At 45.7% G+C, this 57,671-nt stretch carries 54 protein-coding genes and 1 tRNA gene (1 of these 55 running past the window's edge); 28 read left to right on the top strand and 27 right to left on the bottom strand.

Annotated elements, in window-relative coordinates:
* Positions 1 to 127 precede the first annotated feature (127 nt).
* From NL645_RS11115 to NL645_RS11185, 15 genes are read left to right on the top strand one after another with little or no spacing between them, the layout of a single operon-like run.
* Positions 128 to 355: a phosphopantetheine-binding protein gene (locus tag NL645_RS11115; RefSeq protein WP_253651795.1), complete on the top strand. Its 228-nt coding sequence runs from the start codon at positions 128 to 130 to the stop codon at positions 353 to 355.
* A gap of 15 nt (positions 356 to 370) precedes the next feature.
* Complete coding sequence (locus NL645_RS11120) at positions 371 to 628, top strand: acyl carrier protein (RefSeq protein ID WP_005382279.1); 258 nt, start codon at positions 371 to 373, stop codon at positions 626 to 628.
* Positions 628 to 1,188 carry a hypothetical protein gene (locus NL645_RS11125; RefSeq protein WP_253651713.1) on the top strand — a complete coding sequence of 187 codons (561 nt, stop codon included), beginning with the start codon at positions 628 to 630 and terminating at the stop codon, positions 1,186 to 1,188. The genes NL645_RS11120 and NL645_RS11125 overlap by 1 nt, the downstream gene beginning before the upstream one ends.
* Before the next feature lie 4 nt (positions 1,189 to 1,192).
* On the top strand, positions 1,193 to 2,593 hold the full coding sequence (locus NL645_RS11130; protein WP_253651714.1) for an AMP-binding protein: 1,401 nt from the start codon (positions 1,193 to 1,195) through the stop codon (positions 2,591 to 2,593).
* A gap of 10 nt (positions 2,594 to 2,603) precedes the next feature.
* On the top strand, positions 2,604 to 2,972 hold the full coding sequence (locus NL645_RS11135) for a 3-hydroxyacyl-ACP dehydratase (protein WP_031850164.1): 369 nt from the start codon (positions 2,604 to 2,606) through the stop codon (positions 2,970 to 2,972).
* On the top strand, positions 2,965 to 4,671 hold the full coding sequence (locus NL645_RS11140) for a glycosyltransferase family 2 protein (protein ID WP_253651715.1): 1,707 nt from the start codon (positions 2,965 to 2,967) through the stop codon (positions 4,669 to 4,671). Before NL645_RS11135 ends, NL645_RS11140 begins: the two co-directional genes overlap by 8 nt.
* The gene (gene hutH, locus NL645_RS11145) at positions 4,655 to 6,208 is read left to right on the top strand and encodes a histidine ammonia-lyase (protein ID WP_017448720.1); all 1,554 of its coding nucleotides are present in this window, start codon (positions 4,655 to 4,657) and stop codon (positions 6,206 to 6,208) included. The genes NL645_RS11140 and hutH overlap by 17 nt, the downstream gene beginning before the upstream one ends.
* Positions 6,208 to 6,654, top strand: a complete 447-nt coding sequence (locus NL645_RS11150) for a thioesterase family protein (protein WP_253651716.1) — start codon at positions 6,208 to 6,210, stop codon at positions 6,652 to 6,654. Before hutH ends, NL645_RS11150 begins: the two co-directional genes overlap by 1 nt.
* Positions 6,654 to 7,274, top strand: a complete 621-nt coding sequence (locus tag NL645_RS11155; protein ID WP_253651796.1) for an outer membrane lipoprotein carrier protein LolA — start codon at positions 6,654 to 6,656, stop codon at positions 7,272 to 7,274. The genes NL645_RS11150 and NL645_RS11155 overlap by 1 nt, the downstream gene beginning before the upstream one ends.
* On the top strand, positions 7,246 to 9,588 hold the full coding sequence (locus NL645_RS11160; protein ID WP_253651717.1) for an MMPL family transporter: 2,343 nt from the start codon (positions 7,246 to 7,248) through the stop codon (positions 9,586 to 9,588). Before NL645_RS11155 ends, NL645_RS11160 begins: the two co-directional genes overlap by 29 nt.
* On the top strand, positions 9,585 to 10,196 hold the full coding sequence (locus NL645_RS11165; protein WP_253651718.1) for a DUF3261 domain-containing protein: 612 nt from the start codon (positions 9,585 to 9,587) through the stop codon (positions 10,194 to 10,196). Before NL645_RS11160 ends, NL645_RS11165 begins: the two co-directional genes overlap by 4 nt.
* A 20-nt stretch (positions 10,197 to 10,216) precedes the next feature.
* Positions 10,217 to 11,404, top strand: a complete 1,188-nt coding sequence (locus NL645_RS11170; protein ID WP_253651719.1) for a beta-ketoacyl-[acyl-carrier-protein] synthase family protein — start codon at positions 10,217 to 10,219, stop codon at positions 11,402 to 11,404.
* On the top strand, positions 11,397 to 11,861 hold the full coding sequence (locus NL645_RS11175; RefSeq protein ID WP_253651720.1) for a hotdog family protein: 465 nt from the start codon (positions 11,397 to 11,399) through the stop codon (positions 11,859 to 11,861). Before NL645_RS11170 ends, NL645_RS11175 begins: the two co-directional genes overlap by 8 nt.
* Positions 11,858 to 12,583, top strand: a complete 726-nt coding sequence (gene fabG, locus NL645_RS11180) for a 3-oxoacyl-ACP reductase FabG (protein ID WP_046874235.1) — start codon at positions 11,858 to 11,860, stop codon at positions 12,581 to 12,583. The genes NL645_RS11175 and fabG overlap by 4 nt, the downstream gene beginning before the upstream one ends.
* Positions 12,580 to 13,803, top strand: a complete 1,224-nt coding sequence (locus tag NL645_RS11185; protein ID WP_253651721.1) for a beta-ketoacyl-ACP synthase — start codon at positions 12,580 to 12,582, stop codon at positions 13,801 to 13,803. The genes fabG and NL645_RS11185 overlap by 4 nt, the downstream gene beginning before the upstream one ends.
* Positions 13,804 to 13,988: 185 nt before the next feature.
* Here the strand turns inward: NL645_RS11185 and NL645_RS11190 are convergent.
* Positions 13,989 to 14,065: transfer RNA gene (locus tag NL645_RS11190), tRNA-Arg, on the bottom strand.
* A gap of 203 nt (positions 14,066 to 14,268) precedes the next feature.
* Between NL645_RS11190 and folD the strand changes: the two genes are divergently transcribed.
* Positions 14,269 to 15,129, top strand: coding sequence for a bifunctional methylenetetrahydrofolate dehydrogenase/methenyltetrahydrofolate cyclohydrolase FolD (folD, locus tag NL645_RS11195; protein WP_253651722.1), 861 nt, complete (start codon positions 14,269 to 14,271; stop codon positions 15,127 to 15,129).
* A 67-nt stretch (positions 15,130 to 15,196) separates the two neighbouring features.
* On the opposite strand, the gene NL645_RS11200 is transcribed toward folD, so the two are convergent.
* The 4 genes from NL645_RS11200 to NL645_RS11215 all read right to left on the bottom strand — a co-directional run bounded on the left by NL645_RS11200 (position 15,197) and on the right by NL645_RS11215 (position 18,991).
* A complete protein-coding gene (locus tag NL645_RS11200) occupies positions 15,197 to 16,396 on the bottom strand; it encodes a NupC/NupG family nucleoside CNT transporter (protein ID WP_031780514.1) in 1,200 nt (399 codons plus the stop codon).
* A gap of 257 nt (positions 16,397 to 16,653) precedes the next feature.
* Positions 16,654 to 17,598: a LysR family transcriptional regulator gene (locus NL645_RS11205; RefSeq protein WP_005396032.1), complete on the bottom strand. Its 945-nt coding sequence runs from the start codon at positions 17,596 to 17,598 to the stop codon at positions 16,654 to 16,656.
* 91 nt (positions 17,599 to 17,689) lie between these two features.
* Positions 17,690 to 18,661, bottom strand: coding sequence for a lytic transglycosylase domain-containing protein (locus tag NL645_RS11210; RefSeq protein WP_048626139.1), 972 nt, complete (start codon positions 18,659 to 18,661; stop codon positions 17,690 to 17,692).
* 48 nt (positions 18,662 to 18,709) lie between these two features.
* Positions 18,710 to 18,991 carry a YcgL domain-containing protein gene (locus NL645_RS11215; protein WP_005382303.1) on the bottom strand — a complete coding sequence of 94 codons (282 nt, stop codon included), beginning with the start codon at positions 18,989 to 18,991 and terminating at the stop codon, positions 18,710 to 18,712.
* Between the two features lie 197 nt (positions 18,992 to 19,188).
* On the opposite strand from NL645_RS11215, the gene minC reads away from it, so the two are divergent.
* Genes minC through minE form a run of 3 tightly spaced genes read left to right on the top strand, consistent with a single transcriptional unit; the run spans position 19,189 to position 20,947 of the window.
* Positions 19,189 to 19,851 carry a septum site-determining protein MinC gene (gene minC, locus NL645_RS11220; protein ID WP_005382304.1) on the top strand — a complete coding sequence of 221 codons (663 nt, stop codon included), beginning with the start codon at positions 19,189 to 19,191 and terminating at the stop codon, positions 19,849 to 19,851.
* Between the two features lie 17 nt (positions 19,852 to 19,868).
* Positions 19,869 to 20,681 (top strand): septum site-determining protein MinD, encoded by an 813-nt coding sequence (minD, locus tag NL645_RS11225; RefSeq protein ID WP_005388331.1) that lies wholly within the window; start codon positions 19,869 to 19,871, stop codon positions 20,679 to 20,681.
* Between the two features lie 2 nt (positions 20,682 to 20,683).
* Positions 20,684 to 20,947 (top strand): cell division topological specificity factor MinE, encoded by a 264-nt coding sequence (minE, locus tag NL645_RS11230; RefSeq protein WP_005396037.1) that lies wholly within the window; start codon positions 20,684 to 20,686, stop codon positions 20,945 to 20,947.
* A gap of 78 nt (positions 20,948 to 21,025) precedes the next feature.
* Here the strand turns inward: minE and rnd are convergent, their stop codons facing one another.
* The 7 genes from rnd to NL645_RS11265 all read right to left on the bottom strand — a co-directional run bounded on the left by rnd (position 21,026) and on the right by NL645_RS11265 (position 28,519).
* Positions 21,026 to 22,144 (bottom strand): ribonuclease D, encoded by a 1,119-nt coding sequence (gene rnd, locus NL645_RS11235; protein ID WP_054867852.1) that lies wholly within the window; start codon positions 22,142 to 22,144, stop codon positions 21,026 to 21,028.
* 79 nt (positions 22,145 to 22,223) lie between these two features.
* Positions 22,224 to 23,915 carry a long-chain-fatty-acid--CoA ligase FadD gene (gene fadD / locus NL645_RS11240; protein WP_005396044.1) on the bottom strand — a complete coding sequence of 564 codons (1,692 nt, stop codon included), beginning with the start codon at positions 23,913 to 23,915 and terminating at the stop codon, positions 22,224 to 22,226.
* Between the two features lie 106 nt (positions 23,916 to 24,021).
* A complete protein-coding gene (locus tag NL645_RS11245; RefSeq protein WP_006743344.1) occupies positions 24,022 to 24,876 on the bottom strand; it encodes an alpha/beta fold hydrolase in 855 nt (284 codons plus the stop codon).
* A 6-nt stretch (positions 24,877 to 24,882) separates the two neighbouring features.
* Positions 24,883 to 25,440 (bottom strand): Slp family lipoprotein, encoded by a 558-nt coding sequence (locus tag NL645_RS11250; RefSeq protein ID WP_104971403.1) that lies wholly within the window; start codon positions 25,438 to 25,440, stop codon positions 24,883 to 24,885.
* A 41-nt stretch (positions 25,441 to 25,481) separates the two neighbouring features.
* On the bottom strand, positions 25,482 to 25,787 hold the full coding sequence (locus tag NL645_RS11255; protein ID WP_047102883.1) for a hypothetical protein: 306 nt from the start codon (positions 25,785 to 25,787) through the stop codon (positions 25,482 to 25,484).
* A 60-nt stretch (positions 25,788 to 25,847) separates the two neighbouring features.
* On the bottom strand, positions 25,848 to 26,549 hold the full coding sequence (gene tsaB, locus NL645_RS11260; protein ID WP_253651723.1) for a tRNA (adenosine(37)-N6)-threonylcarbamoyltransferase complex dimerization subunit type 1 TsaB: 702 nt from the start codon (positions 26,547 to 26,549) through the stop codon (positions 25,848 to 25,850).
* A gap of 29 nt (positions 26,550 to 26,578) precedes the next feature.
* On the bottom strand, positions 26,579 to 28,519 hold the full coding sequence (locus NL645_RS11265) for an ATP-dependent DNA helicase (protein ID WP_104971401.1): 1,941 nt from the start codon (positions 28,517 to 28,519) through the stop codon (positions 26,579 to 26,581).
* Positions 28,520 to 28,737: 218 nt separating this feature from the next.
* On the opposite strand from NL645_RS11265, the gene purU reads away from it, so the two are divergent.
* From purU to NL645_RS11280, 3 genes are all read left to right on the top strand, one after another.
* On the top strand, positions 28,738 to 29,571 hold the full coding sequence (gene purU, locus NL645_RS11270; RefSeq protein ID WP_005382206.1) for a formyltetrahydrofolate deformylase: 834 nt from the start codon (positions 28,738 to 28,740) through the stop codon (positions 29,569 to 29,571).
* Positions 29,572 to 29,789: 218 nt separating this feature from the next.
* Positions 29,790 to 31,391, top strand: coding sequence for a serine protease (locus NL645_RS11275; protein ID WP_253651724.1), 1,602 nt, complete (start codon positions 29,790 to 29,792; stop codon positions 31,389 to 31,391).
* Positions 31,392 to 31,395: 4 nt separating this feature from the next.
* A complete protein-coding gene (locus NL645_RS11280) occupies positions 31,396 to 31,764 on the top strand; it encodes a hypothetical protein (RefSeq protein ID WP_054867850.1) in 369 nt (122 codons plus the stop codon).
* Positions 31,765 to 31,836: 72 nt separating this feature from the next.
* Here NL645_RS11280 and NL645_RS11285 read toward each other — a convergent pair whose 3' ends face one another.
* A complete protein-coding gene (locus NL645_RS11285; protein ID WP_243327079.1) occupies positions 31,837 to 32,433 on the bottom strand; it encodes a VOC family protein in 597 nt (198 codons plus the stop codon).
* A gap of 220 nt (positions 32,434 to 32,653) precedes the next feature.
* Between NL645_RS11285 and argS the strand changes: the two genes are divergently transcribed.
* Both argS and NL645_RS11295 read left to right on the top strand, forming a co-directional pair.
* The gene (gene argS / locus NL645_RS11290; RefSeq protein WP_170892663.1) at positions 32,654 to 34,387 is read left to right on the top strand and encodes an arginine--tRNA ligase; all 1,734 of its coding nucleotides are present in this window, start codon (positions 32,654 to 32,656) and stop codon (positions 34,385 to 34,387) included.
* A gap of 126 nt (positions 34,388 to 34,513) precedes the next feature.
* Positions 34,514 to 34,942, top strand: a complete 429-nt coding sequence (locus NL645_RS11295; protein ID WP_046874244.1) for an HIT domain-containing protein — start codon at positions 34,514 to 34,516, stop codon at positions 34,940 to 34,942.
* Positions 34,943 to 35,035: 93 nt separating this feature from the next.
* Here the strand turns inward: NL645_RS11295 and NL645_RS11300 are convergent, their stop codons facing one another.
* The 5 genes from NL645_RS11300 to znuA all read right to left on the bottom strand — a co-directional run bounded on the left by NL645_RS11300 (position 35,036) and on the right by znuA (position 43,060).
* A complete protein-coding gene (locus tag NL645_RS11300) occupies positions 35,036 to 35,266 on the bottom strand; it encodes a FeoC-like transcriptional regulator (RefSeq protein ID WP_005396058.1) in 231 nt (76 codons plus the stop codon).
* Positions 35,263 to 37,539: a Fe(2+) transporter permease subunit FeoB gene (feoB, locus tag NL645_RS11305; RefSeq protein WP_253651725.1), complete on the bottom strand. Its 2,277-nt coding sequence runs from the start codon at positions 37,537 to 37,539 to the stop codon at positions 35,263 to 35,265. The genes NL645_RS11300 and feoB overlap by 4 nt, the downstream gene beginning before the upstream one ends.
* Positions 37,539 to 37,766: a FeoA family protein gene (locus NL645_RS11310; RefSeq protein WP_005382190.1), complete on the bottom strand. Its 228-nt coding sequence runs from the start codon at positions 37,764 to 37,766 to the stop codon at positions 37,539 to 37,541. Before NL645_RS11310 ends, feoB begins: the two co-directional genes overlap by 1 nt.
* Positions 37,767 to 38,593: 827 nt before the next feature.
* Complete coding sequence (locus NL645_RS11315) at positions 38,594 to 41,971, bottom strand: AraC family transcriptional regulator (protein ID WP_253651726.1); 3,378 nt, start codon at positions 41,969 to 41,971, stop codon at positions 38,594 to 38,596.
* 201 nt (positions 41,972 to 42,172) lie between these two features.
* Positions 42,173 to 43,060: a zinc ABC transporter substrate-binding protein ZnuA gene (gene znuA, locus NL645_RS11320; RefSeq protein ID WP_253651727.1), complete on the bottom strand. Its 888-nt coding sequence runs from the start codon at positions 43,058 to 43,060 to the stop codon at positions 42,173 to 42,175.
* A 78-nt stretch (positions 43,061 to 43,138) separates the two neighbouring features.
* Here znuA and znuC point away from each other — a divergent pair, with 78 nt between their 5' ends.
* Positions 43,139 to 43,927 (top strand): zinc ABC transporter ATP-binding protein ZnuC, encoded by a 789-nt coding sequence (gene znuC / locus NL645_RS11325; protein ID WP_006742704.1) that lies wholly within the window; start codon positions 43,139 to 43,141, stop codon positions 43,925 to 43,927.
* The gene (znuB, locus tag NL645_RS11330; protein WP_046874250.1) at positions 43,920 to 44,705 is read left to right on the top strand and encodes a zinc ABC transporter permease subunit ZnuB; all 786 of its coding nucleotides are present in this window, start codon (positions 43,920 to 43,922) and stop codon (positions 44,703 to 44,705) included. Before znuC ends, znuB begins: the two co-directional genes overlap by 8 nt.
* Before the next feature lie 71 nt (positions 44,706 to 44,776).
* Here the strand turns inward: znuB and sucD are convergent, their stop codons facing one another.
* The 8 genes from sucD to sdhC form a co-directional block, all read right to left on the bottom strand.
* Positions 44,777 to 45,649, bottom strand: a complete 873-nt coding sequence (sucD, locus tag NL645_RS11335; RefSeq protein WP_005382181.1) for a succinate--CoA ligase subunit alpha — start codon at positions 45,647 to 45,649, stop codon at positions 44,777 to 44,779.
* Positions 45,649 to 46,815, bottom strand: coding sequence for an ADP-forming succinate--CoA ligase subunit beta (sucC, locus tag NL645_RS11340; RefSeq protein WP_054867849.1), 1,167 nt, complete (start codon positions 46,813 to 46,815; stop codon positions 45,649 to 45,651). Before sucC ends, sucD begins: the two co-directional genes overlap by 1 nt.
* Positions 46,816 to 47,028: 213 nt before the next feature.
* Entirely contained in the window at positions 47,029 to 48,237 is a 1,209-nt protein-coding gene (odhB, locus tag NL645_RS11345; RefSeq protein WP_047009527.1) for a 2-oxoglutarate dehydrogenase complex dihydrolipoyllysine-residue succinyltransferase, read from the bottom strand.
* A gap of 28 nt (positions 48,238 to 48,265) precedes the next feature.
* The gene (gene sucA / locus NL645_RS11350) at positions 48,266 to 51,091 is read right to left on the bottom strand and encodes a 2-oxoglutarate dehydrogenase E1 component (protein ID WP_005393014.1); all 2,826 of its coding nucleotides are present in this window, start codon (positions 51,089 to 51,091) and stop codon (positions 48,266 to 48,268) included.
* A 170-nt stretch (positions 51,092 to 51,261) separates the two neighbouring features.
* Complete coding sequence (locus NL645_RS11355) at positions 51,262 to 51,972, bottom strand: succinate dehydrogenase iron-sulfur subunit (RefSeq protein WP_005382174.1); 711 nt, start codon at positions 51,970 to 51,972, stop codon at positions 51,262 to 51,264.
* Positions 51,973 to 51,987: 15 nt separating this feature from the next.
* A complete protein-coding gene (gene sdhA, locus NL645_RS11360; protein WP_005393016.1) occupies positions 51,988 to 53,754 on the bottom strand; it encodes a succinate dehydrogenase flavoprotein subunit in 1,767 nt (588 codons plus the stop codon).
* A complete protein-coding gene (gene sdhD, locus NL645_RS11365) occupies positions 53,755 to 54,099 on the bottom strand; it encodes a succinate dehydrogenase, hydrophobic membrane anchor protein (RefSeq protein ID WP_005382169.1) in 345 nt (114 codons plus the stop codon).
* Positions 54,093 to 54,485 carry a succinate dehydrogenase cytochrome b556 subunit gene (gene sdhC, locus NL645_RS11370; protein WP_017634811.1) on the bottom strand — a complete coding sequence of 131 codons (393 nt, stop codon included), beginning with the start codon at positions 54,483 to 54,485 and terminating at the stop codon, positions 54,093 to 54,095. The genes sdhD and sdhC overlap by 7 nt, the downstream gene beginning before the upstream one ends.
* A gap of 396 nt (positions 54,486 to 54,881) precedes the next feature.
* Between sdhC and NL645_RS11375 the strand changes: the two genes are divergently transcribed.
* Positions 54,882 to 56,171, top strand: a complete 1,290-nt coding sequence (locus NL645_RS11375; protein WP_005382163.1) for a citrate synthase — start codon at positions 54,882 to 54,884, stop codon at positions 56,169 to 56,171.
* 92 nt (positions 56,172 to 56,263) lie between these two features.
* Here the strand turns inward: NL645_RS11375 and NL645_RS11380 are convergent, their stop codons facing one another.
* Complete coding sequence (locus NL645_RS11380; RefSeq protein WP_005393019.1) at positions 56,264 to 57,022, bottom strand: Nif3-like dinuclear metal center hexameric protein; 759 nt, start codon at positions 57,020 to 57,022, stop codon at positions 56,264 to 56,266.
* A gap of 232 nt (positions 57,023 to 57,254) precedes the next feature.
* Between NL645_RS11380 and NL645_RS11385 the strand changes: the two genes are divergently transcribed.
* Positions 57,255 to 57,671 carry the 5' portion of a DUF1853 family protein gene (locus NL645_RS11385; protein ID WP_134647998.1) on the top strand. Its footprint extends 357 nt past the window's final position, so 417 of the gene's 774 nt are visible here — the first part of the coding sequence; it begins with the start codon at positions 57,255 to 57,257; the stop codon falls past the right edge of the window.

The following is a 57,671-nucleotide window of genomic DNA, read 5'->3' on the forward strand; positions in this document are numbered from 1 at the left end:
TGCTGATAATTCATGGTAGTACTGCTTGTTTCTTTGGCGAGAAGAGCGTACCACTTTCAGCAGTTGGCTTCCTCTTCTACACCTTTCCATGAATGTCGCACTTATTATCTGAAATCGGGAGCAACTTATTATTGATGCTTTAAACCTTGAAGATTTAACCGTAGATGATATTGAAACGGATGCACCACTTTTTGGTGATGGACTTGGCTTAGATTCTATCGATGCACTTGAGCTTGGACTCGCAATTAAAAAACAATACAACATCGTTATTGATGCCGACGACTCAAACACGCGCGAACACTTTGCTTCTGTAGCAAACCTAGCGAAATACGTTTCTTCTCAAACTAATGAATAAGTTGTAGGTATATTCATGACTGATGTAAATAAAGATCAAGTATTTGAACAAGTTAAAGATGCGCTTGTTGAGCTGTTCGAAATTGACGCAGCCGACATTCAGTCAGATGCGCACTTATACCAAGATCTCGACCTTGATAGCATTGACGCCGTTGATTTGGTCGTACACCTACAGAATGTCACTGGCAAAAAAATCAAGCCAGCAGAGTTTAGTGCTGTAAGAACCGTTGACGATGTGGTTAACGCCGTCACCGAGTTATTGAAGGAAAGTTAATGCGCCAATTGCTGACTGGTCTGTCTGCAATTGTACTGTTTGCCTACCCCTTCGCTGTCTATTTCGGTATAGATAAATTTGGCTTGAACTTAGTCGGGGGCTTGTTAATTGCTGCGTTACTTTTGCGTGTTTTCGTCGCAAATAAGACCCCACTAAAAGAGTTTAAATTCTTGGCGCTCGCTACGGGCGCTATTGGCATTGTTTTAATTACACTTGGCATGGTGTTTAAACAACACGGGTGGCTTCAGTTTTACCCTGTGGTTGTCAATGTATGTATGCTGTGTGTCTTTGGACTGAGCTTAAAACAGCCGCAATCAATCATTGAAAGGCTTGCTCGCTTGCAAGAGCCCGACCTTCCAGCTAGTGGCGTGGCTTACACTCGCAAAGTGACGATGGTTTGGTGCGTTTTTTTTACGCTCAATGCTGCCGTTGCGCTCTATACCTGTTTCCTACCAGTAAAAATATGGACGCTTTATAACGGCCTCATCAGCTACTTACTTGCTGGTGGCTTGTTCGCTGGAGAATGGATCGTGCGTCAATTTGTTCGAAAGGAACACTAATCGTATGAATACAACGTATTCGAGCTTTACCTCCCTAGCGACCTTGTTCGTCGCAGAGAGGCCTGAGCAATCCCCTGTCTCTTACGATCGCGACACAGTTATCACTTGGGGTGATTTCCAGCAGCACGTCGCAACGCTTGCTCAGCAGTTAGAAACCCAACCAACGCAAAACATTGCGTTGTGTTTTGGCAACAGCTACCTGTTTGCCGTTGGCTTTTTCGCTTGTTGCCACGCAGGAAAATCCATTGTATTACCTGGTAATTACCAACCAGAAGCACTCAAAGAGCTCAGTGATCACTACGATTTGTTGCTGCATGATGCCGATGTCAAGGTTCCAGAACAGGTGAGTTCGCTTTTAATCGAAGCTAGTTCATTGTTAGAAACCACATTGACTAACAAACAACAGGTTGACCAACCTTATGTTTGGCGTGAATTGAATCTGGCACAAATACCAGTGACGCTATTCACTTCGGGTTCAAGCGGCAAACCAAAAGCCATTGCAAAAACGCTGAAACAGCTCGATATCGAAGTTGCTATTCTAGACAACCTGTGGGGCGACACGGTTGCCAACACACGCGTTGAAAGCACCGTCTCTCATCAACACATTTACGGCTTGCTGTTCCGCGTATTGTGGCCTTTGTGCTCTGCACGTCCATTTTCAGCACACAACCTAGAGTTCCCAGAGCAAATTGTCCATCACGCCGATGCTGACACCACGCTAGTAAGCAGCCCTGCGTTACTAAAACGACTCAGTGAAGAGCACAATCCGGTTGCGATTCGGTGCGTATTTTCTTCTGGTGGCCCCTTGCCAAACCAAGCGGCGCAGCACAGCCAGCAGTTGTTTGGGTCACTTCCTATTGAAGTTTTTGGCAGCACAGAAACCGGCGGCATCGCTCACCGTCAGCAGCACGTAGCTAGCACTCCCTGGACGTTATTCCCTGGCATTGAAGCAAAGCTTAACCATGAAAATTGTTTAAAGCTCCGCTCGCCACACATTGATGAAAACACTTGGTACCAAACTGCGGATGAATGCTATTTCCATGATAGTATTTCTTTTGAATTGCGTGGACGCACTGACCGAATCGTCAAAGTCGAAGAAAAGCGTATTTCTCTTGTCGAAGTGGAAAAACGTTTAGAGCAACTGCCGTGGGTTCAAGAAAGCGTGGTGATCCCAATGGAAGAATCTGGTCGTCTCACATTAGTCTCGATCATCGTACTTAACGATAAAGGCAGCAATGTGCTTGATGAACTTGGTAAAGGCAAGTTTTGGCTTGAGCTTCGCAAGGCACTGCGCAATTGGCTAGAACCGATCGCTATCCCGAGAAAATTCCGAGTGGTCGACGAAATTCCATTGAACAGCCAAGGCAAACGCCAAGTTGCTGAAATTGAAAAACTATTCCAATAAAGCTAGTAACATGGATAAAAGAAAACCAACTATTCAGAATATTGAAGTTAGTGACCACACCGCGGAGCTGTCGCTGCGTGTGGATGCTGACATCTTAGATTTCCAAGGTCATTTCAGTCACTTTCCTCTTTTACCCGGCGTCACTCAAATTGACTGGGCGTTGTTCTACGCCGTTCAATATTTGAACACCCCCAAGGTATTTAAAGGAATGGAAGTCATCAAATTTCAAGAGCCGATTCTGCCAAACACCGACGTTTGTCTCTCACTCTCTTGGGACAATGAGCGCGAGAAATTGACCTTTAAGTACACATCGAAAAACGGTGAAACCTTGGTGACTCACTCTTCAGGCAAAATGAAACTGGGTGAGTCACGTGAGTGATTACCGTCCCTGCTTTTTAATTCCTTGCTACAACCACGGCAGCACAATTGCAGACGTGGTTGCGTCGTTATCCCCTTTCGCTTTGCCAGTGCTGGTCGTGGACGACGGCAGCAATGAAGACACCAAACAAGCGCTTTCAGCTTTGAGTGAGCAAGGACTGATAAAACTGATTAGTTTGAGCGAAAACCAAGGTAAAGGGGGCGCGGTAATGGCTGGCCTACATCAAGCTCACCAGCTTGGTTTTACGCACACCATTCAAATAGACGCAGACGGTCAACACGACCTAGAAGCATTGCCGAAATTGCTCAGCGCCAGCGAAACAAAACCAGATAACCTGATTTCTGGCCAACCGATATACGACGAAAGCGTACCTAAATCCCGTTTGTATGGTCGCTACGCTACGCACGTTTGGGTGTGGATAGAAACCTTGTCACTGTCTATCAAAGACAGCATGTGCGGTTTTCGCGCCTACCCAGTGGCGAAAACGGTCGCCGTGTTGAACAAGTACAACATCGGCAAACGCATGGACTTTGATATCGAAATTCTGGTGCGAATGTATTGGGAAAGCGTCGATATTGATTTTGTTCCAACGCGCGTGATCTACCCTGAAGGTGGCATTTCCCACTTCGACGCATTGTGGGATAACGTCAAGATAAGCTGGATGCACACTCGCCTATTTTTTGGCATGTTGCCGCGCATCCCTTCACTACTCGCCAGAAAGCGCCGTCACACAGACGACAGTAATGCCCACTGGTCGAAACGAAAAGAACAAGGCACGATTTTAGGCATCAAAACCTTACTCGCGGTTTACCGCTTGTTCGGCAGAAAAGCGTTCGACCTGATTTTGAAGTTAGTCATGCGCTACTACCACTTCACGGGTAAATCTGCCCGCGAAGCGTCTGAGATTTACCTGCAAAACTTGCAGCGCTACGCAGCGCAGCAGAACATCGCACTGCCAAAACAGTTGGACAGCTATCATCATCTGCTTTCTTTTGGGCGAACCATGCTCGACAAACTAGCAGCATGGCAAGGTGACTTTAATGTCGACAACCTAACCATTCACGGTCAACATCATTTCGAAGAGATGGCGCAGAAAAAACAAGGCGTGCTCATTTTAGGCTCGCACCTTGGCAATATCGAACTCTGCCGCGCGCTTGGTCGTCGACACTCTCATGTCAAAATCAATGCCTTGGTATTTACCCAACACGCTGAACAATTTAATGCGGTAATGAAGGCGGTAAACCCAAATTCGGAACTGAATTTGATTCAAGTCAGCTCAATGGGACCAGACACCGCGATTCTACTTCAACAAAAAATCGAGCAAGGCGAATGGGTAGTGATCGTTGGCGATCGCACTTCCACCAGCAAAGAAAATCGTGTCGTTTGGGCAGATTTTCTTGGTAAACCCGCACCATTCCCGCAAGGCCCATTCATGCTAGCCTCGGTATTAAAAGCGCCGGTTTACCTACTCTTCGGCCTACGCGACGACGAAGCAAACACTCCGCATTTTAATGTGTACTTTGAACACTTTAGTGACCAAATCACGCTACCACGCAAGGAGCGTCAGCAGGCACTAGAACGCGTTGTTCAACAGTACGCACAAAGATTAGAACACCACACACTGCACGCGCCGTTACAGTGGTATAACTTTTTTAACTTCTGGACTTTAAGTAATCAGCCACATGACAAACAACAATAATCACAACATCACTTTTGGTGCCCAATCTTTAACCATCGAAGATGTCGTTGCCATTGCTCAAGGTGCAAAGGCAAACATGAACACCTCGCCAGAATTTACCGCGAAAATTGATCGTGGCGTGGCGTTTCTGGAACGATTACTGAAAGAAGAAGGCGTTATTTACGGCGTGACCACGGGTTACGGCGATTCATGTACTGTGGCGATTCCACCCGCGCTTGTGGATGAACTTCCGTTGCACCTTACACGCTTCCATGGTTGTGGCTTAGGTCAAATCCTCTCTCATGAGCAAGCTCGCGCGGTGTTGGCGACACGTTTATGTTCATTGTCGCAAGGCGTATCTGGCGTGTCTCACGATCTGTTGAACCAAATCGTTACGCTTATCAATCACGACATTGCGCCGCGTATTCCACAAGAAGGCTCGGTGGGCGCAAGCGGCGATTTGACGCCTCTGTCTTACCTAGCGGCGACCTTAATTGGCGAGCGTGAAGTGCTTTACAAAGGTGATGTGCGACCAACACAAGAAGTGTTTGCAGAGCTGGGCATTGAGCCAATTCGCCTAAAACCAAAAGAAGGTTTGGCGTTAATGAACGGTACATCCGTGATGACGGCCCTCGCCTGTCTTGCCTACAAACGCGCAGAATACCTAGCGCAGCTTTGCACCAAGATTACCGCGATGGTCTCTGTGGGTATGCAAGGTAATGACTTCCACTTTGATGAAGCGTTGTTTGCGGTAAAACCTCACCCTGGTCAACAGCAAGTTGCGGCTTGGCTGCGTGATGATCTCAATGCTGAGCGTCCGCCACGCAATAGCGACCGACTGCAAGATCGTTATTCGCTGCGTTGTGCGCCACACGTGATTGGCATGGTGCAAGACTCACTGCCTTGGCTACGTCAATTAATTGAGAATGAACTAAATAGTGCCAACGACAATCCAATCATCGATGGCGACAACGAGCGCGTTCTGCACGGCGGTCACTTCTACGGTGGTCATATCGCAATGGCGATGGATACGTTGAAAGTGAACATTGCCAACTTAGCTGATTTGCTGGACCGTCAGATGGCGCAACTGATGGATTACAAGTTCAATAACGGCCTGCCGTTTAACTTAACCGGTGCAGAAGGCGAGCGTAAACCAATCAACCACGGTTTTAAAGCGGTTCAGATTGGTATCTCAGCTTGGACGGCAGAAGCGTTGAAAAACACCATGCCAGCGAGCGTTTTTTCTCGCTCAACCGAATGTCACAACCAAGACAAAGTGAGCATGGGTACCATTGCGGCTCGTGATTGCCTACGCGTACTTGAGTTAACAGAGCAAGTTGCTGCGGCTTCACTCCTAGCAAGCGTTCAAGCGGTTGAGATTCGTCGCCGTCATAACGAATTGGACGAACACCACATGAGTCAGAGTTTGCGAGTAATTCGTGACGCCGTACTGAGCGAGTTTGAATTTGTGATTGAAGATCGCCCATTGGAACAAGATTTGCGTCATTTCATTGAACGCATTCAGCAACGTCATTGGCCACTCTACGCGGAGGTATAATGCAAGAGCAGGTTCTCTACCCGTTAGAAGTAGAGGTGACAATGGTCACCTCATTCCAAGATGCTGACCCGATGGGCGTGATTTATCACGGCAACTTCTTTCGATATTTTGAAGAAGCACGTCGTGTGCTGATGGAGAAGCTCCAATACAGCTATCGCGATATGCAAGACTCTGGGTACATGTGGCCGATCATCGACACGCGCGTTAAATACGTGAAGGCGATTCCGTTTAATCACACCATTCGCATTACCGCGCAACTCACTGAGTGGGAAAACCGCTTACGTGTGGATTACGTGATTTACGACGCCGAAACGAATCAACGTATGTGCAAAGCGCATACAACGCAAGTCGCCGTATCCATTGAAAAGCAAGAGATGTGCTTTGTTTCTCCAGCTGTTTTTTTAGATAAAGTAGAGCAATGGCACAACCATGGGAGCCTGAACTAATGCAAAAGTGGTTACTCTCTTTTTTGCTGATATTTTCTGTTCCAGCACTGGCCACACCGACTGCAAACGTAACGGATTTGGCATCGCTTCAGCAGCAGTTGTCTCAGCATGAAATCGTACGCGGAGATTTTACGCAGCAGCGTCATCTGGAAATGTTCAGTCAACCTCTAACCTCTAAAGGTCAGTTCACACTGAGCAAAACACATGGCTTGTTGTGGCAACAAGCAGAACCTTTCGCAGTCAATTTGGTATTGACGGAAAACAAACTTCGTCAGACTTTTGCCGACCAAGCTCCGAAAACGATCTCTGCAGAAGAAAACCCAATGGCGTTCTACTTTAGCCATGTGTTTTTATCCGTGTTCCACGGGGATACTTCTGCACTGCAAGAACAATTCACACTCGATTTTTCAGTTGAGAACAATCAGTGGCAGCTCATTTTAGAGCCAAAACAGTCGCCATTAAATGCAGTGTTTAAAGCCATCACCCTTTCAGGTAAAACGCACATTGATCGCCTAACCCTACAAGAGCTGCGCGGCGATAAAACCGAAATCACGTTTACGAACCAGACCTCTCTACCTCAGGAACTCACGGATGCCGAAGACGCTCAATTCCGTTTCTAAACTCAGTCTCGGCACTCACACCTTTGCTATTGTTTGGCTCAATCTCGTTGTTTTAGCGGGCGCGTTGCTACTCAAACAATGGGGTTGGAGTGCAGAATCTCCGATTGAGACCAACATTTTAAAACTGCTGCCGAAGAACCAACAAAACCCGGTGGCTGAGCAAGCCTTTGAGTCGGTCTCGGCAAGTATGAGCGACAAAGTCATTTTCGTGATCACAGCGCCGGACAAAAATGCCCTTTTTGCAGCGGCCGCTGAATTTGATAAGGGGTTGCGTCAGAGTAATCATTTTCGCGATGTGGTGGGAAAGATCTCACCTCAAGAACAGCAAGCTTGGGCAAGTTACTACTTTAAGCACCGCTTCCAATTGCTGACACCTGAACAACGAGAGCGTTTAAGCCAAAATCCAGAACAGCAAGTGCAGCATGTGATTCAGTCTCTGTACAACCCGTTTTCTGGGGTGACTGGGCAAGAGTTACAAAATGACCCTTTCTTGCTATTTCGGGATTATCTAAGCCAAGTTACCCATCAATCGTCCTCTTTCCGGTTGGATAACGGCTATCTGTCCGTCGAAAAAGACGGTGCTCAATACTTGCTTATTACTGCCGAGCTAAAAGAGTCGCCTTATAGCCTAACTGGGCAGCTTGCAGTCCCTGATATTCAAGCGCTAGAACAAAGCGTCGCGCAGAAATATGGCGCTGAAGTCGCACATACTGGCGTTCTATTTTACGCCGACTTTGGTACGCAAAATGCAAAATCGGAGATCAGCACCATCGGTGTGTTCTCTCTGCTCGGTATCATTGCATTGTTCGTGTTGGTCTTTCGTAGTGTGATGCCACTGTCTCTGGCACTGCTTTCCATCACCATTGGTTTGCTCGTTGCGTTGTCCGTTACGACGTGGATTTTTGGAAAAGTCCATCTGTTCAGCTTAGTGTTTGGCGCAAGTTTAATCGGTGTGTCTATCGACTACGCATTCCACTACCTAACGGAACGTCTTGCGGCGGGAAATGAATGGGATAGCGAGCAAGGGTTAAAGCATATTTTCATAGCTATCACACTGGGCTTAATCACCAGTTTGATCGGCTATTTGGGCATGTTGGTGGCACCGTTTCCTGGTTTGCAGCAGCTTGCGCTGTTTTCATCCATTGGTCTGATTGCCGCTTACATCACCGTGGTGGCTTGGTATCCGATACTGGCTCGTAACCCATCGCGATCCATTTCGAACTTACCAGGACAATCATTGTTGGTGAAATGGCTAACGCTTTGGAATCAACCTCGAATTAAAGTCGGATTGCCGATGTTATGTGTGGTTGTGAGTGGCTTTTTCTTGCTGCAATTGAACTACGATGACGACATTCGTCTGCTGCAAACGATGCCGAACGATCTCAAGCAGCAAGAAACCTTGATTACGACGCTCAGTGGCATGCAATCTTCTCAGCAAATGTTGGTCGTTACCGCCGACGATGACGAAAACCTAATGAAAAAGCTGGAGTCTTTGACGCCAACATTAGAAGCGTGGAAAGCGGACAGCACCATCGAAAGCTACCAGAGTCTGAGTCGCTACTTGAGCTCGGTGGAGCGTCAGCAACAAGACTATCAATTGATTCGCGATCTTTACGCGACACAATCCAGCCCACTAGCTTCCGGACTGAGCTTAAGTAAAAAGCCTAAAATGGACGCCGACTTTATCCCTGTCACGGTTGATCAGTACTTGCAAAACCTAGTATCAGCGCCTGTGCGTTTTCTCCATTTGGGTAAGATCAAAGGAAAATCTGCAACGGTAGTGGTGTTAAACCAATTGCAAGACTCCGCCGTTGTTAAGGCATTTGCCAAATCGCAGTCTGATGTTGTTTACCTAAACAAAGCAGAAGAAATTTCCGCCCTATTTGGTGAATACCGAATCAAAATCATGGAGCTGTTGGCAGCCGCCAGTACTGTGATCTTTCTGGTGTTAATCAAGCGGTACGGTCTGCAACACAGTTGGCGAGTTTTACTGCCATCATTGATTGCTTGCGCCTGCGGTCTGGCAACGGCTGTCGCGATGGGAACAACATTAAACCTGTTCAACTTGCTTGGCTTGGTGCTCATTCTTGGTATAGGGATCGATTACACTCTGTTCTTTGCCGAGAAAGCCCGCAGTGTGAGCACACTATTGGCGATCACCCTTTCGGCAATCACCACAGTGTTGTCATTTGGGTTGCTGTCACTCAGCCAAACTCACGCAATTCACAGTTTCGGCATTACGGTGTTAAGTGGTATTTTTGTCGCTTGGCTGCTCTCTCCGATTGCAATTAAAACAGAGGAAACGACGTCATGATTTTCAATCACGCCTTTCGCTGCGCGACGTTATTCGCACTGAGCCTGTTTTTAAGTGCATGCAGCTTGGTCCCTCACCAATCGACGCCTCAGGTCGACATTGACGAGCACCCCCAAGTTAGCTTGCCCACTCCCGCAAGCTTGGGCTACCAGTTGTCTGCCAGTCAGTTGATTACGGCTTCTTGGGCAATAGATGGTAAAACCACATCTGAGCAACTTCCGGTACAACTGCAAGTAACCAACAACGAAGTGGTGCTAGCAGGCTTCTCATCCTGGGGGACAAGAGTACTGTCATTGTCTTACGATGGAAAACAAATTCAAACCGAAGTGCTCAACGGTTTACAAGGTTCGCTACCGCAGCCAGAACAGGTATTATTTAACCTGATGATCACGCTCTGGCCGAGTTCCGCTTGGGAAGGATCGTTAAATGAGGTAAGGTGGCGAATTATTGATAAAAATAATTCTCGCGCCATCTTTGATAGCGACGGTGAAAAGATCATTGAGATTCAATACAGCTCTTCGAACAAGTTAGAGGGTGAGATTGATTTTCATCACCTCAAACATCAGTTTTCAGTTTCTATTCAAACACTGCAACATCAGATTAATTAAGAACAATTTAGAATAACAATATGCCTATTCGCTCTTCTCAACCTTTGTATATTCAGGCCTGTGGCTTTCACTCTGCCATGGGACAAGATGACGCGCTCATCCACCAGTGTTTATCGGGAGCGAAGCCATCCAACATGGTGGTTGACCAAGATATTTTAAATTCAGGCCGCCAAACCGTAATCGGTCGAATTGCACAGACGTTACCGCAATTACCGACCGCACTCAGCCAATTTGATACGAGAAACAACCGCCTCGCACTGTCGGCTTTGCAGCAAATCGAAAGCGACGTGCGTGAAGCCATTGCTAAATATGGTCGTGACCGTATCGCAGTCGTGATCGGCACCAGCACATCTGGCATTTCAGATGGCGAAATCGCATTTGGCGAAAAGCTGGCAAGCGGCAAGTTTCCTGCTGACTACCATTACACCAAACAAGAGCTTGGCAACTGCAGCGATTTTATTGCCGCCTACTTTGATTTGAGCGGCCCACATTACTCAGTTTCAACCGCCTGTTCTTCTAGTGGTCGTGTCTTTTTAACCGCGCAACGCCTGATTCGCTCGGGCATTGTTGATGCGGTCATTGTGGGTGGTGTGGATACCATTTGTCGCCTCACACTAAACGGCTTTAACGGTTTAGAAGCCCTATCCGATACCCTGTGTAAGCCGTTTGACCAACATCGCAACGGCATCAATATCGGCGAAGCCGCAGCATTAATGTTGCTAAGCAAAACACCTGCGCCCGTTGCCCTTCTCGGAGCTGGCGATAGCTCAGACGCGCACCACATTTCCGCACCACACCCAGAAGGGTTAGGCGCAGAAGAAGCGATGAAAAAAGCATTGACCAATGCAGGACTTACAGCGCAAGACATTGGTTACATCAACGCACATGGCACAGCAACTCCGTTAAACGATGCGATGGAAAGCAAAGCCATTCATCGCTGCTTTGGTGACTCCGTTCCCGTAAGCTCGACAAAGCCACTTACCGGACACACATTAGGCGCTGCAAGTGCAACGGAAGCCGCGATCGCTTGGCATATTCTCAAGTACAACCTTGACTTGCCAATGCAACACTGCGAAACCAAAGCAGACGATATCCATATATCGTTAGTTGAGACGCCAACCAAACTGGGTAACAAAGCGATTCTCAGCAACTCTTTTGCTTTTGGTGGCAACAATATTAGTCTTATTTTTGGTTACGCTCATGACTAAACTTCCTCCCATCGAACAACTTTTGCCACACGACAAACCAATGATTTTGGTCGATCGTGCCTTGGATGTTCAACAAGATACGATTCACTGCCAGGTTGATATCGCAGAACACAACCCGTTCTTCGACTTGGCCTCTCAAACTGTGCCAGCTTACGTTGGCATTGAGTTTATGGCGCAATCTGTCGCGGCGTGGTCTGGTTACCACGCATTAATGAAAGAACAAGCGCCACCGATTGGCTTTTTGCTTGGTAGCCGTCGATACACGTCTGAATGCGATACGTTTTCTCGCGGACAGGTGCTCGATGTGTATGCTGAAAAAGTTATGGAAGATAACGGTATGGCGGTTTTTTCAGCCCGTATTGAGCTACAAGGAACTGTTGTAGCGACTTGCCAATTGAACGTTTACGTTCCATCAGAAGCAAAATTACAAGAAATGAAAATCAGGAGTCAACAATGACCCGACAAGTCCTCGTTACAGGTGCCAGCAAAGGCATCGGTAAAGCCATTGCCGTTCAGTTAGCCAAAGATGGTTTCCAAATCATTGTCCATTACATGGGCGATCAACAAGGCGCGCAAGACACCCTAGACACCATCGAACAGCATGGTGGTAACGGTCGTCTTATCCAATTCGACATCAGTGACCGTGCAGATTGTCGTGAGAAGCTAGAAGCCGATATCGCCAAACACGGCGCTTACTATGGCGTCGTGAACAATGCTGGCATCACAAAAGATACCGCTTTCCCTGCGATGACCGAAGAAGAATGGGATGGTGTGATTCATACCAACCTAGATAGCTTCTACAACGTTCTTCACCCTTGTGTTATGCCTATGGTGCAAAAGCGCAAAGGCGGCCGAATTGTTACCCTTGCATCAGTCTCTGGCCTGATGGGTAACCGTGGTCAAACCAACTACAGCGCAGCAAAAGCGGGCGTAATTGGTGCAACAAAATCACTCGCACTTGAACTGGCAAAACGCAAAATCACCGTTAACTGCGTTGCACCGGGACTTATCGACACAGGCATGGTAGACGAACACGTAAAAGAACACGCGATGCCGCAAATTCCTTTGCGCCGCATGGGAGAGCCAGAAGAAGTCGCTGGTTTAGTCAGTTACCTTATGTCTGACATCGCAGGCTATGTAACTCGCCAAGTCATTTCGGTAAACGGAGGCCTAGTATGAGCCGTCGAGTTGTTGTAACCGGAATGTCGGGCGTGACTGCGTTTGGTAACGATTGGCAGTCTGTCGAACCGAAACTGCGTGACTGCCTGAACGCGACGCAATACATGCCTTCTTACGAACAGTATGATGGTTTGAACACCAAGCTCGCGGCACCCATTTTAGATTTTGAACTGCCAAAGCACTACAAGCGCAAGCAAGTACGCGGCATGGGGCGTGTTTCCAAATTGGCGACCGTCGCAACAGAAAACGCACTAAACCAAGCAGGTTTGATTGGTAACGACGTACTCACCAATGGTCAAACGGGTATCGCATACGGCTCATCAACAGGCAGTACTGACGCAATCGGCGCATTTGGTGTCATGCTGAATGAGAAAACCACTAAAGCGATCACCGCAACGACTTACGTGCAGATGATGCCGCACACTACGGCAGTGAACGTTGGTCTATTTTTCGGTTTGAAAGGCCGAGTGATCCCGACCAGCAGTGCATGTACCTCTGGCAGCCAAGCAATCGGCTATGCCTACGAAGCGATCAAGCACGGCTACCAGACAGTAATGGTTGCTGGTGGCGCTGAAGAATTGTGCCCAACGGAATCCGCTGTCTTCGATACCCTTTTTGCCACCAGTCTGAAGAATGAAGACCCGAAAAGCACACCAAGACCTTATGACTCCGATCGCGATGGTTTGGTGATTGGTGAAGGTGCGGGAACGCTGGTTCTGGAAGAGTACGAACACGCCGTCGCTCGTGGCGCGAAAATCTATGCAGAAATCATCGGTTTTGCCAGCAACTGTGATGCCGCACACGTCACTCAACCACAGATGGAAACCATGCAAATCTGTATGGAAATGGCTTTGCAAAACGCGAGCATTCCTGCTGAGAAGATCGACTATGTATCTGCTCACGGCACTGCCACCGACCGCGGCGATATTGCGGAAAGCAACGCAACAGCGAATGCTCTGGGCAAAGTGCCAATAAGTTCACTCAAGAGCTACTTTGGCCACACACTAGGCGCGTGTGGCGCAATTGAAGCGTGGCTAGGTTTAGAAATGATGCACACAGGTTGGTTCAACCCAACGCTCAACCTAGAAAACCTCGACGAGCAATGTGGCGATTTAGACTACATTGCCGGACAAGGCCGAGAGCTGGACGTGAAATATTTGATGAGTAACAACTTCGCCTTTGGCGGCATCAACACCTCCATCATCTTTAAAAAGATGTAATGCCCTTAGTAAATGCAAAAGCGCTGGTTAACCAGCGCTTTTTTGTTGGTGGCTATCCAGATTGCTAGAAATTGCAATGGCTAGAATGCCATTCAAAAGTTGTAGATAGAGTGGCAATTACTGCCAAAAACCTAAAAACGACAAAGCCCCGACAACTCAAAGAGTTATCGGGGCTTTTGAATAAATGGCACGCCCTATTGGATTCGAACCAATGACCACATCCTTAGAAGGGACGTGCTCTATCCAGCTGAGCTAAGGGCGCGCTACAGGGACAGGATTATACGAGTTCAAACGGGTAAATCAACGGGTTTTCATAACATTCTGATCTGAATGCCTAAAAAAAGTCCATCAAAACGCTTAATGTTCAAAAACACCACAAAGCAAACGTTTGCGTATGGATGTTAATAAGAAATTCTGCGACAATGCGCCGCAGATAATTTGCCTTCTTAATTTATAAGGAAAGTCATGACTGCTCAAAATATAGACGGAACTCTCATTTCCCAAACTGTTCGATCCGAAGTGGCTGCACGTGTTAAAGCGCGTGTTGAAGCAGGGCTACGTGCTCCTGGTTTAGCAGTGGTTCTAGTTGGTGAAGATCCTGCTTCTCAGGTTTATGTCGGCAGCAAACGCCGCGCATGTGAAGAAGTTGGGTTTGTTTCTAAGTCTTTTGACCTTCCTGCGTCTAGCTCACAAGAAGAGTTACTAGCGCTGATTGATGAATTAAACAACGATGATGAAATTGACGGCATTCTAGTGCAATTACCCCTTCCTGCGGGCATCGACACAACACATGTTTTAGAGCGCATTCACCCAGAGAAGGACGTGGATGGCTTCCACCCTTACAACGTTGGTCGTCTTGCGCAGCGTATTCCAAAGCTTCGCTCTTGCACGCCAAAGGGCATCATTACCCTACTCGACCGTTACAACATTGAGCTACGTGGTAAACATGCTGTTGTGGTCGGTGCATCAAACATTGTTGGTCGTCCAATGACACTTGAGCTGCTGCTTGCGGGCTGCACGACAACAACATGTCACCGTTTTACCAAAGACCTAGAGAGTCATGTGCGTCAAGCGGACGTTGTCGTGGTTGCGGTTGGTAAGCCAAACTTCATCCCTGGAGAGTGGATTAAGAAAGGTGCAGTAGTTATCGATGTCGGCATTAACCGTCTTGATTCAGGCAAGCTAGTTGGCGACGTGGAATACGATAAAGCACGTGAAAGTGCGAGCTTTATTACTCCTGTCCCTGGTGGTGTTGGCCCAATGACCGTCGCAAGCTTAATTGAGAACACGATGCTCGCTTGCGAGCAGTTCCACACAGACAAATAACGTAAACTTCAGATACGAAAAAGGCTCCGCAAGGAGCCTTTTTGCTAATTTTAGGTATCTCTTTCAGTTACAGACTTAAAATCACGCCCGCAATTGAAGCGCTCATTAAGTTCGCCATCACACCAGCGATAATCGCACGGAAACCATGTTTAGAAACAAATGCACGCTTTTCAGGTACCAATGAGCCCAACCCACCAATCAGCATCGCCATGCTTGAGATGTTTGCAAAACCACACAAAGCAAACGTCACGATTGCTTGTGAGTGTTCACTGAGTTGAGACTTCACTTCAGCAAGCTGGATGAAAGCAACGAACTCATTCACCACAATCTTATTACCAATCAGCGAGCCTGCTGTGGTTGCTTCTTGCCATGGCACACCTAATAACCAAGCGACAGGTGCGAATACATAACCTAGGATCAGCTCGAAGCTTAGTGGCGTCCCAACAAGGTCACCAATCCAACCTAGCATGCCGTTTAACATTGCAATGACACTGATGAACGCCAATAGCGTACCACCTACCGATACAGCAATGCGTACACCCGCCATTGCACCATCGGCTAATGCTTCTACTACGTTGGTTGCACGTGGAATTTCAACTTGGCTAATGTCGATATCTGCTGCTTTATCCGTATCTTCTGGCATTAAGATTTTTGCCATTAACAAGCCCGCAGGTGCCGACATAAATGCGGCAGCGATCAGGTAGTTAAGGTCAACGCCCAGTGACGCGTAACCGACCAACGTTCCACCAGCAACAGAAGCCAAACCACCTGTCATCACCGCAAAGAACTGCGAGTCGGTCATGTGCTTTAGGTATGGCTTTACCATCAATGGCGCTTCAATGGTGCCAACAAAAATATTCGCCGTTGCAGACAAAGACTCCGCGCGACCGATACCCAGCAGCTTTTGAATACCGCCACCGATAAAGTTGATGATTTTTGGCATCACACCAATGTGATAAAGACCGGAGATAAGAGAGGAGAAGAAAACGATGATACCCAGAACATTGATCGCAAAGGTGAAGCCCCCTGTCGCCAAATTACCGAATAAAAACGCAATGCCCTCTTGACCATAGTTGATCAAATTCGACACAACGCTGCTCACTGAATTCAGCGCATCTCGTCCTGCTGGTACATATAAAACCAACAACGCAAACAGTACCTGCAAAGCAAACGCAAACGACACTGTTCTCAGCTTTATATTTTTTCTATTTGTAGAAAGTAGCCATGCTACGAATAGTATGGCTACGATACCAATAATTGAGTTCATAAAATGAATCCGACAGAAGGGGGATATGGAAGGCACCGGATTGTATAGCGGACTCAAAATGCTGCAAGTTGAGGATGTTAACAGTGTGAAAAGTTTAAGCGCCCAATAATTGACCTTAATCATAAGGCATTGAATTATATAAATATAAACGTTTGCTTATTTTTATTGTTTCCATATAGAAAAGATGTTTCTAGTTCTGGAAAAATTTTTGTGAAGTGAATCACCTTATGTGCCGTTCAATAACGTCATTGATCCTGTTACTTAGGAATAGAGATGTAAGGCGCTAGACGTTGATCCCAATGACACGGGTTACCGATCTTCTGTTTGATGAAGTTAATCACTGCGGATATTTTTTTTGGCATATGTTGGCGGCTTGGATACACCGCATAAAACGGCATCGACTGGCTTGCTTTCCAGTCCGGTAACAACTGTATTAACTTACCCGTTCTAAACTCATCACCCAGTAAGTAAGTGGCAAGGTAGGCAATGCCCCAACCTGCAATAGCGGCATCCCGAACGGCTTCTGCCAGATCCACTGAATAGTTGCCCGAAACTTTTACGTTCAACTCCTGCTGATCTTTAGTAAACGCCCACCCCGTATAGTCACGCTCCCAGCTTCTGTATATAAGACAGTTGTGAGAAGACAAGTCATCCGGCTCTGTTGGCGTATCATGTTTCAATAAGTAATCTGGTGATGCCGCCACAACAAACTGGCAATCCGTCAAACGCTGCGCAATGTAGCCTTCAGGCAAATGCTCGTTGTTGGTCACCCATAAATCGAGCCCTTCGGCTAACATATCGACCTTATAGTCAAACAAATGCACCTCCACTTGAAGTTGAGGATACAGTTCGCGCAACTCTTGAATTGCAGGGATAATGTGCAAGGTACCGAATGATTGCGACAAACCAAGACGCACTAAGCCTGCCACTTCATCCCGCTGGGTTTCCATCTCTAATGTAGCACTGCTCACCGCTTGTACTACTTGCTCACAGTGATGAAAAAAGGTTTTTCCTGCCTCAGTCGGCGTAAAGCTTCGCGTAGTGCGTTGAACAAGCTTGATACCAAGAGACGCTTCTAGCTGGCTCAACTGCTTACTCACATGAGACACCGACACGCCTAAGCTCTTTGCAGCAGCCGTGAAACTTTTATGTTTAAGAAGAGCGGAGAAGATCACCATTTGTGCAGCACGTTCAGATAACACGCTTTACCTCGATTTGATTATAGGGAAAACAAAGGACTCCGAAGAGCCCTCATATTGAATACTGGATGCCAAGTGATTATTTGATAACAGCTCAGTATTTAATTCGGTCAGCCAAGTGACTCACGGCGAGTGCGAAGTAGTAAGAGCGGTTCCACTTCATCAGTACGTTGTAGTTATTGTAAACCAGATACGTACGACCATTTTCGTCGTCCGGCATGATCAACCATGCTTTGATGTCTTCATCCAGTTTTGGCAACGGACTACCGTCGTATTTTGTGATGCCAAGTTTGCTCCACTCCTGAAGGTATTTACCTTTTTCAGCTGTGCGCCCTTCTAAGCTGCGATCAATGCCTTTAGGAACTTTCACTTGGCGACCCCAAGTGTATTTGTCATCCCAGCCGGACTTGCTCAAATAGTTAGCGGTTGATGCAAATACGTCGGCTTCAGATTGCCAAATGTCTTTTTTACCATCCCCGTTGCCGTCAGCGGCAAAACGTAGGAAAGAGCTTGGCATAAATTGACACTGTCCCATCGCACCAGCCCAAGAACCTTTAAAATTATCTAGCTCGATATGGCCTTGATCGAGGATCTGCAATGCCGACATGGTCTCTTTACGGAAAAACTCTTCACGACGACCTTCAAATGCCATTGTCGACAACGCGTCAATCACTTTGAAGTTACCCGTAAATTTACCAAAGTTACTTTCTACACCCCACAGCGCCACGATAAAGCGAGGCTGCACACCGTACTCATCGCCTATACGCTTTAGCTCGGTGTAATGCTCTTTATAGAGTTGTCTTGCTTGCTTCACCTTCCATTCAGGCACCGCGCGAGGAATGTATTCATCCAACGTCAGTTTCTTCTCTGGCTGGTTTCGGTCCGCTTTTACTGCTCGAGGCTTGTACTCAACATTCGCAAAAGCAGCACTAATGACCTGCTCTGAGATACCTTTATCACGCGCTTCAGCACGCAGCTTATTCAAGTATTCATCGAAACCCTCGCTACTTGCAAAAGCCGAGGTACACACACCAACGCTAAGCATGGTAGCCAGTATTTTTTTCATATTGCCCTCCTTGAGCAAGGCAGAAATCCCAGATGAAAAACGATGACGTTATTCGCCTTTCTGCTGGGCTTTTTGTTCTTTGTACTTTTCTAGTAGGTTCTCCGGCGGAGGCGGAACCTGCAAAAAGAAGCCATCATTTTGCAATGAAGCCTTCACTTTTTCGATATCAACTTGTGCCAATTTACGGCCATCAAGTTTAATCGTCATAACAGCGATAGGCTTACCGAACATCTGCATTAAGGTGTCAGGAACCTGTGAAAAATCATCCTTTTTCGGAATATAGAGATAAGTACCTTCTTTTTTCGAGCTTTTATAAATAGAACAAAGCATGACACGCCTTTTATGCTGATTTAGCCGCGTTGAGTGCGGATTAGGTTGAAAACGTCAAATTCTCGCAAACTTAATAGCAAATTTGAGATTAATTCACCTATTTGCCCACGAGAGAACTTGCTGCGTCAAAGGATGAAATATAACATGACAGACCTAGTTTAAGGCAACGCTCTTTCAATAAAGGCAAGAAGTCCACGATGACCCATTCACCAGACCTTAAAGGTAGCAGTTTTACATTGTCAGTTTTACACCTTTCTGACAATGAGATCGCAAAGACTGTCGAATTTTTGCAAGAAAAAGTTTCTCAAGCACCTTCTTTTTTTGCATCCGCGCCTTTGGTAATCAATATAGCAAAAGTACAAGGCGACATTGATTTCCCTAAGCTTAAACAAGGCATCTCAGATGCTGGTTTTATTCCGGTCGGTGTAACGGGCTGTAAAGACAAGCGTGTACAAAATCTTGCTTCCGAAGCTGGCTTCGCCATTATGTCGGCAAGCAAATCACCAAGCCAGGCGCCAGCCAAAATGGCACCAACGAAAGTAGTTCGCACGCCTGTTCGATCAGGACAACAGATCTACGCGAAAGATGGTGATTTGGTGGTGTTAGCGCACGTAAGTGCTGGTGCTGAAGTCATCGCTGACGGCTCTATTCATATCCATGGCACACTTCGAGGCCGTGCGATTGCAGGCGCAAGTGGTCAGCAGGAAGCGCGTATTATTTGCCACGATTTACAAGCAGAACTGGTATCCATTGCGGGTGACTACTGGTTAAGCGATCAAATTGAAAGCGAGTACTGGCAAAAGAAAGTAATGATCAGTAAAGCCGATGAATCATTGCATTTAGAAGTTCTCGCGATTTAATCTAAAAAGGAAAAAAAATGGCACGCATTATTGTAGTAACGTCTGGTAAAGGTGGCGTTGGTAAAACCACTTCAAGCGCAGCCATCGCCTCTGGTCTAGCTCTGAAGGGAAAAAAGACCGCGGTGATCGATTTTGATATCGGTTTGCGTAACCTCGACCTAATCATGGGCTGTGAGCGCCGTGTCGTGTATGACTTTGTAAACGTCATTAACGGCGAAGCGACATTAAACCAAGCGCTGATCAAAGATAAGCGCACGGACAACCTATTCATTCTTCCTGCTTCTCAAACTCGTGATAAAGACGCACTGACAAAAGATGGTGTTCAGCGCGTATTCGGCGAACTTGATGAAATGGGCTTTGATTTCATTATTTGTGATTCACCAGCAGGTATCGAACAAGGCGCATTGATGGCCTTGTACTACGCCGATGAAGCCATTGTCACAACGAATCCAGAAGTCTCTTCTGTGCGTGACTCTGACCGCATTCTCGGTATTTTAGATTCTAAGTCCCTGCGTGCAGAACAAGGGCTAGAGCCAGTAAAACAGCACCTGCTACTGACTCGCTACAACCCATCTCGCGTCACTCAAGGCGAAATGCTAAGCGTTGAAGACGTAGAGGAGATCTTACATATTCCACTACTGGGCGTGATTCCAGAAAGCCAAGCCGTGCTTAACGCGTCAAACAAAGGTGTGCCAGTCACTTTTGACGATAACACCGATGCAGGTATGGCTTACTCTGACACCGTTGATCGCTTATTAGGCAATCAGGTTGAATTTCGTTTCCTTACTGAGGAGAAGAAAGGACTCTTTAAACGACTCTTTGGAGGCTAGACATGTCATTATTAGAATTTTTCCGTCCACAGAAGAAAACTTCTGCGAATCTAGCTAAAGAGCGTTTGCAAATCATTGTTGCTGAGCGCCGCAGCCAAAATGATCCAGCGCCTTCTTACTTACCTCAATTGAAAGAGGACATCTTGAAGGTGATCAGTAAGTACGTGGCAATTGATCCAAATATGGTTGACTTAACATTTGAGCACAAGGACGACGATATCTCAGTTCTTGAGCTCAATGTGAAGCTACCAGACGACGAGAAATAAACCACTTTTCCTCACGAGATTGAATGCTCAGATTAGAATGAAAAAGGTTGGCACCGAGGCCAACCTTTTAATCTTTTATTACTTTAATGCTTTGTTCATCTTGTCGCCGAGCAGATCCAAACGCCATCCCTGCATCAAGTCAGGCAACACTTCTGGATCGCGATCTTTTTTCCACACCCAACTGATCAGCTGATTAATCTGCTTTTTAGAAGCAAGGAACTCCGTCGCTAAGCCAGACTTCTGCGACGCCGATTTCACTATGTCTTTCATATTTTTGAAGACTTGTTTGTAACCTGGATAATCCATTAAGCGTTCAATTTTCGCTGGATACTCTTCAGAAGGTGTTTGCTTCGCTTGTTTAACAATAGCGGCAATCTTCGCGCCATGGCGGTTAATCGCTCGGATATCAATATCTTCCGCTTCCATCTTCTTAAAGTTAGTTAAGCCAAGACGAGCGACTGTTAACAGGTCACCTTCTTTAAAGATAAAGTTCAGCGCTAAATCTCGTTTGATTGCTTCACGGTAACGCCACGTCGCTAGAGGCTTTAAAATCGCCAGCTCAGAAGGTTTTAACTGCCAAGCACCTTTAATATCAAGGTAGGCATTCTCCTCATTAGTGACGCGAATGCGTTTTGAAACCAACAAATCACTTTCTTGTTGTACGGCTTCCCACCAACCTGCTTGCGTCACCTTATCGAAAAGCTTTTCGTATAACGGTAGCAAGTAATGCACGTCTGCAGCAGCATAGTCTAATTGCTTTTGTGTCAGTGGACGAGCCATCCAGTCAGTACGTGACTCACTTTTGTCGAGCTCAACACCTAAATATTCTTCCACCAGCGTTGCAAAGCCTGTTGATAGACCGTGGCCAAGAAAGGCCGCCATCAACTGAGTATCTACCATAGGGAACGGCGTACAACCAAATGCATTTTGGAAAACTTCTAAATCTTCACCGCAGGCATGCAGCACTTTTAACACGGAAGTATCTTTTAATAGCGCTACGAACGGCGTCATATCCGTTAATTCGGTCGGATCAATCAGCGAGAGGCGATTACCATCGAAAAGCTGAATCAGACCTAACTGCGGGTAGAAAGTGCGAATACGGACGAATTCGGTATCCAACATCACTACATCTGCCTCTCGGGCGTGAATGCAAACTTCTTCTAGGTCTTTGTTTTTGGTAATAATTTGATAATTCACATACTTCTCGCTATAAAAAATGCCAGCAAAACGCTGGCATTCTATCATTTTTTAAATCTCTCGACTCGACGAAATCGGCTTATGCGCTTTTCTTCGCGAGTTCAGCGTCGTTCTCTTCACGCAGAACACGACGCAAGATCTTACCGACATTGGTTTTAGGGAGGTCTTCACGGAACTCAACCAACTTAGGTACTTTGTAGCCAGTTAAGTGCTGACGACAATGCGTAATCACTTCATCTTTGGTCAAGCTCGGGTCGCGCTTCACGACGTAGATCTTCACTAATTCACCAGAGACTTCGTGCGGTTGACCAATAGCAGCCACTTCAAGGACTTTGCCGTGCAGTGCTACAACGTCTTCGATTTCGTTCGGGTAAACATTAAAGCCTGATACCAAGATCATGTCTTTCTTACGGTCAACGATGTGCAGGAAGCCTTCGTCATCGAACTTAACAATGTCGCCCGTTGATAACCAACCGTCTTCGTTGATCGTATCTTTCGTTGCTTCCGGTCGTTGCCAGTAGCCTTGCATAACCTGAGGACCGCGAACTTGAAGTTCACCAGTTTCAGTATTCGCAAGAGCGTTGCCTTCTTCGTCCACAATACGAACTTCTGTTGATGGCACAGGCAGACCAATCGATCCATTGTATTCAACAAGGTCATGCGGGTATGCCGCAACCAATGGAGAACACTCGGTCAGGCCGTAGCCTTCTAGTAGGTAACAACCCGTGGTCTTCTGCCATCTTTCTGCCACTGAGCGCTGCACTGCCATGCCGCCGCCAACGGCTAAACGTAGGTTACTGAAATCCAACTCGTGGAAGTCTTCGTTGTTGATCAAAGCATTAAATAAGGTGTTCACGCCCGTGATCGCAGTAAACGGATGCTTTTGTAGCTCTTTCACGAACCCTGGAATATCTCTAGGGTTGGTAATAAGTAGGTTACGGCCACCCATTTCGACAAACAGCAGACAGTTTACGGTAAGAGCAAATACGTGATACAGCGGTAGCGCTGTCACGACCAATTCACGGCCTGGAGATAAAACCGGCCCGTACGCGCCTTTCGCCTGTAAAACGTTCGCAATCATATTACGGTGAGTCAGAATCGCACCTTTCGCGACGCCTGTCGTACCGCCCGTGTATTGCAGGAATGCGATGTCATCCCCAGACATAAACGGTTTAACGTATTGTAGACGACGACCTTTACGTAGAGCCTGACGCATTGAGATTGCACCAGGTAAATCGTACTTAGGCACCATGCCCTTAACGTACTTCACGACAAAATCGACAATCGTACCTTTCGCTCGTGGCAGCATTTGACCAAGGCTGGTTAACACCACGTGTTTAACTGGTGTTTTATCGACGATTTGTTCTAGCGTGTTCGCAAAGTTAGATACAATCACAATCGTCGTCGCACCTGAGTCATTCAATTGGTGTTCAAGTTCACGAGGAGTGTAAAGTGGGTTAACGTTTACGGCGATACAACCTGCACGCAAAATACCAAACAACGCCACTGGGTATTGCAGTAGGTTTGGCATCATCAGAGCAACACGGTCACCCTTTTGCAGTTTTAACTCGTTTTGCAGATACGCTGCGAATGCGCGACTACGCTCTTCCAATTTACGGAAGGTCATAACCGAGCCCATGTTCATGAATGCTGGTTGGTCTGCATATTTTTGTACAGACTGCTCAAACATTTCTACCAAAGACTCATATTGCTCTGGATTAATGGTTTCAGGTACGTCACTTGGATAACGTGAAAGCCATGGTTTATCCACGATGTTACTCCTCGTTTATAACTGGCTAAAAAATAGCGTCCTTTTTATTTTGAAAGCTATTACAGCACAGCGAACGTGCTTGAGCACGCAACTCTCAAACACTTGTTTAAATTTTGTTAACTACACCAAGAATTCGCGTTGCGACCTCGAGTATTTGCTCTAAATGACAGTGATGACCACCCTTGACAGAAACCACTTGCGGCGGGTTCTCTCCCCAATCAGCTTGGTTAGATGGTAAATTCTGAAATCCTTGATCGCCTAATACGATCAAATGAGGACAACGTATTTGGCTGGTAATCGAGTTAGCATGCGCTTGCGCCATTCGGTAAAGCGACGCACATTTTAACTTGGCGTCATGCCGCCAATACCATTTATCTCCTCGCTGCTCCGTTCCTCGCTCGACTATCGGCAGAAGCTGCTCAGCGGTTAATTGGTTGGCTTGCACGCGTAATTTTAACGCCAGATCGAAGGAGGCAATGGCTCGCTCTGGCTTGTTTTGCTGTCTTATTCGACTTAAAACGCCATCGCGAAGACGAGGCAAACTGTTAGTAGGATCTTCAGTAAGAGGTCCTGCTCCCTCAATTTGCACAAGAGCTTCGACCTGCTCTGGAAACGCAGCACTATAGCAACTTGCGATTAAAGCACCAAGTGAATGCCCTACTAATATCAGTCTGTTTGGCGATAATTCGTCCAACAACTGATATAAATCGGCAATATAGTCGTGAAAGGGGTAATAGTTATCGTGAGATTTATGACTCGATAAACCGTGACCAAAATGATCGATGGCGAGGAGGTGTAAGTGAGGATTAAGTTGGTTCAACTGCTCCATGAGCGCTTTAAAGCTGCCCGCATTATCTAACCACCCATGAAGAAAAACGACTGACAAGTCAGCCGTTTTCTCGTTCCCTATCTCAAGGGCTGCCATTTTGCCGGCAGGAAGCTCGAATTGACGCTCATGCATCGCAGATTATTTGACCTGTTTTATCACTTTACCGTCTTGTGGGAAATCATTACGCCACATGCGGCAGTTAATCGAGTAACATGGGTAAAAGTAGGTTGGCGAGTCATACATGCGTACACGTTCTTCAATTTTCCACAAACGGTAGCCTTGCCCCTTAATGATCGGGAATACGTATTCGTGTTCACCAATCTTTCCTTCTTCTTCCCCTGCTCCTTTGCCTACAACCGTCACCAAACGGCCTTCACTAAAGGCGACAGGCTCTAAATAGCCATCAAAATAGGCGACAAAACGCCCCGTAGGCTCTTCATCAATATCAGGTTTACCAGACTTACTGATAGGAAGGTTTACAATCTCTAGACGCGTTTTATCTTTGAAGTTATCCACTTTAGCGATGATTCCACCAAGGCGAACATCTTCACTCACTTGCCCCTGAGACTCAGCAAAAGCTTTATAGTCTGTAACGACCAATTCTGTGCTTGCATTTAGCTCCTCTGGCAACGAGCTACACGCAGACAAACCAACCGTAGCAAATAATGCGAGAAAAAACCGTCCAAAAACCTTCATAAACCACCTTTCAATATTAGTAACCCCAAGCTGGGGAGATCTCACACGTAAATATCGACACCAAGTAATTGAGCCAGTTCCTCTTTTTTAGCTCGATTCATGACATCCATGTACTGCTCCATTGCTTTACGTGCGCCCCCTTCAGGAAGGTCATATTGCACTTGAGCTCGGTGAATTTGGGACTCATCCACGTGTTTTATGGAGTGCGCCACGGCGTTAGCAACCTTTGAAGGCTGACCTACAGGCTGCTTTGTTTGTGATTTATTTACCTGCTTCTTTTGACTGGCTTTATTAGTGCGATTTGCACCGGGAATCAAAGAAGGAGGCAAGCCATTAATCGACGCCATAGCACTCCATAAAAATACAGGGCAAACGCCCTGCTTTTTGTCAGGTTAATGAAAAACGGACTATTCGCGACCAGGAAGTTTTTTCCATGTCACATTATCACGTAAATAAACAGGGCTCGAATCTTCGACCGGCACGGTATTACCCTTTTTAAATTCTTGTTCAGCAAGAATCACGATGTCTTGTGAATCAGGGTACAGAACGTCACCATGCGTCAAATTAAACGGTAGGTCTGCTAATACTTCTTGGTAAGCATCCCAACCAGTACCTGCTGTCGTCCACGTTTTGTCGTCTGCTTGTGCTTCTTCAACTAGGCGTGCTGGTGGAATTACGCACTCTGCATCCATACCTACCCACTCACCGTTTGCTTGGCGAGTGTAACGTGCCCAATAAACTTCACCCATACGTGCATCAATGGCCACAGCGACATCGGTCACACCATGTAAGCGATAGCTACCTTGAGCCATTGCAGCCAGCGTTGAAACGCCGATCATAGGTAAGTCAGCACCGAACGCCAAACCTTGTGCGATACCAATACCGATACGAACGCCAGTAAAGCTACCTGGACCACGCCCAAACGCTAACGCATCTAGCTCTTGTAGAGTCAGGCCGGCTTCTTTGAGTACTTCATCAACCATTGGCAGTACTTTTTTGGTGTGATCGCGTGGTGCAACCGCGCTACGTGAAATCACTTGATCATTAGCCAACAACGCAACTGAACAGTTTTCAGTCGCTGTATCGATAGCAAGAATTTTTGCGCTCATTTAACTCTCTACAACTCTCATTTATTGGGTTATGCCTCAGCACTTGCGTCTGTGACAGATTGTTCTACTTTCAGGAATGCTTTGATTCCATCTAAGTCTCGCGTTCTTGGGATAGGTGGTAGGCTTCCGAGGAAAATACCACCGTAGTCTCGCGTGACAAGGCGATTATCACAAATGATCAACGCACCGTGATCCTTCTGATCTCGAATTAATCGCCCTACTCCCTGCTTTAACGTAATCACTGCATCCGGGATTTGTACTTCAGCAAATGGTTCTCCGCCACGTAATCGACAATCCTCGATACGGGCTTTGAGTAACGGATCGTCAGGGGCGGTAAACGGTAATTTGTCGATAATAACACAGCTCAGCGCATCACCTCTAACATCAATCCCTTCCCAGAAAGCGCCTGTCGCCACCAGTAAAGCGTTACCCAGTTCCATAAACTCCGCCAAGGTTTTCTGCTTACTCATCTCCCCTTGCATTAACACAGGCAGCTCAAGTACTTCTCGGAACTTCTCACCTAGTTCACGCATCATGCTGTGCGAGGTACATAAAAAGAAGCAGCGACCATCATTTTCTTCAATCACCGGAGCAAGCATTCGGACTAACTTATCCGCTAAGCCGTTACTGTTTGGCTCTGGCAGATACCTTGGCACACAAAGGCGCGCTTGTTTTTGATAATCAAAGGGGGACGGCAGAGAAAATTGCTTTGTAGGCTTGAGGCCAAGGCGCTCAGTAAAGTGCTTGAAGTCGCCCGATACGGCTAGAGTTGCTGACGTGAAAATCCACGCGCCTTGTTTAATCTCTATTTGCTCATGGAACTTGTCCGCGACAGAAAGAGGCGTAATGTGCAGAGCGAAATGACGAGGCGAGGTATCGTACCAGTATGAGTAACCGGTAATATCGACATCGCATACCCGGTCGATGCGGCCTTTGATCAAATTGGCACGTTCAAAGGCGGTATCCAGTAATTGACTGCGCCCTAAGGCTATTTTGAGAACATCAATCGCCAGTTCGAGGCTATCAGTTAAGCGCAACAATTCTCGCTTAATAGAGCCCGATTGCAACGCCTCACGCCAGTTGCCACGAAAGCCTGGCTCACCCAGTACAATCCGCATGTCCATTGCGCTTTGCATGAGTTTGTCGCCCACTTTTTGCAATTGACGCATGTCTTTTGCTTCGGTGCGATAGGCTATTTCAATGTCTTTGGCAAGATCGTGAATTTGACGGCTTGAAACTGACTGGCCGAAATATTCGCTCGCAATATCTGGCAACTGATGAGCTTCATCAAAAATAAACACATCGGCTTCTGGAATCAGTTCGCCAAATCCTGTTTCTTTGATCGCTAAGTCAGCAAGAAATAAGTGATGGTTCACCACAACAATGTCGGAATCCATGGCTCGCTTACGCGCTTTCAATACAAAGCAATCGGTGTAGCTCGGACACTCTTTACCTAAACAGTTATCATTGGTTGAAGTGATGGTTGGAATGATCATGCTGTCTTCTGGCAGATCATCACAATCACCAAGGTCACCTGTTTTGGTTTCTGATGACCAAGCACGCACTTTAACCAATTGAGTTAATAGCGTCGGGTCAGATTCATTCGTGTGGCTTTCGACCATTTGGCGGCTCAAGCGATCCAAACACAGATAATTAGAACGCCCTTTTAATAATGCCACTTGGCCATAAAAACCAAGCGCATTGACCATGAGTGGTAAGTCACGATGGTACAACTGCTCTTGCAAGTTTTTCGAACCTGTACTGATGATCACTTTTTTACCGCTCAACAGCGCAGGGACTAGGTAGGCGAAGGTCTTACCGGTTCCGGTTCCTGCCTCTACCACCAACTGGGTTTGATCTTTGATCGCACTGCTGACGGCTTCCGCCATATCGATTTGTGGCTGACGAGCTTGAAAGCCCGGAATGGCCTTACCTAACGCGCCATCAGAGGAAAAAGTTTTTGCGATCATGCTTGGTATTGAGTTTGAAAAATTATCGAGAGTATATCAGAGGAATAGGAGTGACATCAGCCCACAATCTGGCCAGCTTGCGGCGACGCACGGATATTTTGTTGAAACCAACGTAAGAATAGATTATTTATGGTGAAACATGGCAGTACAGTTACACCCGCCTGGGAATAATAACAAATTCGTACGCTAAAATATTAATGCATGGAAGTACCTGATTTATGGAAAAGAAAACACTGTTGACCCACTGTTCTGACGCCCCGGGTCTCATCTCGAAAATCACTAACATCTGTTACAAGCACCAACTCAACATCGTTCACAATAACGAATTTGTTGATAATACCAGTGGCCACTTTTTCATGAGAACGGAGCTGGAGGGATACTTCAACGATCAAACGTTTCTTGCCGACTTGGACCAAGCCCTCCCGCAAGGTGCTAAGCGTAAATTGGTTGGCTCTCGCCGTAAGCGCATCGTCATTCTCGTCACAAAAGAAGCGCATTGTTTAGGCGATATTCTGATGAAAACCTACGATGGAAGCCTAGATGTTGAGATCGCCGCTGTGGTGGGGAATTACGACAAACTGCAAACTCTCACTGAACGCTTCGACATTCCTTACCACCATGTGACCCATGAAAACCTTAGCCGTGAAGAACACGAGCAGAAGATGCTAGAAGTGATCGACCAATACGATGCTGACTTTTTGGTGTTAGCTAAATACATGCGCGTATTGACGCCTACGTTTGTTGAGAAATACCACCACAAAATCATTAATATTCATCACAGCTTCTTACCTGCTTTTATTGGCGCGAAGCCATATCAACAAGCTTACGATCGCGGTGTGAAAATCATCGGAGCAACGGCACACTTCGTGACCAATGATTTAGATGAAGGGCCGATCATCAAGCAAGACGTAATTCCTGTCGACCATACATTCAATGCCCAAGATATGGCGCAAGCAGGACGCGATGTAGAGAAGAACGTATTGAGTAAGGCTTTGAATAAAGTGATCAATGACCACGTCTTTGTTTATGGAAATAAAACAGTGATCCTGTAATCCTTCCGCACTAGTTACAAAGAGAATGAAACCCGTCCAACTTGACGGGTTTCATCTTTTCAGGGATATCCCCCGACTCTAACCATCAAAATTAAACCGATATATTATAATTTTTCATTTCACTACAATTATTTACTGAGAGAATGATTCCGTTTATCATTTGGTCCCTTTATAATAAACCACGTTAATATTACGGAATTAAAAGGAAAAAAACGTTAGTGGCTTTTCTGATTGGGCTGACTTTGCCAGCAACCACAATCGCAGATACTCTTAAGCCTGTTCAGAATGATGTATCCACTCGCATTATTGGCGGCGAGCCAGCTAATACTTCCGACTGGAAGTTTATTGCTTCACTGGTCCGTAAAGGACAGCCAACATCTATTGGTCACTTCTGTGGCGGTAGTTTCCTTGGTGGAAAATACGTATTAACTGCTGCACACTGTGTGGAAGGTCTCAATGCGGACGATATTGATATCGCTCTTGGTCTTTATGATCAAAACAACGAGTCTCACGCGCAGCGCATCGCGGTTAACAATATCTACTCGCATACTGCATATAACAGTAATACAACGAACAATGACATCGCTCTTATCGAATTAGAACGCAATGTCGATAGCGCAACTATTGATCTGGCAACGCCAGAACTTTTAGATAGCGTACGTGTGGGAGACAAGTTGCATGTGGCTGGATGGGGAAATACGTCCACGACAGACAGAATATACCCAACCGTTTTACAACAAGTAGATTTGGAATACGTAGATCGAGCTACCTGCCAAAACCTACCAGGAAACTACTCTAATGTATCAGATGACGGCATTTGCGCCGGATACTATTGGGGAGGTAAAGATAGCTGCCAAGGAGATAGCGGCGGTCCGCTCATCGTTGACGATAACGGCATCAACAAATTATTAGGGGTGGTCAGTTGGGGTGACGGATGTGCTCAACCAAATGCTTATGGTGTTTACGCAAACGTCGCTCATTTTCAGCACAACGGCTGGATAGATAGTCATCGTAATACTATCAGCTACACTCAGTATCGAGATCTTCATTTCGTTGAGCGAAAAGCGCAGCAAGAGACCTTTACTATTCGTAATGACGAGGTGAATACGCCAATTAACATCACGGGCGTTACCCTAACAAGCGGAATCAGCCTCGCCAAAAATACCTGTACTGCGACACTGGCACCATCTCAAAGCTGTCAAATTACGGTAGGCTACTACCCAAGCTACTCGCACTCAGTTGAAACGATTGAAGTCTCTACTGATCATCCGAAACTATCTAAACTTTCGACTACCTTAATATATAGTGGTATTGATAAAGCAAGCAGCTCATTGAGCAGTGCCGTTACGCTAGCTGGCGCAAACGTGTACACCAATGAACACGCTTGGACCGCTGAAAATGGTGAACTTCAGTCAGCAGAAATGGGAATGTCTACTGGTGCATCCATCTTGCATTTAACCGATCTTCCAAAAGGCAAACTATCAATGGACTTTAAAGTCTTGTCAGATGGTTTCGATGTTTTTGTCGTTTACGTCAATGGCCAAGAGTATGACTACACTCGCCAGCTTCTTGAGTACAATGAACTTTCTATCGATCTTTACCGGAAGTCAAACACGGTTACTTTTGCTTATCTGAAAAACTACGAGTTTAGCGGTGGTTACAACGCGCAAGCGTATATTCGCAATATCAAGATGTCAGTTAGTTCAGATAACAATAGCGAGAGCAGCGTAACCAAAACATCGAGTTCAGGCGGCAGCTTCTCAATTAGCCTATTAATGCTGCTAGCTGCAGGTCCTTTCCTACGTCGCAAAAAAGGATAACAAGATGCAATATATACTCAAAACAATGCTGCTTGGTTTGAGCTCAATCAGCTTAGTCGCTTGCTCGGCAAATACAGAAATGCAGCAAGGTCAAGAGTCTGAACACCAAGCAATCATGGTAGAAGCGTACCGAACTATCGATAGTCAAATTTCATTTATCGCCGAGTCTAATGGCTGCAGTAAGAACGATGACTTTAGCTTAAAAATAGAGCAAAACTCTTCAACGGAAGCCCTGCTCACAATCGTCAGGAACAAAGTGGATCATTGTAAACGAATGCCGTTTCCAAAGACTTTCACACTAACTCTAGACGAAGAGTTGAAAGGCAAAAAGCTTTCCATTACCAACCCAAAAAGCAAGTCACCGGCTAAATAGTGATTCGCTTACGAAAGGGAGCCTCGGCTCCCTTTTTGCCTCTCGCAACTCAGCAATTTTCACTCTAGCGTTTTACGCCTGCTCAGACTCCACAATACGCTTAAGTGAATGCGGGTGCAGCTTGATACAAATGCCTTGGTACTTAAACGCCACGGTTGGGTTGTTCAAGCGTTCGCCTTCCCCTTTCGGGCTCGACAATTTGATCTTCACACCCAGCTCTTTTAACTCATCAAAACGCGCGCCAAACGCTGGGTAAGTGTGTTTCAAATCAGCAAGAAACTCATCTGCGGTTTCGGCATGAGACGGAATCACAAACTCCACATGTTCCCAGCTTTCATTTGGGTAGATTTTGCCTTCCGCAGGGTATGGCAGCTCCAGACACTCAATCTTCCAGCCACGGCTTTCCAACGCTTTGTCGAATTCGATAACGATGATTGGGCGACCGTTTATTTTCGCTTGTGAAATCACCTTACCGTATTGATTCCATGCTTCATGCGCGGCTTTCGCTGTTTCAGTATCATTAATACGCAGCGCAATATGGTCAGCTTGAGCAAAGCTCAGATCCAGTTTTAACAGGGTTGCAAGCTCTTCAATCTTCGCCATAAATGCGTCCAGATCTTGGATCATCAATTCAGGCGTTAGGCGCTTTTCAACTAGTTGAGTCGTCATTGTGGGTCTCTTATGGGGCGATTTATCTCATTACTTTGAGCGCAATAGTAAACGCAAACTAAGCCACATTTCCATTCAATCGAAAAAGTAAAAATTTCGCCTATTCATCTCTGTATGAAAAGCAATAAAGTTGTTATGATTAGCCCCATTTTTGTGAACTCTAACAGAGCTCGGCGTACATATTGCCGAGTTCTTTGTCCTTGAATTGAAGGAAACGCGTGTGAATATCCAAGCACTTATTAATGACAAAGTATCTCAGGCTCTAGAAGCCGCTGGCGCACCTGCAGGCAGTCCTGCAGCCGTTCGCCAATCAGCAAAGCCACAATTTGGTGATTACCAAGCAAACGGCGTAATGGGCGTTGCTAAAAAACTGGGTACTAACCCACGAGAATTTGCACAGAAAGTACTGGATGTTCTAGACCTAGATGGTATTGCGAGCAAAACAGAAATCGCTGGCCCTGGTTTCATCAACATTTTCCTAAGCGAAGAGTTCCTTGCGAAACAAGCCGACGCGGCGCTAACAGACGAACGTCTTGGCGTAGCTAAAGAAGAAGCGCAAACCATCGTTGCCGACTACTCTGCACCAAACGTAGCAAAAGAAATGCACGTAGGTCACCTGCGTTCAACCATCATCGGTGATGCAGTGGTACGTACGCTTGAGTTCTTAGGTCACAAAGTGATCCGCGCGAACCACATCGGCGACTGGGGTACTCAGTTCGGAATGCTTATCGCAAACCTTGAGCGTGTACAACAAGAGTCTGGCGAAGTTTCTATGGAACTTGCGGACCTTGAAGGCTTCTACCGTGAGTCTAAAAAGCTGTACGATGAAGATGAAGAGTTCGCAGTAAAGGCGCGAAACTACGTGGTAAAACTGCAAAGCGGTGACGAGTACTGTGCAGAAATGTGGAAAAAACTCGTTGATGTAACCATGATCCAAAACCAGCGCAACTACGACCGTCTAAACGTGTCACTGACTCGTGACGACGTAATGGGCGAAAGCATGTACAACGACATGCTTCCTAAGATCGTTGCAGACCTAAAAGAACAAGGCCTTGCCGTTGAAGATGATGGCGCGCAAGTTGTATTCCTAGATGAATACAAGAACAAAGATGGCGAACCAATGGGCGTTATCGTTCAAAAACGCGATGGCGGTTTCCTATACACAACAACAGACATCGCATGTGCAAAATATCGTTATGAAGAGCTAAGCGCAGACCGTGTGCTTTACTTCATCGACTCACGTCAACACCAGCACCTAATGCAAGCTTGGACGATTGTTCGTAAAGCGGGCTATGTGCCTGAGTCTGTATCTCTTGAGCACCACGCGTTCGGCATGATGCTGGGTAAAGACGGAAAGCCATTCAAGACTCGTGCGGGTGGTACCGTTCGTTTGGCAGATCTTCTGGATGAAGCAGAAGTTCGCGCAGCACAGCTGATCGAATCTAAAAACCCTGAACTAGATGCGGAAGAAAAAGAGAAGATCTCTAAAACAGTTGCAATGGCAGCGGTTAAATACTCTGACTTATCTAAACACCGTACGACTGACTACGTGTTCGATTGGGACAACATGTTAGCGTTTGAAGGCAACACAGCACCATACATGCAATATGCATACACTCGTGTAGCTTCAATTTTCGCTAAAGCTGGTGTTGCTATGGATGCTCTCCAAGGTGACATCAAAATCACTGATGAGAAAGAGAAAGCACTTATTGCTAAACTTATGCAGTTCGAAGAAGCGGTGCAATCTGTTGCTCGCGAAGGCCAACCACACATCATGTGTAGCTACCTATTCGAACTAGCAGGTCAGTTCTCTAGCTTCTACGAAGCGTGCCCTATCCTAGTTGCTGAAGACGAAGCAGTGAAACAAAGCCGTCTGAAACTAGCTGCGCTAACAGCGAAGACCATCAAGCAAGGTCTGTCTCTACTGGGTATCGATACTCTAGAGCGTATGTAATCCGCTTTTACGTAGTTAGCTTAAGTAGCACAAGCTAAATGATGACGAAGGTTGACGTGAAAGCGTCAACCTTTTGTTTTATCTGTCGTATACTACTTCAAACTAAAAATTAATCGGACAGCAATAATGAGTTTTGAACTTCATCCTCAATTGGCAAAAGACACTTCGGTGATTGGTCACTTCCCACTTTGCGTCGCTCTTCTTCATAAAGATAATGCTGTGCCATGGGTTATCTTGGTGCCTAAACGCGAAAATTTGAAAGAGCTACACCACTTGCCAATGCAAGAGCAACAACAGTTTTTGCTCGAATCTCAAGCGGTAAGCCAAGCACTCGAAGCGACATTCCGCCCAGACAAGTTAAACCTTGGTGCCCTAGGTAACATGGTGCCACAGCTGCACATTCACCATGTTGCGCGCTTTAAAGACGATATGGCATGGCCGGGACCAGTTTGGGGTAACACCAAAGGTGAGTTTCGTACTGACGAAGAACAAGAAGAGATTCTTAACCGAATTCGTAATGTGTTGTCGTTAAGCTCTATCTTCCGTAAAGCGTAACCGTTATATAACTTTTAATTCAGGCAGAAAGTAAAAAGCCGCATCATTGCTGATGCGGCTTTGTTGTTTGTGCGCGATGGTTCATTGCTCTTACTACATGGTTACGGTAAGTGACAAACCATCGTGCTTTGTGACTGCATAGCGTATTCGCGTTATATGATGAGCTTTATTTGTATCTACCAAGCGAGAAATGCGACCTTTGTTAATCCATACACTTAACATGGCGTCTGCACCGTCTTCACTCATTCCGAACTGTTTTGCTAGCTCAGATTGGGAAACCGTTCCTTTTTCGGCAATATATTGATAAAGCTCTTTTAAAATCATACGACTTGCGCCTCAAACTCGCCTTGATGTTTCTTGCCTACGCGCTTGAAAACGCGGTACGTGCCAAAGAAAATCGCAATAATTGCGGCAATCCAAACGCCGCTGGTGATAGGGCTATCAGCGAAATGCATAAGCTGATGATAGAAAGTCGCACTCAAGTACGCGAGCCCCATTGTCCATACCGCTATAAAGCGCGCAAAGTTATTGCCGAATTCTCGAACATAGGCACCCATCGCAGCCACACAAGGAGTGTAAAGTAAGATAAAAATTAGGTACGCAAAAGCAGCATGACCAGAAACAAATTTCTCTTTTATGTTACCAAAGATCGATTCATCAATTTCTTGCTCCTCTGCGACTGCATGAGAATCCGCTAAATCACCGACGTCAATCCCCAGAGGATCAGAATAGCTCAGCCCTGCTAGGTTTTCAGGAATGCTCATCACCGCTTCTTCTAGGCTACCCATAAGATCAAATTCTGCATCCTCTCCATCGGTTGGCGTAGTATATAAGCTGTTCAATGTGCCCACGACTGCCTCTTTCGCGAAGATACCAGTAATAATACCAACCGTTGCTGGCCAGTTATCCTCTTGAATACCAATTGGTGCAAACACTGGCGTCACAACCTGAGCGGCTTTTGATAGAACCGATTTATCACTGTCTTCATTACCGAATGTACCGTCAGTTCCTAGCGAGTTGAGGAAGCTCAAGATAGCAACAACCACTACGATGGTTTTACCTGCACCCAATACAAACCGCTTAAGTTTTTGCCAAGTTTTGATCACGACGTTCTGCAATGTCGGAAGCTCATAGTCAGGCATTTCCATCACCAAGCTATCACTGCTGCCAGGATACAGCGTGTGCTTGAGGAACAAACCGGTAAACACCGCGGCGACAATACCAAGTAGGTAAAGTGCAAACACAATGTTTTGACCAGAGCCTGGGAAGAAAGCGGCAGCAAATAAAGCGTACACAGGTAAGCGAGCACCACATGACATAAACGGTGCCATCGACGCAGCTAACTTGCGCTCACGCTCTTGGTCTAGCGTGCGCGTTGCCATTATTGACGGAACGTTACAGCCAAAACCAAGAACCAAAGGGACAAACGCTTTACCCGGCAAGCCGATTTTCTGCATCACTTTATCAAGCACAAACGCAGCACGTGCCATGTAACCCGAGCTCTCAAGCACAGCAAGGAATAAGTACAAACACGCTATGACCGGGATAAAGGTCGCAACTGTTTGAATACCGCCGCCTAAACCATCAGCAATCACCGTAACTAGCCATACGGGGAGGTGACCATCTAATAAGTGGTGTCCACCATCAACCAGCAATGCGCCTACACCAATGTCAAAAAAGTCGATAAATGCACTACCGATGTTAATCGAGAACATAAACATCAAGTACATAACCACAAAGAAGAATGGGATCCCAATCCACTTGTTCAAAATAAATTGGTCGAGTTTTTCAGTCACGCTACGACTTAGCTTGCCTTCGCTTCGGCGAACTTTTTTACACTGTTCATGCAGGTATGTGTACTTGGTATCCGCGACATGCAAATCGATATCCAAGTCTAAAGTCGCAATGACTTCCAATACTTTGCTTCTATCAATATCGGAAAGGCTATTGAGAACCATCGTGTCTTTTTCAAGCGCACGAATCGCTAATGCACGATGGGCGACGGTTTGATCGTTAAAAAGTGCGGAAACAGTTTGAATCGCCGACTCCATCTTTTCACCGTAATGCAAAGATAGCTCTTTAAGCGCGACCCCTTGAACAATGGATTTATGAAGTTTTTCTTTAAACTCTGCAACTTGAGTTTTATTGGTTGCAGATAAACTTACTACAGGACAACCTAATGTTTTCTCAAGCTCTGAAACGTTAATTATTTGACGTTCACGTTTTAGTGCATCCATTTTGTTGAGAACAACAATCATAGGACGGCCAAGTTCGCGAAGTTGCAACGTCATATATAAGCTGCGCTCTAAGCTCGTGGCATCAACCACGTTGATAATGAGATCGGCAGGATGAGTTAGAACCGCACGCGATGCAATGGATTCGTCAATACTATTGCTATCATTACCACTGTCTAACGAGTAAATACCAGGAAGGTCAGTGAGCAAAAACTCGTCACCCGCATGTTTGAATTGTCCCGTTTTCTTTTCAACGGTGACGCCTGCCCAGTTACCAACTTGCTGTTTTGCGCCAGTCAAACCATTAAATAGCGTCGTTTTACCACTATTAGGATTACCTACGGTAAGCACTTGATATTGCATTACACTCGCTCCACTTCAATTTTCTGAGCAATGGTTTCTCGCAATGCGACAGACACACCACGGACTTCGACTTGTAAAGGATCGCCCATTGGAGCACGTCGAATCACTTTGACTTCTGTATTGGGAAGCAGCCCCATTACCATGAGTTTCTTTCTGATATCTGATGAAAGACCATCTAACAACCGAATCGTCACCGTATCGCCAGGATTAATCTCTGATAACTTCATAGTGGCCCTTAAGAGTATTGCTAATGAGAAATATTATTATTTAATAAGTTTAGGCTGCCAATATTACTCTTCTATAACCCTTCAATCCTTGTGTGAAATCAAAGATTTCATAAATGTTTTCATGCTTTCAAACGTCAACTCCGTAAATTTCCTCTCGTTATTTACGTCAAAATTAACAATTAAAAATCACGATCAATGAAATAAAAATGTCACAAACAAATGGCAAAGACAAAAATTTCAATACAAAACAACAAGTTAAATAATATTTAAAACTTTGTCGTTTTTCTCATATCAACATGGCGTTATTTTTATAAGAAAAATAAGTAACCTCTCGTATAGTTACCCCATCGAGAGGGCAACCTCTCAAATGAATTCCAGAGGTGGCATGGCAACATGTCACTCCGGCAGCAAGCGAAGGTGTCATTGACACCCGTGGTATAGTCCCCCCGGCTATACCACGATATTTTTTTTCATCTCTCTCTAAACTCTTTATCTTATCCACCTTTTTAGCACAGTTCTGTTTTCACGAATTTCGCATGCCCCCACTACTCAAATGAACCAACACACTCTAGATACAAAAATACAACCATTCATCTATTTGTCGCCGTAGGTAAATCCGTCCTCTTAAGCCATGTATGGTTATAGCTAAGAACAGCGCTACTAACAGATAGAGCGTGACCGTGCTTACGTATTGAGAATGGATTTGTAGGCTAGATGTGATGAAGAAGCAATGAGAATCACTGCATTGGTAGCTCTAGAATAGTAGAGCGCTATAAGCAGCTCCCCAGTCTTTTGAATATTCACTAGGGAGTGTGTAATGAGGGTTTTTAGTTGGTTTCTTGGCTTTCTTGAGTCAAAGCAAACTTGGAAGGAGGCAAACCAAAATGCAATTTAAACTTTTGGCTAAAGTAAGAAGGATCATTAAAGCCGCAGTTAAACGCTACTTCGCTGATTTTCTCGCCCGCTAATAACTGCTCACACGCCGTTTCTAAACGAACTTCGGTTACATAATCTTTTAACGTTCTTGACGAGGCTGATTTAAAGCGCCTCTGTAAAGAGCGTTCTGACATGAACAGCATTTTAGCCGCTAAAGCAGTACCAAATTCAGGGTCATGGTAATGCTCAGCCACCAGCTGATAGACTTTTTGCAACCATTCTTTCTCTGGGGTCACTTTATCTTCGACGATAGGTTCAGACTCAAATTCTTGCAAAGATTCATCCACATAACTCATTTCCTTCGCAGTTGGCCATGTAATTTCGATTTTATTTTGAGCGTCGGAAGTAAACACCGCCAAGTATCCTCCACTCGTTGTCACTAACTGGGCAAGATGATCAATACTCAATTCAGAGTGGTTCATATTAGATGGACGCCCGGTCGTGACTTTATTAGGCAGTTGCGTCCCATAATCAAGAAAACTCAATGAAACAATATCATTGCCCTCTTCTAGCATGATTCTCACCGTTTGGCCTCGGAAAGAACGCTTGATGATATTGGCAAAAATGCTGTTGAAGATAACATCAAGGTTAAAGCTTTCCAGAGCAATTCGACTTGTTTTTCTCTCATCTTCAAGCTCCACCATAATCCCAGCCTTCGCAAAATCATCTTGCCATACATCAACCACCGATTGAGTTATCTGACTCAAATTGTAATTGTGACTACCGCCGCTAGCTTCGCCAGGAACACTTTTTAACTCATTTAATTGCCATGTCGTTTTCGCCAGATGATCTTCCGTAGCTGCATCCAAAGGTATGGGTAATTTTGACGCTATAAAATCCACACTGGACTTAATAGATTGCGCCACGTGATCAACCAACAGGTTTCTGACTTGAATCTGTTTACGTAGCTGTTGGTTACTCGTCAACAACACTCGGCTTTGATGCCTCAACTGGTTAGTTTTGAGTGTCACTTGCGCAGCTAAATCACGGTTAGCCTGTACAACATAGCGAGAACGCCAGTACATAAGTAGTGCAACCATGGCAATACTCGCGACCACAAAACCTAAAATTGCGAGTTGCGATAAATACCAAGGATTAAGCACAATAAAATACGACTCGAGCCCAACCAATCCAGCAGCGACTTGAGACTCATTACTTACCTGCAGATGGTATTCACCGGAATTGAGATGCTCTAGAGTCAGTTGGCCTCCCTCTAGCGCTTGCCAAGGATCATCGCTATTCAATCGATAATACAAATTTTGGCTGTCTGGTTTTGGCATCACGCCAAATAAGAAACTTAGAGAAGAGCCATACGGTAATTTTATTCCATTCAAATCGGCGCTACCAACTTGTAGAACCTCGTTTTCAAGCACAACTTGGCTCACGATAAACTTCGACTCTGGAGGGTTGGACACAAGCAGCTTGGATGCTTCAGCTTTTACCAACCCGTATTTCGACCCTAAGACGAGCTCTCGCTCACCACCTTCTTTTTGCTGTATAACACTGCAAATTCCTGGTAGAAACTCGTTGTTCATTAAGCCAGACGCCGATGAATAATGTTTCACTAATTCACCCGAAAGGTGGTAATAGCTTAATCCGACAGAAGAGGCTAACCACACACCTTGCCTGTCTCTGATCAAGCAAGCAGGTCGCGCGTTGGGCACACTCATTTCAACAACATGTTTCTCGTCACTTCCTTTAATCGTTTTAAAAACGCCGTAAGATGACGCAAACCACTGACTGCCATCAACCGCCGTGACCATGTCTAATGATTCACCAAATTTTTCGGAGTAGCGGATGAACTGGATGTTTTCATTGCTGTATTGATAAACCCCATGATCGGTCCCTATCAATAGAGAATCTTCAGTGTCGTATAAACGCGTAACCTTAGCTGGTAAGTACTGACTTACTAGCCACTCACTTCCAAAGTTTCTTACGCTTTGCTTGGTTATATCAACATTGTAAAGATGGTATCCACTTGATACCCAGAGACGATCATTACCATCTACAGTCACGTGCTCCACTGCGTGTCCAGCCATAACCTGTAAATAAGGAAATGTCACTTTGTTAAGACCATTCAACTCGAATATTTCGAGCCCTTTAGAGGTCGCAAGCCAAAGCATCCCACCTTGAAATGCAAATTCATTGATCTGCGAATCAAGCTCCAAGACTTTGATATTGCCACTCTCACCTGTCCGATAAAGCTTTCGGTCATCCGCGAACCAAAGCGCATCATCAGGTCCTGTGGAGCTTTGTCGAATTCGCCCTGATAAGGTTTGCGAGTCATAACTACTGAAGGTTACTCGTTCAAACTTTTTACTAAACAAGGAGTAATAACGAATGCCTTGGTTAGTCGCGATCCACATCCCTCCCATGTTGTCACTCAGTAGCGAATAGATCTTTGTATTATCCAGCTCCAGTTCAAGAAAGCTTGCAGGCTCGACTTCTGTCACTTCGCCTGACAAGAATGAGTATAAATACAGACCATGCTCAGTCCCCACCCAGTACTCTTGATTTGTCTCAGCGAAAGTCAATACATGAGAGCCGCCAATCTTAATCACCTCTTTATCAGGTTGATAAATATTGAAAATTAATGCCCCACGCAACGTTCCTACCAGAATTTCTCTGCGCGTGTGTGAGTAGTAGATCTTTTCAATGTAGTTCTGACCTGAAGCGACTACATGGTCAAACTTATCTCCTTCTGAAAGATAAAAGCCAGAAGTTGTAGCAAGTGCCCACTTCTCTTCGAGCAAAACCGCATCGTTAATATAAACATAGCTATTGTTGCTATGTTGATAGAGCTGCAACAAAGAAAAGGACTTTAACTCGCTAGTATCGATGTTGTAAGTATAGAAATGTGCGCCATCACTAACCCAAATATAATCTTCAGAAGAACCGATTTTTCTTATTTGCGACCCGGGGTTTAAGCTAAAGACTAAACGTCTTTCTAGATTTGGATAAGTTTGATACACCTCATTCTCAACAAAGGTCCAGAACGAGCCTTCATGATAAGCCAGTTGCTTGGCAGACGTTTGTAAAAAACTGCCTGATTTAGGTAGGATATTTTGGCCATCATAAAACAACACCCGCCCATGCACGTCGTGAATCCACAAGCCCCCTTGCTCACCCAAGAACAATTTTTTAGCCGCAATAAAAGTACCCTTAACCTGAGTCGGCAAAGGGTAAAAGATGGCATTCGCATTATGAAGAGCAAATGCTTGGAAAGATAGGAAAAAGCCCAACAAGACAAGGGCTAATTGGCGTAGCAAGACGAAAACCTTTTATATCAATTTATGCTCGGCGCTCACCGTCCATATCTTCTACAGCATGGACTTATACGGTTATTTTGAGCTGCTAATTATTGATAATGATATCTCAATTACTGTTTGAGAAAAGGCTCGCCTTGCCAAAGGTTGTAATTCTTACTGCTGGATCACGTTAAAAGGACTATTCCTACACAACAACACTACTTAATCCGTCTTTTGGCTCAAGCACTGCTCAAAATTATTCGCCATATTGTTGAGAAAAGTAAAGTAACTGCCCGGTTTTGCTTCAATTGTGCTCCCTAATGGGTCAAGTTCACCTTTGGCAACTTTGCTACCTCGCATCACGCTCTGAACGACAGCTGGAGTAAACTGAGGTTCAGAAAACACGCAGGCTACATCTCCTGAACTTAACTTTTGACGAATTTGGATTAAGGTTTTTGCGCCCGGCTTACGATCCGGGCTCACGGTGAAGTGCCCCATTTGATTTAACTCATAACGCTCTTCGAAATAACCATAAGCATCGTGAAACACAAAGTAACCTTTGTCTTTCACTGGCGATAATTTCTTCTTGATCTCTAGGTCCGTCTGGCTGAGCTCAGTTTCAAATTTTTTAAGGTTTTCTTGGTACTGTGCTGCATTTTCCGGATCAAGTGCTCCCAGTTGATTCACGACAGCTTTGGCAACTTGTTGTGCTTGACTTACACCTAACCAAAAGTGCGGATCGTGTGAACCATGATCGTGGCCATCATGGTCATGGTTGTGCTCACTATCAAACTCACGCAAATCTAGATCTGGAATTTGACTAATAGTCAGAATATTCGATCTGTCTGACACGACTTTTTCCAGAAACGGTTCGAGATCATGTCCGTACCAAATAACTAAATCAGCAGAAGCGATTTTCTTAACATCCGATGGGCGTAAAGCGTAATCATGGGGTGAAGTGTTGGACTGCAGTAATACATCTGGCGAAGTCACACCTTGAGTAAGTTCTGTCACTAATAACTGAATCGGTTTGATACTCGTTAGTACCGTTACTGCGTGTGCTGGCAACGTTAGCATCGCTGACGCAGCAAGAATTAATGCTCTTTTCATAGTTTTACTTGGGATATGGTGTAGAAAGTGTGATAATGTTACATTATAACATTATTGATTTGCAAATGAGTTTCATTCATGTCTTCCTTAGTCCATCTTGAGCACTTATGCGTCGAGTTCGATGGCCGCAGAGTTCTCGATAACATTAGTATGGAATTACAAAAGGGCAAAATAACAACCCTAATTGGTCCCAATGGAGCGGGAAAATCAACGTTAGTCAAAGTCATTTTAGGCCTTCAAAAACCGACTAGCGGCAAATTAAACCGACAAAGAAAACTAAAAATTGGTTATGTTCCTCAAAAATTGAAACTCAATGACTCTCTTCCATTGAATGTCACCCGTTTTCTAAATTTAGCAGGAAAATACAGTAAACAAGAATGTATTGATGCATTAAGGCTTGTTGGCGCTGAGCATTTAATTAGTAGTAACATGCATCGCTTATCAGGTGGTGAAAACCAACGCGTATTACTTGCGCGTGCTTTGCTTCAACGCCCAGAGCTGTTAGTGCTAGATGAACCTGCGCAGGGTGTGGATATTCAAGGTCAAATCGATCTCTACGATCTAATTGAAAGCATTCGTCACCGATTCGATTGCGGTGTATTTATGGTGTCACACGACTTACATTTAGTAATGGCCAAAACAGATGATGTCATTTGTCTGCATCACCATGTTTGCTGTTCTGGTTCACCTGCCACGATTACTCAGCACCCTTCTTACATCGCGCTATTTGGCAATGCAGCGAGAGAATCGCTCGCGTTTTATCATCACGACCACGAGCATCATCATCACGATTTATCCGGAACGCCAGTAACTGGCGATGCGACATCATGCTCCAACCATAAACACGGACATCATCACCATGATTGAGTTTCTTCTACCTTCTATTCTTGCTGGTATTGGCATCGCGATCATTGCAGGTCCTCTTGGGTCATTCGTCGTTTGGCGCAAAATGGCTTACTTCGGTGATACCCTGGCACATGCTTCATTGATGGGTTTGGCATTAGGCTTTCTGCTCAACGTGAACCTTTATCTTGCACTACTCGTTTGCTGTTTAGCACTCGCCGTATTGCTCGTGACATTGCAGAAACAACAACTGGTCGCAACCGATACGCTTCTGGGTATACTCGCCCATAGCGCATTATCTGTTGGTCTAGTTTCTGTTAGTTTCTTGGATAATGTCCGTGTAGATCTGATGAGTTACTTGTTCGGTGACTTACTCGCAGTATCTCCGCAAGATCTGATGTTCATTTACGCAGGTGTCGCTGCTGTTAGTGTGTGTCTTTACGTTTTTTGGCGACCTTTATTGTCGAGCACAGTTAGTGAAGAGCTTGCTGCCGTCGAGGGCGTCAATACAGACTTGGTTAGATTGGTGTTAATGCTTATGGTAGGTGTTGTGATTGCCGTAGGAATGAAGTTTGTTGGGGCACTTATCATGACTTCTTTGCTGATCATCCCAGCAGCAACAGCACGTAAGGTCTCTTCATCACCAGAGCAAATGGCACTGTTCGCATCTATTATTGGCTCTGTGGCAGTACTAATGGGGCTTAGCCTATCATGGCACTTCGATACGCCGGCTGGCCCATCAGTAGTAATCAGCGCAACATCTCTGTTTATGCTTAGCCAATTTATTCGCCAAAAATCGTAAAAAGTACCTTGATACAAAAAAGCCTAGCAATAATTGCTAGGCTTTTTTAGCTTTAAGCTTCGAGTTGGAAATTACCAGCCCGTTACTTCACGTAGACCTTGGCCGATCTCTGCTAGAGATTTCACAGTCTTAACGCCCGCCGCTTCTAGTGCAGCAAATTTGTCTTCAGCAGTACCTTTACCGCCAGAGATAATCGCACCAGCGTGGCCCATACGTTTACCAGGAGGAGCAGTTACACCAGCAATGTAGGAAACTACTGGCTTCGTTACGTTTTCTTTAATGTATGCTGCTGCTTCTTCTTCTGCAGTACCACCGATTTCACCGATCATAACAATCGCTTCTGTTTCAGGGTCTTCTTGGAACAGTTTTAGAATATCAATGAAGTTTGAACCTGGGATTGGGTCACCACCAATACCAACACAAGTAGACTGGCCGAAACCTTCGTCTGTTGTTTGCTTAACTGCTTCGTAAGTTAGAGTACCGCTGCGAGATACGATACCTACTTTACCTTTCTTGTGGATGTGACCAGGCATGATACCGATCTTACACTCGTCAGGAGTGATAACACCCGGACAGTTAGGACCGATCATGCGAACGCCAGTTTCTTCTAGCTTCACTTTCACGTCGATCATATCTGTTGTAGGGATGCCTTCCGTGATTGTTACGATTAGCTCGATGCCAGCATCAATCGCTTCTAGAATTGCATCTTTACAGAAAGGTGCTGGAACGTAGATTACTGTCGCTGTTGCGCCAGTTGCTTCTACTGCTTCGCGAACTGTGTTGAATACAGGTAGACCTAGGTGAGTTTGGCCACCTTTACCTGGAGACACACCACCAACCATCTGAGTGCCGTATGCGATAGCTTGCTCTGAGTGGAAAGTACCTTGACCACCAGTGAAACCCTGACAGATTACTTTAGTGTCTTTGTTAATTAATACAGACATTATTTAGCCTCCGCAGCAGCAACAACTTTCTGAGCAGCATCCGTTAGCGACTCAGCAGCAATGATATCAACATCAGAATTAGCAAGAACTTCGCGACCTAGGTCAGCGTTAGTACCTTCTAGACGAACAACAACAGGTACGCTTACACCTACTTCTTTAACCGCACCGATAATACCTTCTGCGATCATGTCACAACGTACGATACCACCGAAGATGTTAACAAGTACCGCTTTCACGTTGTCATCAGATAGGATGATCTTGAATGCTTCAGCAACACGCTCTTTCGTCGCGCCGCCACCTACATCTAAGAAGTTAGCTGGCTTGCCGCCGTGTAGGTTTACGATATCCATCGTACCCATTGCTAGGCCAGCACCGTTAACCATACAGCCAACGTTACCGTCTAGTGCTACGTAGTTCAGTTCCCACTGAGCTGCGTGCGCTTCACGCTCATCTTCTTGTGATGGATCATGCATTTCACGAAGCTTAGGCTGACGGTAAAGAGCGTTTGAATCGATGTTGATCTTACCATCAAGACATAGCAGGTTGCCTTCACCAGTAACCACAAGTGGGTTGATCTCTAGCAGAGCAAGGTCGTACTGAGAGAACATAGTGCCAAGACCCATAAAGATCTTAACGAATTGTTTGATTTGGTCACCTTCAAGACCAAGTTTGAACGCGAGCTCGCGACCTTGGTAAGCTTGTGGGCCTACTAGTGGATCGATTGCTGCTTTGTGGATAAGCTCCGGCGTTTCTTCCGCAACTTTTTCGATTTCCACACCACCTTCTGTTGAAGCCATGAAAACGATCTTACGGCTTGCACGGTCAACAACCGCACCTAGGTATAATTCGTTTGCAATGTTTGAAGCTTCTTCAACAAGGATTTTTGTAACTGGCTGACCGTTAGCGTCAGTTTGGTAAGTCACTAGGTTTTTACCTAACCACTTTTGTGCAAACTCTTTAACTCCTTCTTTTGTATCGTGCAGCTCTACACCGCCCGCTTTACCACGGCCACCAGCGTGAACCTGACATTTAACTACTTTCTTTTCTGTACTGATACGGCCTGCAGCTTCAAAAGCTTCTTGTGGTGTATCACACGCGTAGCCTTCTGGCACAGGCAAACCGAATTCTGCAAACAGCTGTTTGGCTTGGTATTCATGCAAATTCATTTCGATATTCCGTTTGTTTTTCCCTTAAGGGATTTATTATTTCCATAACGCTGCAGTCTTGGCTGCTTGTACGTCTGTAGGGTCTTCTCAAATCAATCCCTCATCACGAGTACTCATGGTGTGGGATTCAAATGAAGGCCAGACGTTGAGCTAGTCTAGCCATTGAAATTTTTAACGTCTAGCTACCTACGATAACTAGACGTTTTAGCGATATTAAACGTCTAATAGGAGACGTGCTGGATCTTCTAGCAACTCTTTAATCGTCACTAGGAAGCCAACAGACTCGCGACCATCAATTAGGCGGTGATCGTAAGACAGCGCTAGGTACATCATCGGCAAGATTTCAACTTTGCCATCCACTGCCATCGGACGCTCTTGGATCTTATGCATACCAAGAATCGCTGATTGAGGTGGGTTGATGATTGGTGTAGACATTAGTGAACCGAAAACACCACCGTTTGTGATAGTGAAGTTACCGCCCATTAGCTCGTCTACCGTTAGCTTGCCATCACGACCTTTGATAGCCAGTTCTTTGATGCCTTTTTCAACATCAGCGAAACCAAGCTTGTCACAGTCTTTTAGGACAGGTGTAACTAGACCACGTGGCGTTGATACCGCCATGCTAATGTCGAAGTAGTTGTGGTAAACAATGTCATCGCCATCAATCGAAGCATTTACTTCTGGGTAACGCTTAAGCGCTTCTGTTACTGCTTTTACGTAGAAAGACATGAAGCCCAAACGAATACCGTGACGCTCTTCGAACTGATCTTTGTACTGCTTACGAAGGTCCATGATTGGTTTCATGTTCACTTCGTTAAACGTCGTTAGCATTGCCGTGTTGTTCTTCGCCTCTAGCAGACGGTTAGCGACTGTCTTACGCAGGCGAGTCATTGGAACACGTTTTTGGCTACGAGCCGCTGCCGGCACGTCAACCACTGCTGGTGCTTCTTCTTTTGGCGCAGTTTTAGCGTTCGCAAGATGCGCTTCAATATCTTCGCGCGTAATACGACCGCCAACGCCAGTGCCTTTCACTTGGCTTGCTTCTAAGCCATGCTCAGCCAATAAACGACGTACTGCTGGGCTTAGTGCATCATTGCTTTCTTCGCTAAGCGCAGCTTTGTGACGTTTATCAGGAGATGCTTCCGTACCTTCTGTTTTGTCTGCGGTAGGCTCACCTGCAACTGCACCTGGCTTCAATTTAGCAATGATTTGTTTAGAAAGTACTGTCGCACCTTCTTCTTCAACGATAGCTTCCAAAACGCCTGCTTCCGGAGCTGGCACTTCTAGCACGACTTTGTCTGTCTCGATGTCAACCAAAACCTCGTCACGCTCTACTGCGTCGCCTGGTTGTTTGTGCCATGTCGCTACGGTTGCATCAGCAACTGATTCAGGTAAATCTGGAACCAGAATTTCAATTGTCATATCTGTTTCTTCCTTTAACTTCTAGTTCTTAATTCGAAGTTTTTGAGTTCACGTTCAGAGCGTCTTCAACCAACGCTTTTTGTTGTTTCAAGTGCACCGACATGTAGCCAACTGCTGGCGAAGCAGAAGCTGGGCGACCTGCGTATTTAAGATCTGCACCTGCAGGAATAGCGGCACGGAAGTTGTGTTGGCTACAGTACCAAGCACCTTGGTTCTGAGGCTCTTCCTGACACCACACGAAGTCTTCAACGTTAGTGTATTGAGCAATCGCTGCTTGTACTTCTTCCATCGGGAATGGATAAAGCTGCTCGATACGCACGATAGCAACATCGTCTTGCTCGTTGTTACGGCGCTGCTCCAGTAGGTCAAAATAAACCTTACCTGAACAGAACACGACGCGTTTTACTTTGCTTGGGTCTAAATCATCTACTTCTGGAATTGCAGATTGGAATGTACCGTCCGCTAAGTCTTCAATTGTCGAAGTACATAGAGGATGGCGCAGCAAAGATTTTGGCGACATAACAATCAGAGGTCGACGCATTGGGCGTACAACTTGACGACGAATCATGTGGTATACCTGAGCCGGTGTTGAAGGAACTACAACCTGCATATTTTGCTCAGCACACAACTGAAGGTAACGCTCTAGACGTGCAGAGGAGTGCTCAGGGCCTTGACCTTCGTAACCGTGAGGTAGAAGCATTGTGAGACCACACAAGCGTGCCCATTTCTGCTCACCTGACGAGATGAATTGGTCAATCACAACCTGCGCACCGTTGGCAAAGTCACCAAACTGCGCTTCCCAAATAGTCAAACCACCTGGCTCTGCTGTTGCGTAACCGTATTCAAATGCCAATACCGCTTCTTCTGACAGTACTGAGTCAAACACTTGGAATGGACCCTGATTGTCATGAATATTCGCTAATGGAATGTACGTACTTGCATCTGTTTGGTTATGAAGAACCGAGTGACGGTGGAAGAACGTACCACGACCCGAATCCTGACCAGAAAGGCGAATACGCTTACCATCATCAACTAATGTTGCATACGCCAATGTTTCGGCCATACCCCAGTCGATTGCTTTTTCACCGGTCATCATTGCTAGGCGATCGTTGTAAAGCTTATTAACACGGCTTTGCAGTTTATGGCTTTCTGGATACTGACAAAGACGATTACCCAACTCGATAAGACGCGTCTTGTCATATTTTGAATCCCACTCCATATCCCATTCATGCCCTAAGTAAGGGGACCAGTCTACAGAGTGCAATGCCATTGGACGCCATTCTTTAACCACCACTTCACCGCGGTCTAATGCGTCGCGGTACTCATTGACTAACTGAGTCGCTGTCTCGATATCTGATTCGTTTTTATCGATCAGAATATCCGCATACAATTTGCGTGGTGTAGGGTGTTTTTTGATTTTTTGGTACATCAAAGGCTGAGTCGCGTTTGGCTCATCGGCCTCGTTGTGACCATGGCGACGGTAACACACCAAATCAATCACGACATCGCGCTTGAACTCGTTGCGGTAATCCAAAGCAATACGAGTAACAAAAGCAACCGCTTCTGGGTCATCGGCATTCACGTGGAAGATTGGCGCCTGAACCATCTTCGCGATATCTGTACAGTACATCGTTGAACGCGTGTCACGAGGGTTAGACGTCGTAAAGCCAACTTGGTTGTTAATAACGATACGCACCGTACCACCGACTTGGAAACCACGAGCCAGTGACATGTTGAACGTTTCGGCAACCACACCCTGACCAGCGATTGCAGAGTCACCGTGGATAGTGATAGGAAGCACTTTGCTACCTTGATTATCACCCAAGCGATCTTGACGTGCTCGCACCGACCCCATGACTACTGGGTTGACGATTTCTAGATGCGATGGGTTAAATGCAAGAGCTAAGTGAACATCACCACCTGGGGTAGCAAAGTCGGCAGAGAAACCTTGGTGATATTTCACATCACCGGTGCCCCAAGTTTCGTCGTGTTTACCGGCAAACTCATCGAATAGATCTTGAGGCTTCTTACCAAGCACGTTCACCAGCATGTTCAAACGACCACGGTGAGCCATACCGATAACCACTTCACGCATCCCACTTGTTCCCGCGTGACGGATCAACTCTTTCGTCATCGGAATCAGTGCGTCACCACCTTCTAGAGAGAAACGTTTTGCACCTGGGAATTTCGCTCCGAGGTAACGCTCCAAACCTTCAGCGGCTGTTAGCTCTTCTAGGAATGTGCGCTTCTCATCTTTGTTGAATGATGGCTGGCCTACGACAGACTCAAGACGTTGTTGGATCCAACGTTTTTGCTCTGTGTCAGTCATGTGCATGTATTCAGCACCGATGGAACCGCAGTAAGTTTTGTTGAGGGCTTCATAGATGTCTTTCAACTTCATGGTTTCTTGCCCAACAGCAAAAGAACCTACGTTGAAAGTTTCTTCGAAGTCATCTTCGGTAAGATTATGAAAAGCAGGGTCTAACTCCGCCACGGTTGGGCGTTGCCATAGACCTAGTGGGTCTAATTCTGCAGCTTCATGTCCGCGGAAACGGTATGCGTTGATTAGCTGTAGAACTTTTACTTGTTTTGCATCGACATCTGGGTCACTAACTTGGACATTGTAATGCTTTGTTTCTCTAGCGAGTCGACGGAAGTAGTCACGGACACGTGAATGTGGTTGTTCTGCCACTTCTTCTGACGGCTTAGGTAAGCCTTCAAAAACACGTTTCCACTCCTCACTTACCAGATCGGGATCACTTAGATACAGTTCGTAGAGGTCCTCTACATACGTTGCATTGGCGCCAGCCAAGTGTGAAGACTCGAGCCATGCCTTCATCACGCCGTTGTGCATATTTTCCCTTAACCAGTAGTTTTCACGTTTGCTTCGGTCTTTGCCGAGCTATAAGAGCCGACCAGAACTAGTCGGCAATTTTTGTATTCTTTACTCGAAATCTTCTTGAAGCAGTGAAGCGGTCATATCGGGTGATCCGCAACACTGCGACATTCCTAAGAGCGAGTAAATTAAACCGAGCGATTAACCAGCATCGACTTAATATGGCCGATGGCTTTCGTCGGATTTAATCCCTTAGGACAAACACTTACACAATTCATGATGCCATGGCAACGAAAAACGCTAAATGCATCATCAAGATCAGACAAACGTTCATCTGTTGCCGTATCGCGGCTATCAATTAGCCAACGGTACGCCGCAAGAAGACCAGCTGGACCGATGAATTTGTCAGGGTTCCACCAGAATGATGGGCAAGACGTTGTACAACATGCACACATGATACATTCGTACAATCCATCTAAATGCGCACGATCATCAGGCGATTGTAGGTTCTCGCGTGATGGTGGTAATGCACCATCATCAATCAAGAATGGTTTAACTTTCGCATAGTTATCATAGAACTGCGTCATGTCAACGATAAGATCGCGCACGACAGGTAACCCTGGCAGTGGACGAATAACTATCTTATCACCTTGTAGAGCAGATAACGGTGTGATACACGCTAGACCATTTTTACCATTCATGTTCAAACCATCAGAACCACATACCCCTTCACGGCATGAGCGACGGAACGCGATGCTTGGATCTTGCTCTTTTAGCAGAATCAATGCATCAAGCACCATCATGTCTGAGCCTTCGTCTACCTCAAGGGTATACTCTTTCATGTAAGGCTTGGTATCTACATCCGGATTGTAACGGTATAAAGAGAAGTTCAATTTCATAGTCGTATCCTCCCTTTAGTATGTACGTACTTTCGGCGGGAAAGCTTCACGATGCGTTGGCGTCATGTTCACATCACGCTTAGTCATCGCTTCTGTTTCCGGGTTGTAGATAGAGTGGCATAGCCAGTTCTCATCATCACGCTCAGGGAAATCGAAACGTGCATGTGCGCCACGGCTTTCAGTACGGTAGTTCGCCGCTACGGCTGTAGAGAATGCTGTTTCCATCAAGTTGTCTAACTCTAGACACTCAATACGTTGCGTGTTGAATTCAGAAGACTTGTCCGCTAGATGCGCATCTTTCAGACGTTCGCGAATTACTTTCAACTCTTCTAGACCCGTTGCCATTGCATCGCCTTCACGGAATACCGAGAAGCTGTTTTGCATGCAAGCTTGTAGGTCTTTACGGATTTGAACTGGATCTTCACCGCCAGTACTATTTTCCCAACGCATGGTACGCGCTAGAGATGCTTCAATATCAGATTCAGTTGCAGGGCGTGCCTCAGCTTGCGCTGCGAGCGTTTCACCAAGGTGCAAGCCAGTCGCGCGACCAAATACAACTAAGTCTAGTAATGAGTTACCGCCTAGACGGTTTGCTCCGTGTACTGATACAGAAGCAATCTCACCACATGCATATAGACCTTGTACTTCCATCTCGCTGCCGTCAGCCTTTTGCTTGATTGCTTGGCCAGACACTTGAGTCGGTACACCACCCATCATGTAGTGACAGGTTGGAATCACTGGAATTGGCTCTTTCACTGGATCAACGTGCGCGAAAGTACGAGACAGCTCACAAATACCAGGCAGACGTGACTCAAGCACTTCTTTACCAAGGTGATCCAACTTCAGCTTAATGTGTGGACCCCAAGGGCCATCACAACCGCGGCCTTCGCGGATTTCGATCATCATTGAACGTGCAACTACGTCACGACCAGCAAGGTCTTTCGCGTTTGGAGCATAACGTTCCATGAAGCGTTCACCATCTTTATTTAGAAGGTAACCACCTTCACCACGACAACCTTCTGTTACAAGAACACCTGCACCAGCGATACCCGTTGGGTGGAACTGCCACATTTCCATGTCTTGCATAGGTACACCCGCACGCAATGCCATACCTACACCGTCACCAGTGTTGATGTGTGCGTTAGTGGTCGACGCGTAAATACGACCTGCACCACCTGTTGCTAGAATCGTTGCTTTTGATTTGAAGTAACAGATTTCGCCTGTTTCCATACAAATCGCAGTACAGCCCATTACGGCGCCGTCTTGGTTTTTCACCAAGTCTAGTGCATACCATTCCGAGAAAATGGTGGTTTTGTGTTTCACATTTTGTTGGTAAAGCGTATGAAGAAGCGCGTGACCTGTACGGTCCGCAGCTGCTGCTGTACGCGCAGCTTGCTCACCACCAAATTCTTTTGACTGACCACCGAATGGACGTTGGTAGATAGTACCGTTATCAAAACGAGAGAATGGAAGACCCATTTTTTCTAGTTCGATAACGGACTCAGGGCCATTCTTACACATGTATTCAATCGCGTTCTGGTCACCGATGTAATCGGAACCTTTAACAGTATCGTACATGTGCCATTGCCAATCGTCTTTGTGCGAGTTACCCAGAGCAACGGTAATACCGCCCTGTGCAGACACAGTATGAGAACGTGTTGGAAATACTTTTGACAACAAAGCACATGATAGGCCTTGTTCTGAAATTTGTAGTGCAGCGCGCATACCTGCACCACCAGCGCCGATTACTACGGCGTCAAACTCACGAACTGGAATAGACACTTACGCACCCCACAGAATAAATAGACCAGAGAAGACATAGCCGAATAGCACGGCAATAACACCAAGTTGCAGTGCGCCACGCAGTTTCGCGCACTTAATGTAATCCGTTAATACCTGCCACAAACCGACCCATGCGTGGATCAGGATCGAGACAAGTGCCAACATGGTGAATACTTTAGTGAAGGTACCACCAAAGAATTGGGTCCAAGATGCGTAAGAGATATCTGAAAATGCACAGAAGCTAATCAGATAAATCGTGTATAGCGTCATAATGATTGCAGTTGCACGAATTAGTAGGAAATCGTGTACACCATTACGACCAAATGAAGATACGTGTTTTACCATACCAAGATCCCCGCCAATAATGATAATACTGCTGTTGCACCAAACGCGACTTTAGCGCTCATCGTGCCAGAATCTAGCTCTTCAAAGTGACCTAGATCCATCAACAAGTGACGGATACCACCTGCAATGTGGTAGGCAAGTGCAGTAAGAATTCCCCACAGGATGAATTTTACGAAGAAGCTATCGACGATGTCAGCGGCTTCCATAAAACCCATTGGGGATGACAGAGAAATGGACAGTAACCACAGTAGTATACCCACCGCAACAAACGTAATTACCCCAGACACACGGTGTAGGATGGATGCGATTGCTGTGATAGGAAAGTGGATGGTCTGTAAATCTAAATTAACAGGTCTTGACTTTCTTTCTTTCACGGGCTTGCTCACTCAGCTCCATTGAGCATTTATTGTTATAACCAATTTCAGCTTCCAAACGTACAAAAGTTAACATCTATTTAACAAATATCACGGGTAACCACCCAGATAATTGTAAACAACTTGTTAACAATCGGAGTCCAGCAACAAACCTCACTCTTTGTTTCTAGCCCCGAATTTATAAGGATTTAACTAAAATTTTCTTAGCCAATATACGGCGAGCAACATTCTAATACAATTGGTGTAACAAATTATGCTACATAGAACAGATTTTTAACGATTTTCATGAGAAAAATCATAACAAGTGCACACAAAGATGGAGAAAAATTGACTTTAAGCTTTAACAACAGTACAAAAATGGCACATAAACATCCTGGACGGATTAAATAATAAACAAAGGAGATTGTTATGGCGGATAAGAAAGCGACCCTTCATGTTGAAGGTCAAGCGCCAATCGAACTGCCAATTATGGACGGTACGCTAGGTACACCTGTAATTGACGTTCGTAAGCTGGGAGCCAATGGTTACTTTACTTTTGACCCAGGTTTTCTTGCCACTGCATCTTGTGAATCATCAATCACGTACATCGATGGCGGCAAAGGTATTCTTTTGCACCGCGGTTTCCCGATTGATCAATTAGCCAATAACGCAGATTACTTAGAAGTATGTTACATCCTTCTTTATGGTGAAGCCCCTACCCGAGAACAATACGAGCAATTCAAGACGACCGTAACGCGTCATACTATGGTCCACGAACAAATCGCAAGCTTTTTCCATGGCTTCCGACGTGATGCTCACCCAATGGCAGTAATGTGTGGTGTAGTCGGTGCACTTGCAGCCTTCTACCACGACTCTCTTGACATCAACAACGACGAGCACCGCGAGATCGCGGCGTACCGTCTGCTATCGAAGATGCCGACACTGGCTGCAATGTGTTACAAATACTCTATCGGTCAGCCATTTATCTACCCACGCAACGATTTGAGCTACGCAGAAAACTTCCTACACATGATGTTCGCAAACCCTTGCGAAGAGTATGAAGTAAACCCTGTCGTTGCTCGTGCAATGGATAAAATCTTCACTCTACACGCGGATCACGAACAGAATGCGTCGACGTCAACTGTACGTCTAGCTGGCTCTTCTGGTGCTAACCCATTTGCATGTATTGCCGCTGGTATTGCATCACTTTGGGGACCTGCTCACGGTGGTGCAAACGAAGCGTGCTTGAGAATGCTAGAAGAGATTGGCAGCGTCGATAACATCCCTGAGTATGTAGACCGCGCGAAAGACAAAGATGACCCATTCCGCTTAATGGGCTTTGGTCACCGCGTTTATAAAAACTACGATCCACGTGCGACAGTAATGCGCGAAACGTGTCATGAAGTTCTCAAAGAGCTAAACATTCAAGACCCTCTACTAGATGTAGCAATGGAACTTGAGCGCATTGCGCTTTCTGATGAGTACTTCGTTTCTAAGAAGCTGTACCCGAACGTAGACTTCTACTCAGGTATCATTCTTAAAGCGATTGGTATTCCAGTTTCTATGTTTACGGTTATCTTCGCGATTTCTCGTACCATCGGCTGGATTGCTCACTGGAACGAAATGCACAGCGATCCACTGAACCGCATCGGTCGTCCTCGTCAGCTATACACTGGTGAGACACAGCGTGAGTTTTCTCCACTTCACGAACGTGAATGATCTTTTTAGTTAGAAGATAAACAAACAAAAGGGTTGAGATTTTGTCTCAACCCTTTTTTCTTTTCAGCGTTTCACGTTATGAATAGCGAACACTAAACCGGATTATCAATATCGATAAACTCCACATGTAGGCCATACTCATCCGCTAGCCATTTGCCTAAAGCCTGAACACCATAACGCTCAGTAGCATGATGACCTGCAGCAAAGTAATGAATGTCCATTTCACGAGCGGTATAAGTGGTACGCTCTGAAATTTCTCCAGAGATAAATGCATCCAGCCCGTGTTGTACAGCAAGTTCAATAAAATCCTGCCCTCCACCAGTGCACCAACCGACCGTCTCAATCATCTTATCGGTATTCTCTGGCGCAATATGCAGTGGTTCTCTATCAAGAACTTGATTGATCTTGCTCGCAAACTCAGCACCAGACATCGGTTTTTTCAAGCGTCCAAACATGGCTACTGATTGAGGATGTCCTTCAAGTCCACCTTCTACTTCGATTTCAAGTAAGCGAGCTAATTCGGCGTTGTTGCCTAGCTCTGGGTGAATATCCAGAGGAAGGTGATAACCATATAAGTTGATATCGTTTTTGATCAGACTACGAATTCGTTTACCTTTCATACCACGAATTGGCTCAGGTTCACCTTTCCAAAAATAACCGTGATGAACGAGTAATGCGTCTGCATTAAGCTCAATCGCTTTATCGATTAAGGCTTGGGAGGCAGTTACGCCAGTGATAATACGCTTTACGGCTGGCGTCCCTTCTACCTGTAACCCGTTTGGTGCGTAATCTTTAATTAACTGCGGTGACAGTTTGTCATTAAGAATCTGTTCTAGCTTTAAGTTATTCATTATTACTTCCAATTTCTAGCGCATGTAAACCTAAATAACCTCTCGATGAAATCAGACCGAGAGTGTGCAACCTAGTTGATACAACAACGTTTTGACATCTGGCACCTTGATATCATTTAGGTACTTAAAGTGTATCTCGAACCTTAATATCGATGCTAGCCACCCTACCCTCAAAAGCAAATTTAGTTACAATAACAAAGCTTGTCGCCTCACCATACATATAGGGATACGGATGAACCAACTGCAAAGCTTTTACCAATGGATCGCCACTTCACCTCCTCTTTTCAAGTTACGCCCTCCGTTTACAACCTTAGAGGATCTTTCGGTAACGCCTTTAAATAACGCTGAGCAATACAATGGTAATCCAAGATTGGGCTTTTTATATCAGCACTTATGCACTGCAGTTCTCTCTAGTTCAGAACGATATCAGGTTATCGCGGAAGAGGTTCAGTTAAACGACATCGAAGGTAAGACCATTGGTGCTATCGACTTGGTGTTGCGGAATACAGAATCAAATCAAATAGAACACTGGGAAGTGGCGATTAAGTTTTATCTTCTTTATAACGGCGTTTGGTATGGTCCGAATGCTCACGACCAGCTGCATACAAAACTGAATAGAATGCTTACTCATCAGTTGAAAATGAGCGAT

It is taken from the genome of Vibrio sp. Y51_MX_L26 (assembly GCF_024181935.1).
GTDB lineage: Bacteria > Pseudomonadota > Gammaproteobacteria > Enterobacterales > Vibrionaceae > Vibrio > Vibrio diabolicus.

What these genes read in the sequence shown, in the direction of transcription:
- NL645_RS11120 (WP_005382279.1), top strand. Translation starts at nt 371, where the DNA reads ATGACTGATGTAAATAAAGATCAAGTATTTGAACAAGTTAAAGATGCG.
- NL645_RS11125 (WP_253651713.1), top strand. Translation starts at nt 628, where the DNA reads ATGCGCCAATTGCTGACTGGTCTGTCTGCAATTGTACTGTTTGCCTAC.
- NL645_RS11130 (WP_253651714.1), top strand. Translation starts at nt 1,193, where the DNA reads ATGAATACAACGTATTCGAGCTTTACCTCCCTAGCGACCTTGTTCGTC.
- NL645_RS11135 (WP_031850164.1), top strand. Translation starts at nt 2,604, where the DNA reads ATGGATAAAAGAAAACCAACTATTCAGAATATTGAAGTTAGTGACCAC.
- hutH (WP_017448720.1), top strand. Translation starts at nt 4,655, where the DNA reads ATGACAAACAACAATAATCACAACATCACTTTTGGTGCCCAATCTTTA.
- NL645_RS11150 (WP_253651716.1), top strand. Translation starts at nt 6,208, where the DNA reads ATGCAAGAGCAGGTTCTCTACCCGTTAGAAGTAGAGGTGACAATGGTC.
- NL645_RS11155 (WP_253651796.1), top strand. Translation starts at nt 6,654, where the DNA reads ATGCAAAAGTGGTTACTCTCTTTTTTGCTGATATTTTCTGTTCCAGCA.
- NL645_RS11160 (WP_253651717.1), top strand. Translation starts at nt 7,246, where the DNA reads ATGCCGAAGACGCTCAATTCCGTTTCTAAACTCAGTCTCGGCACTCAC.
- NL645_RS11165 (WP_253651718.1), top strand. Translation starts at nt 9,585, where the DNA reads ATGATTTTCAATCACGCCTTTCGCTGCGCGACGTTATTCGCACTGAGC.
- NL645_RS11170 (WP_253651719.1), top strand. Translation starts at nt 10,217, where the DNA reads ATGCCTATTCGCTCTTCTCAACCTTTGTATATTCAGGCCTGTGGCTTT.
- NL645_RS11175 (WP_253651720.1), top strand. Translation starts at nt 11,397, where the DNA reads ATGACTAAACTTCCTCCCATCGAACAACTTTTGCCACACGACAAACCA.
- fabG (WP_046874235.1), top strand. Translation starts at nt 11,858, where the DNA reads ATGACCCGACAAGTCCTCGTTACAGGTGCCAGCAAAGGCATCGGTAAA.
- NL645_RS11185 (WP_253651721.1), top strand. Translation starts at nt 12,580, where the DNA reads ATGAGCCGTCGAGTTGTTGTAACCGGAATGTCGGGCGTGACTGCGTTT.
- folD (WP_253651722.1), top strand. Translation starts at nt 14,269, where the DNA reads ATGACTGCTCAAAATATAGACGGAACTCTCATTTCCCAAACTGTTCGA.
- NL645_RS11200 (WP_031780514.1), bottom strand. Translation starts at nt 16,396, where the DNA reads ATGAACTCAATTATTGGTATCGTAGCCATACTATTCGTAGCATGGCTA.
- NL645_RS11210 (WP_048626139.1), bottom strand. Translation starts at nt 18,661, where the DNA reads ATGAAAAAAATACTGGCTACCATGCTTAGCGTTGGTGTGTGTACCTCG.
- NL645_RS11215 (WP_005382303.1), bottom strand. Translation starts at nt 18,991, where the DNA reads ATGCTTTGTTCTATTTATAAAAGCTCGAAAAAAGAAGGTACTTATCTC.
- minC (WP_005382304.1), top strand. Translation starts at nt 19,189, where the DNA reads ATGACCCATTCACCAGACCTTAAAGGTAGCAGTTTTACATTGTCAGTT.
- minD (WP_005388331.1), top strand. Translation starts at nt 19,869, where the DNA reads ATGGCACGCATTATTGTAGTAACGTCTGGTAAAGGTGGCGTTGGTAAA.
- minE (WP_005396037.1), top strand. Translation starts at nt 20,684, where the DNA reads ATGTCATTATTAGAATTTTTCCGTCCACAGAAGAAAACTTCTGCGAAT.
- NL645_RS11245 (WP_006743344.1), bottom strand. Translation starts at nt 24,876, where the DNA reads ATGCATGAGCGTCAATTCGAGCTTCCTGCCGGCAAAATGGCAGCCCTT.
- NL645_RS11250 (WP_104971403.1), bottom strand. Translation starts at nt 25,440, where the DNA reads ATGAAGGTTTTTGGACGGTTTTTTCTCGCATTATTTGCTACGGTTGGT.
- NL645_RS11255 (WP_047102883.1), bottom strand. Translation starts at nt 25,787, where the DNA reads ATGGCGTCGATTAATGGCTTGCCTCCTTCTTTGATTCCCGGTGCAAAT.
- tsaB (WP_253651723.1), bottom strand. Translation starts at nt 26,549, where the DNA reads ATGAGCGCAAAAATTCTTGCTATCGATACAGCGACTGAAAACTGTTCA.
- NL645_RS11265 (WP_104971401.1), bottom strand. Translation starts at nt 28,519, where the DNA reads ATGATCGCAAAAACTTTTTCCTCTGATGGCGCGTTAGGTAAGGCCATT.
- purU (WP_005382206.1), top strand. Translation starts at nt 28,738, where the DNA reads ATGGAAAAGAAAACACTGTTGACCCACTGTTCTGACGCCCCGGGTCTC.
- NL645_RS11280 (WP_054867850.1), top strand. Translation starts at nt 31,396, where the DNA reads ATGCAATATATACTCAAAACAATGCTGCTTGGTTTGAGCTCAATCAGC.
- NL645_RS11285 (WP_243327079.1), bottom strand. Translation starts at nt 32,433, where the DNA reads ATGACGACTCAACTAGTTGAAAAGCGCCTAACGCCTGAATTGATGATC.
- NL645_RS11295 (WP_046874244.1), top strand. Translation starts at nt 34,514, where the DNA reads ATGAGTTTTGAACTTCATCCTCAATTGGCAAAAGACACTTCGGTGATT.
- NL645_RS11300 (WP_005396058.1), bottom strand. Translation starts at nt 35,266, where the DNA reads ATGATTTTAAAAGAGCTTTATCAATATATTGCCGAAAAAGGAACGGTT.
- feoB (WP_253651725.1), bottom strand. Translation starts at nt 37,539, where the DNA reads ATGCAATATCAAGTGCTTACCGTAGGTAATCCTAATAGTGGTAAAACG.
- NL645_RS11310 (WP_005382190.1), bottom strand. Translation starts at nt 37,766, where the DNA reads ATGAAGTTATCAGAGATTAATCCTGGCGATACGGTGACGATTCGGTTG.
- znuA (WP_253651727.1), bottom strand. Translation starts at nt 43,060, where the DNA reads ATGAAAAGAGCATTAATTCTTGCTGCGTCAGCGATGCTAACGTTGCCA.
- znuC (WP_006742704.1), top strand. Translation starts at nt 43,139, where the DNA reads ATGTCTTCCTTAGTCCATCTTGAGCACTTATGCGTCGAGTTCGATGGC.
- znuB (WP_046874250.1), top strand. Translation starts at nt 43,920, where the DNA reads ATGATTGAGTTTCTTCTACCTTCTATTCTTGCTGGTATTGGCATCGCG.
- sucD (WP_005382181.1), bottom strand. Translation starts at nt 45,649, where the DNA reads ATGTCTGTATTAATTAACAAAGACACTAAAGTAATCTGTCAGGGTTTC.
- sucC (WP_054867849.1), bottom strand. Translation starts at nt 46,815, where the DNA reads ATGAATTTGCATGAATACCAAGCCAAACAGCTGTTTGCAGAATTCGGT.
- odhB (WP_047009527.1), bottom strand. Translation starts at nt 48,237, where the DNA reads ATGACAATTGAAATTCTGGTTCCAGATTTACCTGAATCAGTTGCTGAT.
- sucA (WP_005393014.1), bottom strand. Translation starts at nt 51,091, where the DNA reads ATGCACAACGGCGTGATGAAGGCATGGCTCGAGTCTTCACACTTGGCT.
- NL645_RS11355 (WP_005382174.1), bottom strand. Translation starts at nt 51,972, where the DNA reads ATGAAATTGAACTTCTCTTTATACCGTTACAATCCGGATGTAGATACC.
- sdhD (WP_005382169.1), bottom strand. Translation starts at nt 54,099, where the DNA reads ATGGTAAAACACGTATCTTCATTTGGTCGTAATGGTGTACACGATTTC.
- NL645_RS11375 (WP_005382163.1), top strand. Translation starts at nt 54,882, where the DNA reads ATGGCGGATAAGAAAGCGACCCTTCATGTTGAAGGTCAAGCGCCAATC.
- NL645_RS11380 (WP_005393019.1), bottom strand. Translation starts at nt 57,022, where the DNA reads ATGAATAACTTAAAGCTAGAACAGATTCTTAATGACAAACTGTCACCG.